Annotated in this window: 49 protein-coding genes (2 of these 49 cut by a window edge); 16 read left to right on the top strand and 33 right to left on the bottom strand. The window is 56.1% G+C overall.

All coding sequences use genetic code 11. The features are described 5' to 3' along the window. Together uraA and upp are read right to left on the bottom strand one after the other, a co-directional pair. Window positions 1–401, bottom strand: the 5' portion of a protein-coding gene (uraA, locus tag HX773_RS07670) for a uracil permease (protein ID WP_110866483.1). Its footprint begins 883 nt before the window's first position; only the first 401 of its 1,284 coding nucleotides appear in the window; the start codon lies at window positions 399–401; its stop codon lies beyond the left edge, outside the window. Between the two features lie 189 nt (window positions 402–590). After that, window positions 591–1,217 carry a uracil phosphoribosyltransferase gene (gene upp / locus HX773_RS07665; RefSeq protein WP_008108331.1) on the bottom strand — a complete coding sequence of 209 codons (627 nt, stop codon included), beginning with the start codon at window positions 1,215–1,217 and terminating at the stop codon, window positions 591–593. Window positions 1,218–1,447: 230 nt separating this feature from the next. On the opposite strand from upp, the gene purM reads away from it, so the two are divergent. Together purM and purN are read left to right on the top strand one after the other, a co-directional pair. Beyond that, window positions 1,448–2,488, top strand: coding sequence for a phosphoribosylformylglycinamidine cyclo-ligase (gene purM / locus HX773_RS07660; RefSeq protein ID WP_008108330.1), 1,041 nt, complete (start codon window positions 1,448–1,450; stop codon window positions 2,486–2,488). Next, complete coding sequence (gene purN, locus HX773_RS07655; protein ID WP_176971073.1) at window positions 2,485–3,123, top strand: phosphoribosylglycinamide formyltransferase; 639 nt, start codon at window positions 2,485–2,487, stop codon at window positions 3,121–3,123. The genes purM and purN overlap by 4 nt, the downstream gene beginning before the upstream one ends. A gap of 108 nt (window positions 3,124–3,231) precedes the next feature. On the opposite strand, the gene pstB is transcribed toward purN, so the two are convergent. Genes pstB through HX773_RS07640 form a run of 3 tightly spaced genes read right to left on the bottom strand, consistent with a single transcriptional unit; the run spans window position 3,232 to window position 7,699 of the window. Beyond that, window positions 3,232–3,999 carry a phosphate ABC transporter ATP-binding protein PstB gene (pstB, locus tag HX773_RS07650; protein WP_176971072.1) on the bottom strand — a complete coding sequence of 256 codons (768 nt, stop codon included), beginning with the start codon at window positions 3,997–3,999 and terminating at the stop codon, window positions 3,232–3,234. A gap of 11 nt (window positions 4,000–4,010) precedes the next feature. Further along, the gene (pstA, locus tag HX773_RS07645; RefSeq protein WP_176971071.1) at window positions 4,011–5,609 is read right to left on the bottom strand and encodes a phosphate ABC transporter permease PstA; all 1,599 of its coding nucleotides are present in this window, start codon (window positions 5,607–5,609) and stop codon (window positions 4,011–4,013) included. Continuing rightward, the gene (locus tag HX773_RS07640) at window positions 5,606–7,699 is read right to left on the bottom strand and encodes an ABC transporter permease subunit (RefSeq protein ID WP_176971070.1); all 2,094 of its coding nucleotides are present in this window, start codon (window positions 7,697–7,699) and stop codon (window positions 5,606–5,608) included. Before HX773_RS07640 ends, pstA begins: the two co-directional genes overlap by 4 nt. 182 nt (window positions 7,700–7,881) lie before the next feature. Here HX773_RS07640 and ppk1 point away from each other — a divergent pair, with 182 nt between their 5' ends. The 5 genes from ppk1 to mgtE all read left to right on the top strand — a co-directional run bounded on the left by ppk1 (window position 7,882) and on the right by mgtE (window position 13,996). Next, window positions 7,882–9,942: a polyphosphate kinase 1 gene (gene ppk1 / locus HX773_RS07635; RefSeq protein ID WP_176971069.1), complete on the top strand. Its 2,061-nt coding sequence runs from the start codon at window positions 7,882–7,884 to the stop codon at window positions 9,940–9,942. Between the two features lie 5 nt (window positions 9,943–9,947). Continuing rightward, window positions 9,948–11,474, top strand: a complete 1,527-nt coding sequence (gene ppx, locus HX773_RS07630; protein WP_176971068.1) for an exopolyphosphatase — start codon at window positions 9,948–9,950, stop codon at window positions 11,472–11,474. Window positions 11,475–11,495: 21 nt separating this feature from the next. Then, on the top strand, window positions 11,496–12,101 hold the full coding sequence (tehB, locus tag HX773_RS07625; RefSeq protein WP_370463590.1) for a tellurite resistance methyltransferase TehB: 606 nt from the start codon (window positions 11,496–11,498) through the stop codon (window positions 12,099–12,101). 154 nt (window positions 12,102–12,255) lie between these two features. Next, complete coding sequence (locus HX773_RS07620; RefSeq protein WP_008108322.1) at window positions 12,256–12,441, top strand: YfgG family protein; 186 nt, start codon at window positions 12,256–12,258, stop codon at window positions 12,439–12,441. A 121-nt stretch (window positions 12,442–12,562) separates the two neighbouring features. Beyond that, window positions 12,563–13,996 (top strand): magnesium transporter, encoded by a 1,434-nt coding sequence (gene mgtE, locus HX773_RS07615; RefSeq protein WP_176971066.1) that lies wholly within the window; start codon window positions 12,563–12,565, stop codon window positions 13,994–13,996. Here mgtE and HX773_RS07610 read toward each other — a convergent pair. After that, window positions 13,993–14,493 carry an AlpA family transcriptional regulator gene (locus HX773_RS07610; protein ID WP_176971065.1) on the bottom strand — a complete coding sequence of 167 codons (501 nt, stop codon included), beginning with the start codon at window positions 14,491–14,493 and terminating at the stop codon, window positions 13,993–13,995. The genes mgtE and HX773_RS07610 overlap by 4 nt on opposite strands. A 157-nt stretch (window positions 14,494–14,650) precedes the next feature. On the opposite strand from HX773_RS07610, the gene HX773_RS07605 reads away from it, so the two are divergent. After that, window positions 14,651–14,830: a hypothetical protein gene (locus HX773_RS07605; protein WP_008108319.1), complete on the top strand. Its 180-nt coding sequence runs from the start codon at window positions 14,651–14,653 to the stop codon at window positions 14,828–14,830. A gap of 117 nt (window positions 14,831–14,947) precedes the next feature. On the opposite strand, the gene HX773_RS07600 is transcribed toward HX773_RS07605, so the two are convergent. From HX773_RS07600 to guaB, 3 genes are all read right to left on the bottom strand, one after another. After that, entirely contained in the window at window positions 14,948–15,724 is a 777-nt protein-coding gene (locus HX773_RS07600; protein WP_176971064.1) for a DUF3750 domain-containing protein, read from the bottom strand. 170 nt (window positions 15,725–15,894) lie between these two features. Further along, window positions 15,895–17,475 (bottom strand): glutamine-hydrolyzing GMP synthase, encoded by a 1,581-nt coding sequence (guaA, locus tag HX773_RS07595; protein ID WP_064739543.1) that lies wholly within the window; start codon window positions 17,473–17,475, stop codon window positions 15,895–15,897. A 72-nt stretch (window positions 17,476–17,547) separates the two neighbouring features. Continuing rightward, entirely contained in the window at window positions 17,548–19,014 is a 1,467-nt protein-coding gene (guaB, locus tag HX773_RS07590; RefSeq protein ID WP_008108316.1) for an IMP dehydrogenase, read from the bottom strand. A 169-nt stretch (window positions 19,015–19,183) separates the two neighbouring features. Here guaB and xseA point away from each other — a divergent pair, with 169 nt between their 5' ends. The 4 genes from xseA (at window position 19,184) to HX773_RS07570 (ending at window position 22,231) form a co-directional block, all read left to right on the top strand. Continuing rightward, complete coding sequence (xseA, locus tag HX773_RS07585) at window positions 19,184–20,557, top strand: exodeoxyribonuclease VII large subunit (protein WP_176971063.1); 1,374 nt, start codon at window positions 19,184–19,186, stop codon at window positions 20,555–20,557. Window positions 20,558–20,608: 51 nt separating this feature from the next. Next, window positions 20,609–21,634, top strand: a complete 1,026-nt coding sequence (locus HX773_RS07580) for a M4 family metallopeptidase (RefSeq protein WP_176971062.1) — start codon at window positions 20,609–20,611, stop codon at window positions 21,632–21,634. Beyond that, on the top strand, window positions 21,619–21,945 hold the full coding sequence (locus tag HX773_RS07575) for a protealysin inhibitor emfourin (RefSeq protein ID WP_176971061.1): 327 nt from the start codon (window positions 21,619–21,621) through the stop codon (window positions 21,943–21,945). The genes HX773_RS07580 and HX773_RS07575 overlap by 16 nt, the downstream gene beginning before the upstream one ends. Before the next feature lie 103 nt (window positions 21,946–22,048). Then, window positions 22,049–22,231: a general stress protein gene (locus tag HX773_RS07570; protein ID WP_176971198.1), complete on the top strand. Its 183-nt coding sequence runs from the start codon at window positions 22,049–22,051 to the stop codon at window positions 22,229–22,231. A gap of 87 nt (window positions 22,232–22,318) precedes the next feature. Here the strand turns inward: HX773_RS07570 and HX773_RS07565 are convergent, their stop codons facing one another. From HX773_RS07565 to HX773_RS07505, 13 genes are all read right to left on the bottom strand, one after another. Then, window positions 22,319–24,757, bottom strand: coding sequence for a glucose/quinate/shikimate family membrane-bound PQQ-dependent dehydrogenase (locus tag HX773_RS07565; RefSeq protein WP_176971060.1), 2,439 nt, complete (start codon window positions 24,755–24,757; stop codon window positions 22,319–22,321). 327 nt (window positions 24,758–25,084) lie between these two features. Further along, window positions 25,085–25,312: a zinc ribbon domain-containing protein gene (locus tag HX773_RS07560; protein ID WP_176971059.1), complete on the bottom strand. Its 228-nt coding sequence runs from the start codon at window positions 25,310–25,312 to the stop codon at window positions 25,085–25,087. A 96-nt stretch (window positions 25,313–25,408) separates the two neighbouring features. Continuing rightward, the gene (der, locus tag HX773_RS07555; RefSeq protein WP_176971058.1) at window positions 25,409–26,899 is read right to left on the bottom strand and encodes a ribosome biogenesis GTPase Der; all 1,491 of its coding nucleotides are present in this window, start codon (window positions 26,897–26,899) and stop codon (window positions 25,409–25,411) included. 178 nt (window positions 26,900–27,077) lie between these two features. Next, window positions 27,078–28,259: an outer membrane protein assembly factor BamB gene (bamB, locus tag HX773_RS07550; RefSeq protein ID WP_176971057.1), complete on the bottom strand. Its 1,182-nt coding sequence runs from the start codon at window positions 28,257–28,259 to the stop codon at window positions 27,078–27,080. Between the two features lie 19 nt (window positions 28,260–28,278). Next, window positions 28,279–28,896 (bottom strand): YfgM family protein, encoded by a 618-nt coding sequence (locus HX773_RS07545; protein WP_064739550.1) that lies wholly within the window; start codon window positions 28,894–28,896, stop codon window positions 28,279–28,281. Window positions 28,897–28,935: 39 nt separating this feature from the next. Next, window positions 28,936–30,210 carry a histidine--tRNA ligase gene (gene hisS, locus HX773_RS07540; RefSeq protein ID WP_176971056.1) on the bottom strand — a complete coding sequence of 425 codons (1,275 nt, stop codon included), beginning with the start codon at window positions 30,208–30,210 and terminating at the stop codon, window positions 28,936–28,938. A 106-nt stretch (window positions 30,211–30,316) separates the two neighbouring features. Beyond that, the gene (ispG, locus tag HX773_RS07535; protein ID WP_008108306.1) at window positions 30,317–31,438 is read right to left on the bottom strand and encodes a flavodoxin-dependent (E)-4-hydroxy-3-methylbut-2-enyl-diphosphate synthase; all 1,122 of its coding nucleotides are present in this window, start codon (window positions 31,436–31,438) and stop codon (window positions 30,317–30,319) included. Between the two features lie 38 nt (window positions 31,439–31,476). Then, window positions 31,477–32,493, bottom strand: a complete 1,017-nt coding sequence (rodZ, locus tag HX773_RS07530) for a cytoskeleton protein RodZ (protein ID WP_176971055.1) — start codon at window positions 32,491–32,493, stop codon at window positions 31,477–31,479. Continuing rightward, window positions 32,483–33,217 (bottom strand): type IV pilus biogenesis/stability protein PilW, encoded by a 735-nt coding sequence (gene pilW / locus HX773_RS07525; RefSeq protein ID WP_176971054.1) that lies wholly within the window; start codon window positions 33,215–33,217, stop codon window positions 32,483–32,485. Before pilW ends, rodZ begins: the two co-directional genes overlap by 11 nt. Before the next feature lie 75 nt (window positions 33,218–33,292). After that, on the bottom strand, window positions 33,293–34,462 hold the full coding sequence (locus tag HX773_RS07520; RefSeq protein WP_176971053.1) for a bifunctional tRNA (adenosine(37)-C2)-methyltransferase TrmG/ribosomal RNA large subunit methyltransferase RlmN: 1,170 nt from the start codon (window positions 34,460–34,462) through the stop codon (window positions 33,293–33,295). A 188-nt stretch (window positions 34,463–34,650) separates the two neighbouring features. Further along, window positions 34,651–35,082, bottom strand: coding sequence for a nucleoside-diphosphate kinase (gene ndk / locus HX773_RS07515; protein WP_007884899.1), 432 nt, complete (start codon window positions 35,080–35,082; stop codon window positions 34,651–34,653). Between the two features lie 168 nt (window positions 35,083–35,250). Further along, a complete protein-coding gene (gene pbpC / locus HX773_RS07510) occupies window positions 35,251–37,575 on the bottom strand; it encodes a peptidoglycan glycosyltransferase PbpC (RefSeq protein ID WP_176971052.1) in 2,325 nt (774 codons plus the stop codon). 6 nt (window positions 37,576–37,581) lie between these two features. Further along, window positions 37,582–42,468, bottom strand: a complete 4,887-nt coding sequence (locus tag HX773_RS07505; RefSeq protein ID WP_176971051.1) for an alpha-2-macroglobulin — start codon at window positions 42,466–42,468, stop codon at window positions 37,582–37,584. Window positions 42,469–42,615: 147 nt separating this feature from the next. Here HX773_RS07505 and sseA point away from each other — a divergent pair, with 147 nt between their 5' ends. Next, entirely contained in the window at window positions 42,616–43,455 is an 840-nt protein-coding gene (sseA, locus tag HX773_RS07500; RefSeq protein WP_176971050.1) for a 3-mercaptopyruvate sulfurtransferase, read from the top strand. 78 nt (window positions 43,456–43,533) lie between these two features. On the opposite strand, the gene sseB is transcribed toward sseA, so the two are convergent. The 5 genes from sseB to trmJ all read right to left on the bottom strand — a co-directional run bounded on the left by sseB (window position 43,534) and on the right by trmJ (window position 48,338). Continuing rightward, window positions 43,534–44,301, bottom strand: a complete 768-nt coding sequence (sseB, locus tag HX773_RS07495) for an enhanced serine sensitivity protein SseB (protein WP_176971049.1) — start codon at window positions 44,299–44,301, stop codon at window positions 43,534–43,536. Window positions 44,302–44,350: 49 nt separating this feature from the next. After that, on the bottom strand, window positions 44,351–45,637 hold the full coding sequence (gene pepB, locus HX773_RS07490) for an aminopeptidase PepB (RefSeq protein ID WP_176971048.1): 1,287 nt from the start codon (window positions 45,635–45,637) through the stop codon (window positions 44,351–44,353). Between the two features lie 62 nt (window positions 45,638–45,699). Next, window positions 45,700–46,872 carry an IscS subfamily cysteine desulfurase gene (locus tag HX773_RS07485; protein ID WP_176971047.1) on the bottom strand — a complete coding sequence of 391 codons (1,173 nt, stop codon included), beginning with the start codon at window positions 46,870–46,872 and terminating at the stop codon, window positions 45,700–45,702. A gap of 89 nt (window positions 46,873–46,961) precedes the next feature. Beyond that, window positions 46,962–47,459, bottom strand: coding sequence for a Fe-S cluster assembly transcriptional regulator IscR (gene iscR, locus HX773_RS07480; protein ID WP_176971046.1), 498 nt, complete (start codon window positions 47,457–47,459; stop codon window positions 46,962–46,964). Between the two features lie 135 nt (window positions 47,460–47,594). After that, window positions 47,595–48,338 carry a tRNA (cytosine(32)/uridine(32)-2'-O)-methyltransferase TrmJ gene (trmJ, locus tag HX773_RS07475; protein WP_176971045.1) on the bottom strand — a complete coding sequence of 248 codons (744 nt, stop codon included), beginning with the start codon at window positions 48,336–48,338 and terminating at the stop codon, window positions 47,595–47,597. Window positions 48,339–48,459: 121 nt separating this feature from the next. Between trmJ and suhB the strand changes: the two genes are divergently transcribed. Then, the gene (suhB, locus tag HX773_RS07470; RefSeq protein ID WP_008108283.1) at window positions 48,460–49,263 is read left to right on the top strand and encodes an inositol-1-monophosphatase; all 804 of its coding nucleotides are present in this window, start codon (window positions 48,460–48,462) and stop codon (window positions 49,261–49,263) included. A 35-nt stretch (window positions 49,264–49,298) separates the two neighbouring features. On the opposite strand, the gene HX773_RS07465 is transcribed toward suhB, so the two are convergent. The 3 genes from HX773_RS07465 to HX773_RS07455 form a co-directional block, all read right to left on the bottom strand. Further along, window positions 49,299–50,312 (bottom strand): hypothetical protein, encoded by a 1,014-nt coding sequence (locus HX773_RS07465; protein ID WP_176971044.1) that lies wholly within the window; start codon window positions 50,310–50,312, stop codon window positions 49,299–49,301. A 194-nt stretch (window positions 50,313–50,506) separates the two neighbouring features. Further along, window positions 50,507–51,490 carry a nickel/cobalt transporter gene (locus HX773_RS07460; protein WP_176971043.1) on the bottom strand — a complete coding sequence of 328 codons (984 nt, stop codon included), beginning with the start codon at window positions 51,488–51,490 and terminating at the stop codon, window positions 50,507–50,509. Beyond that, a complete protein-coding gene (locus HX773_RS07455; protein WP_176971042.1) occupies window positions 51,481–52,107 on the bottom strand; it encodes a DUF1007 family protein in 627 nt (208 codons plus the stop codon). Before HX773_RS07455 ends, HX773_RS07460 begins: the two co-directional genes overlap by 10 nt. Window positions 52,108–52,262: 155 nt before the next feature. On the opposite strand from HX773_RS07455, the gene csiE reads away from it, so the two are divergent. After that, the gene (gene csiE, locus HX773_RS07450; RefSeq protein WP_176971041.1) at window positions 52,263–53,531 is read left to right on the top strand and encodes a stationary phase inducible protein CsiE; all 1,269 of its coding nucleotides are present in this window, start codon (window positions 52,263–52,265) and stop codon (window positions 53,529–53,531) included. On the opposite strand, the gene HX773_RS07445 is transcribed toward csiE, so the two are convergent. Beyond that, complete coding sequence (locus HX773_RS07445; protein ID WP_176971040.1) at window positions 53,528–54,667, bottom strand: 3-phenylpropionate MFS transporter; 1,140 nt, start codon at window positions 54,665–54,667, stop codon at window positions 53,528–53,530. The genes csiE and HX773_RS07445 overlap by 4 nt on opposite strands. A 129-nt stretch (window positions 54,668–54,796) precedes the next feature. Further along, complete coding sequence (gene glyA / locus HX773_RS07440; RefSeq protein WP_176971039.1) at window positions 54,797–56,050, bottom strand: serine hydroxymethyltransferase; 1,254 nt, start codon at window positions 56,048–56,050, stop codon at window positions 54,797–54,799. Window positions 56,051–56,389: 339 nt separating this feature from the next. On the opposite strand from glyA, the gene hmpA reads away from it, so the two are divergent. After that, a complete protein-coding gene (gene hmpA, locus HX773_RS07435) occupies window positions 56,390–57,574 on the top strand; it encodes an NO-inducible flavohemoprotein (protein WP_176971038.1) in 1,185 nt (394 codons plus the stop codon). A gap of 51 nt (window positions 57,575–57,625) precedes the next feature. On the opposite strand, the gene glnB is transcribed toward hmpA, so the two are convergent. Then, window positions 57,626–57,671: the final stretch of a nitrogen regulatory protein P-II gene (gene glnB, locus HX773_RS07430; RefSeq protein WP_007886217.1), read on the bottom strand. The gene runs 293 nt beyond the window's last position; the window shows 46 of its 339 coding nt (coding positions 294–339); its start codon lies beyond the right edge, outside the window — the gene reads right to left on this strand; its stop codon occupies window positions 57,626–57,628.

Below are 57,671 nucleotides of genomic sequence, written 5' to 3'. Positions count from 1 at the left end.
AGACCGATAACCGCAACAATCGCGCCCATCGCTGCCGGTGGGAACATCACGTCCAGCCAGCCGGTACCGGCTTTTTTGACGATCAGCGCCACAATGCAGAACAGCAAACCGCAGAGAATAAAACCGCCCAGTGCCACTTCGTAACCCAGCGGCAACAGCAGCAATACCGGCGAAATAAAGGCAAAGCTCGAACCGAGATAAGCCGGGATTTTGCCTTTACAGATAAACAGATAGAGCAGCGTTCCGACGCCGTTAAACAGCAACACCGTGGCCGGGTTGATGTGGAACAGAATCGGCACCAGCACGGTTGCGCCGAACATGGCGAACAGATGCTGCAAGCTGAGTGGAATGGTTTGTAACAGCGGTGGGCGTTCGCTCACACCAATCGCACGACGAGTCATTATTATCCCCTATCCTCTTCGTTCTTCGAGCCATGGCTGCGTTGGCTTCTCTCGTTCACCCGAATCACTTACTTAAGTAAGCTCATCGGGATGAACTCGTTTGCCGCCTTGCCCTGGCTCGAATAACTCGAGGATGACAATGTTGTGTTTTTGCCAAAAAAAAGCCGACTCTCTGGCCGGCTGGTTTCTTTATTTGGTTCCGAAAATCTTGTCGCCTGCATCTCCCAAGCCTGGAATGATGTAGCCCTTCTCGTTCAATCCCTGATCGATAGATGCAGTGTAAAGCTCCACATCAGGATGCGCTTTCTCCAGCGCGGCAATACCTTCAGGTGCGGCCACCAGGACCAGCACTTTAATGCTGGTACAACCGGCTTTCTTCAGCAGATCGATGGTGGCGATCATCGAACCGCCGGTTGCCAGCATTGGGTCGACCACCAGCGCCAGGCGCTCTTCAATGTTCGAAACCAGCTTCTGGAAATAAGGAACCGGCTCCAGCGTCTCTTCATCACGATACACGCCAACCACGCTGATACGCGCGCTTGGAACGTGCTCGAGCACGCCTTCCATCATGCCGAGGCCAGCACGCAGAATCGGAACCACAGTGATTTTTTTACCTTTGATCTGATCGATTTCAACCGGACCATTCCAGCCTTCGATGGTGACGCGCTCGGTTTCCAGATCGGCGGTGGCTTCATAGGTCAGCAAGCTGCCCACTTCCGAGGCCAGCTCGCGGAAACGCTTGGTGCTGATATCATGCTCACGCATCAGGCCCAGTTTATGTTTGACCAGCGGGTGTTTGACTTCCACGATCTTCATGATTGTTCTCCCGGAATTGAGTTGAGCTAAAAAAAAATCGCCGGATTATACCGCCTTTTCGCCGCTGCGCCACATGTCATCGGTCAATAGCCTGCTTACTCTAAGGATTGGCGAAAATCTGAGGCGATGCAAAGGCAGCATGAGATGGGACTCGCAAACGTTTGCCTGCGCTGTTAGAATTGCCGCGCTTAATTTTTGCCACCAACCGCAACTCGCGTGGGGATTCCGCAGTGACCGACAAAACCTCTCTCAGCTACAAAGACGCCGGTGTTGATATCGATGCTGGTAACGATCTGGTTGACCGTATTAAAGGCGTAGTGAAAAAAACCCGCCGCCCGGAAGTCATGGGTGGATTGGGCGGATTCGGCGCGCTCTGTGCGCTGCCGCAGAAGTACCGCGAGCCTGTGCTGGTCTCCGGAACCGATGGCGTCGGCACCAAGCTGCGTCTGGCGATGGATCTCAAACGCCACGACAGCATCGGCATCGATCTGGTCGCGATGTGTGTTAACGACCTGATTGTTCAGGGTGCTGAGCCACTGTTCTTCCTCGATTATTACGCGACCGGCAAGCTGGATGTGGATACCGCTTCATCGGTAATCACCGGCATCGCCGAAGGTTGCTTGCAGTCGGGTTGTGCGCTGGTCGGCGGTGAGACCGCTGAAATGCCAGGCATGTACCACGGCGAAGATTACGACGTGGCGGGTTTCTGCGTCGGCGTGGTGGAAAAATCAGAAATCATTGACGGTTCGAAAGTGCAGGACGGCGACGTGCTGATCGCGCTGGGCTCCAGCGGCCCACACTCGAACGGTTATTCACTGGTGCGCAAGATTCTTGAAGTCAGCCAGACCGATCCGGCCACCAAACAGCTGGATGGCAAATCACTGGCCGATCACCTGCTGGCGCCAACCCGCATCTATGTGAAAAACATCCTTAGCCTGATCGAACAGGTTGATGTGCATGCTATTTCGCATCTGACCGGCGGTGGCTTCTGGGAAAACATCCCGCGCGTGCTGCCAGACAACACCCAGGCGGTGCTGGAAGAGAGCAGCTGGCAGTGGCCGTCTGTGTTCAGCTGGTTGCAGCAGGCGGGCAACGTCAGCCGTCACGAAATGTACCGCACCTTTAACTGCGGCGTGGGCATGGTGATTGCGCTGAGCCCGGCAGAAGCCGATAAAGCGGTACAGCTGATGACCGACGCGGGCGAAAAAGCGTGGAAAATCGGTGTGATTAAAGCGTCTGATTCCGAAGAGCGTGTGGTTATCAATCCATGAAAAAACTGGTTGTACTGATCTCCGGCAACGGAAGCAATCTTCAGTCCATCCTCGACGCCTGCGCAAGCGGGCGTATCAACGGCAGCGTCGCTGCCGTTTTCAGTAATAAAGCCAGCGCGTATGGTTTGACGCGCGCGCGAGAAGCCAACGTCCCGCCGCATGCGTTAGCCGCCAGTGATTTTGCCGACCGGGAAGCCTTTGATCGCCAGCTAATGCAGGAGATTGATGCTTACGCGCCGGATCTGGTGGTGCTGGCCGGTTATATGCGCATCCTCAGCAGCGCTTTTGTCGCGCACTATCACGATCGTCTGGTGAATATTCATCCGTCGTTATTGCCGAAATATCCGGGCTTGCACACGCATCGTCAGGCGCTGGAAAACGGCGACGAAGAGCATGGCACTTCAGTGCACTTTGTCACTGACGAACTGGATGGCGGACCGATTATTTTGCAGGCGCGCGTGCCGGTGTTTGCTGGCGACAGCGAAGACGAAATCAGCGCGCGCGTGCAGCATCAGGAACACGCGATCTATCCGCTGGTGATCAGCTGGTTTGTTGATGGGCGTTTGCAGATGCGTGAAGGTAAAGCGTGGCTGGATGATAAACCATTGCCGCCCAAAGGCTACGCGCACGACTGAATGATATGCACATTCCGTAGCGGCGCGATTTATCGCGCATATCGATGGCACCATCTTGCCCATCCGGGCATTGCGCAATAAATTGCGCCGCTACGAATCGCAGACTTTTTAACCAAATCTTCCCGTAATGTAATCTTCGGTGCGTCGCGCTTTTGGCGACGTGAAGATGCGATCGGTTTCGTCAAACTCCACTAATTGTCCGTTATGCATAAACGCGGTGTAATCTGACACGCGTGCCGCCTGCTGCATATTGTGCGTCACCAATACCAGCGTGAAATGCTGCTTCAGCGTGGTCATCAACTCCTCGATCACCAGCGTTGAGATCGGATCAAGTGCCGAGGTGGGCTCATCCAGCAACAATACTTCCGGCTCAATGGCAATGGCACGCGCAATCACCAAACGTTGCTGCTGGCCGTTAGAGAGCGTTAAGGCGTTCTGCCCCAGCTGATCTTTCACTTCGGCCCACAAGGCCGCCGCACGCAGCGCACGCTCACAGGCTTCATTCAACACGCGACGGTCGCGCACGCCCTGCAAGCGCAGGCCGTAAACAACGTTTTCGTAAATCGATTTAGGAAACGGATTTGGCCGCTGGAATACCATGCCAATGCGGCGTCGCAGCGCGGGAAGATCCTGATTCGCCTGCATCACCGCGTAATCATCCAGCAGAATCTCGCCCTCGATGCGGCAGCGATCGATCACATCATTCATGCGATTGAAGCAGCGCAGCAGCGTCGATTTTCCGCAGCCGGAAGGACCAATCAACGCCGTGATGCGGTTTTTCGGGATAAGCAGATCAATGTTATTCAGCGCCTGGCGTTCGCCATACCACAGCGACAGCTGATTAACGCGGAGGGCAATGTCGTAATCGGGCGTCATCAGAAACCTTTTTAGTGCGTCATAATCCGGTAACGCTCACGTAGCCGATGGCGCAGCGCCATTGCCAGCAGATTGAGCGACAGGATGATCACCACCAGCAGCAAAGCGGTGGCGTAAACCAGCGGTCGATCAGCATCGATGTTGGGGCTCTGGAACGCCAAATCGTAGATCTGAAAACCGAGGTGCATGAATTTACGATCGAGGTGCAGATAGGGGAACACCGCATCAACCGGCAGCTCAGGCACCATCTTCACCACGCCCACCAGCATCAGCGGCGCGGTTTCTCCAGCCGCACGCGCCACCGCCAGAATCAAGCCGGTGAGCATGGCCGGAACCGCCAGCGGCAGCACTACGCGCCACAGCGTTTCCGCCTGAGTTGCGCCCAGCGCCAGCGATCCCTGACGCAGATTATCAGGAATGCGCGACAATCCCTCTTCGGTGGCAACGATCACCACCGGCAGCGTCAGCAGCGCCAGCGTCAGCGCGGCCCACAGCAAGCCCGGCGTACCAAAAGTAGGATTGGGCAGAGCGCTGGAGAAAAACAGCTGGTCGAGGGTGCCGCCAATCAGCCAGACAAAGAAACCGAGGCCAAACACGCCGTAGACAATCGAAGGCACGCCCGCGAGATTCACCACCGCGATGCGCACCAGCCGCGTCAGCGCATTGCGTCCGGCGTATTCGTGCAACCATATCGCCGCAATGACGCCGAGCGGCATGACGATAATCGACATCAACAGCACCATCAGCACGGTGCCAAAAATTGCCGGGAACGCCCCGCTCTCGCCGCCACCGGAAGTCGGTGAATCGCTGACGAATTGCCAAATCTGACTGAAGAAGTGCAGCGTTTTGTTGGTCAACGTCATGGCATTCGGATACCACGCATCAACCACCTGTGCCAACGGGATGGTGTGATCTACGCCGTTCACATCGCGCAGCACCAGTGTATCGCGCTGACTTTCGTGCTGCAGATGAGTTAACTGCTGCGCCAGCGCGTTAAAGCGGCGCTGTAACGCCGTGCGATTGGCATCAAACTCAGACTGCACTTCCAGGCTGAAGCGGCCATTACGCTGCTGCTCATCGGCCTGCTGCTGCAAACTTTCCAGCTGTGCATTGAGGCGCGCCATCTCAATGCGGCGGATTTTACTCGCCTGGCGCAGCTGCTCATGTACCTGCTGCAAACGCTGATGCAGCAAAGCATCGCGGCTCTGGGCGGTCATGACTTCGTTATCCTGGCGCAGCTCCACCAGCCAGCCATAAGCATTGCCGCCGTTGCGGCGCTGCAGCACCAACACATCAGCAGGACGACGGGTTTTCGCCTCGCCCTGACTGTAAAGCACGCGGAAATCCGGTGCGGCAAAGTCACGGTTGCCGGTTTTTACCACATAGCGCCACTGTTCGCCCTGCTGCTGCTTTTGCAAGGTTTCGCCCAGCACCATCACCGCGCTGCCTTCTGGCGGCTGGAATTGATATTGATCGACCGGCTGCGGCCAGAAAGCGCGCACGCCTTGCCAGCCGAGCAAACCAATCAACAAGGTAAACGCCAGCAGGCAAACCGCGACAGCTCCGGCGGTGAGCCAGCGCCAGCGATCGTTTTGTTTCATCGCCGTCATCCGTGGCCCTCGTGCTGGCTGTAGCGTTGGCGCAGGCGCTGACGAATCAACTCGGCGATGGTGTTGATCACCAATGTGAAGATCAACAGCAACAAGGCACTGAGGAACAGAATGCGGTAATGCGCGCTGCCCGCGGCGGCTTCGGGCATCTCAATGGCAATGTTGGCGGAGAGCGCACGCAGGCCAGCAAATAAGCCGCCTTCGCTAACTGGCGTGTTGCCGGTGGCCATCAGCACAATCATCGTCTCGCCGACGGCGCGGCCAAAGCCAATCATCAAGGCAGCGAAGATGCCCGCCGAGGCGCCCGGCAACACCACGCGCGTCAGGGTTTGCCACGGCGTGGCGCCCAGCGCCAGCGAGCCCTGACCCAGCGCGCCCGGCACGCTGAACAGCGCATCTTCCGATAAGGTGAAAATCAGCGGCACCAGCGCAAAACCCATCGCCAGCGCGGCCACCAGCAGGTTGCGCTGTTCGTAATGGGCTAAACGTTCGCCAATCTCCGGCCAGAACAGCGTTGGCAGCCACAGCGTCAGCAACGTCACCACTAACAATAGCGGCAGCAGCAGAATCACTTCAAAACCGGGACGTCGCCAGCTGACCGGCAAACGCGGACTCAGCACGCCGCACAGTAATAAGGTGGCGGCCAACACCGGCGGCAGCAGCAGCACGCCAACCAGCGCGGTGCTGATGTGCGGCGCCAGCCACACGCCGGCGATTAAACCAATCACCACGCTTGGCAGCGCGCCCATCATTTCGATCGCCGGTTTCACCCAGCGACGTAAACCCGGCGACATAAACCACGCGGTGTACATCGCGGCGGCCAGCGCCAGCGGCGTGGCGAACAGCAGCGCCAGACTGGCGGCTTTCAGCGTGCCCAGCACCAGCGGCATCAGGCTGAACTTGGCTTGATAGCTGTCGCCCGCTGCGGTGGATTGCCATACCCAATCGGCCTGCGGGTAGTTTTCGTACCAGATTTTCTGCCACAGGTTGCGCCAGGTGAAATCCGGCCACGGATTATCTAAAGCAAACTGTTGCCACTCCCCGGCGCGTTCGATGATCAGGGCATCACCGCGCGGCGCGAAGGCCAGCGCCTGAATGCCCGGTGCCAGCTGGCGCGTTAAAATCGCGCCCTGCTGCTTGCTGGCAAACAGCTGAACCTTGCCCTGCGCATCGTAAGTGGCAAACACACGACGCTGCGGCTCCGGCGTAATGCCGCGCGCCTGCTGGCTGCCGTTGAAGGTGTGAATCTGTTGTAAGCGCGGCCCTTGATCACTGGCGATTGCGAACCATTGCTGTAGGCCCTGCGCATCCTGAATCAGCAAGGTGCGTCCACCGGCCAGCATATGCAGGCTTTGCGGCGGCAGATTGAGGGTTTGCGTTTCGCGTAACTGCGCGCCATCCGGCGTGATTTGCCACACGCGCAGTAATCGCCCGCTGCTGGCGTAGAGTAAGGTGCCATCCGGCGACAGCAGCAGATGATCGGCCTGCTGCTGCGGCAACAGGATCTGATTCACTTTTTGCTGATTTTCCAGCGTCAGCAGGCTGATGCCCGCTGCGGTTTGCGCCGCGATCAACCATTGATGGTCGTTGAGAGCGGTCAGCGCCATGTTACTGACCGGGCCTTGCGGTAAGCGCAGCGGACGATCGCCGAGCGGGAAGCCCCATTCGCCGCTGCCGTTGCGGATAACCGGTTGCATTAACAGCAGTTCGCCCTGCATATTGAGCAGCACGCTGCGGTTATCAAAGCTTGCGATTGCCGCATCGGGTTTGCCATTCAGCGCCAGAGCGGGTGCCGCGGGTTGACCATCAAGCGGAATAAAGCGCGCTTCGTTGCGGCTGATGCGCCAGCCCAAATGGCCGTCGCTGCCCATCGCCAGCATCGGGGCTTTATCCCACAGCTGAATATTGGTGGTGGCATGCATCCCCGGCGCGCTAAACAGCGGCAGCACCACCCAGATCAACCAGAAGAACAGCAGTAACATCAGCAGCAAAATTCCCACGCCGCAAGCTGTGACGACGCGGCGCACTAAATTATCAGTGGCGCGTCGACGACGGTCGCTAAAGTGGACGGGAATACGATTTATGCTCATGCAGGCCAGGTTACCGGTGGAAACAAGTCGCTATGTTGCCCGTAGCTGATTGATAAGACAACCTTTGACGTTGGACAAGCCTGCCATACTCTCGCCATAATGGTGACGGACACTGAGCGGTAACGCATTTTTGTGCATTTTCCGCCGGACATTCCGTCCAGCATCAGCATCTCGGAGTCAGAATGGGTCAGGATAAGCTGTATATAGAAAAAGAATTAAGCTGGTTAAGCTTCAATGAACGTGTGTTACAGGAAGCCTCGGATAAAAGTAATCCGCTGATTGAGCGCATGCGCTTCCTCGGGATTTACTCCAATAACCTCGAAGAGTTCTATAAAGTGCGCTTTGCCGATCTCAAGCGGCGGATTCTGATCAGCGAAGAGCAAGGCAAACCGACCTCTTTGCGGCATCTTTTAAAGAAAATTCAGCTGCGGGTGCAGAAGTCGGATCAGGAGTTTGATGCGCTCTACAACGATCTGCTGCTGGAAATGGCGCGTAATCAGATCTTCCTGATTAACGAACGCCAGCTGTCACCGAATCAGCAAGAGTGGCTGCGCTACTACTTCAAACATCAATTACGCCAGCACGTCACGCCGATTCTGATTAACCATGACACCGATCTGATCGAATTCCTGAAAGACGATTACACCTATCTGGCGGTGGAGATCATTCGCGGCGACGATATTCGTTATGCGCTACTGGAGATCCCGTCGGATAAAGTGCCGCGCTTTATTAACTTGCCGGCTGAGTCGCCACGTCGCCGCAAGCCAATGATTCTGCTGGATAACATCCTGCGCTATTGCCTTGATGAAATTTTCAAAGGCTTCTTCGATTACGATACGCTGAATGCCTATTCGATGAAGATGACGCGCGACGCCGAATACGATCTGGTCACCGAGATGGAATCGAGCCTGCTGGAGTTGATGTCATCGAGCCTGAAGCAGCGTCTCAATGCCGAGCCGGTCCGTTTCGTTTATCAGCGTGATATGCCGGATGCGATGGTGGAAATGTTGCGCCATAAGCTGTCGATTTCGAACTACGATTCGATTGTGCCCGGCGGCCGCTATCATAACTTCAAAGATTTTATCGGCTTCCCGAACGTTGGCAAAAGCAATCTGGAAAACCGTCCGCTGCCGCAGATTCGCCACATTGGCTTTGACGGCTTCCGCAACGGTTTCGACGCCATTCGTAATCGCGATGTGCTGCTCTACTATCCGTACCACACTTTTGAGCATGTGCTGGAGCTGCTGCGTCAGGCCTCGTTCGACCCGAACGTGCTGGCGATTAAGATCAACATTTATCGCGTAGCGAAAAACTCGCGCATCATGGATGCGATGATTCACGCTGCCTATAACGGCAAGAAAGTCACGGTGGTAGTGGAACTGCAGGCGCGCTTCGATGAAGAGGCCAACATCCGCTGGGCGAAACGCCTGACCGAAGCGGGCGTGCATGTGATCTTCTCCGCGCCGGGTCTGAAAATTCACGCCAAGCTGTTCCTGATTTCGCGCCGTGAAGGCGAAGAAATTGTGCGTTATGCGCATATCGGTACCGGGAACTTCAACGAAAAAACCGCGCGCATTTATACTGACTATTCATTGCTGACCGCCGATGCGCGCATCACCAATGAAGTGCGTCGCGTGTTCAACTTCATTGAGAATCCGTATCGCCCGGTCACTTTCGAGCATTTGCTGGTGTCACCGCAGAACTCGCGCGACGTGCTGTATAAGTTCATTGATGCCGAGATCGCCAACGCGCAGCAAGGCAATCCTGCTGGCATTACTTTGAAGATCAACAACCTGGTGGATAATGGTTTAGTTGATCGACTTTACGCTGCTTCGTCGGCAGGCGTGAAAGTGAATCTGCTGGTGCGCGGCATGTGTTCGCTGATCCCCGATTTACCGGGCATCAGTGAAAATATTCGCATTACCAGCATCGTTGACCGCTATCTCGAGCACGACCGCGTCTATATTTTTGAGAACGGCGGCGAGAAAAAGGTGTTTCTCTCTTCCGCGGACTGGATGACGCGTAACATTGATCACCGCATTGAAGTTGCCGTGGCGATTCTTGATCCCCGCGTGAAGCAGCGCATATTGGACATTATCGCCATTCTGTTTAGTGATACGGTGAAAGCCCGCATCGTCGATAAAGAGCTGAGTAATCGTTATGTGCCGCGCGGCAACCGTAAAAAGGTGCGTTCGCAGCTGGCCATTTATGACTACATCAAGAAACTGGAACAACCCGAATAACGCCTATGCCAATCTCACATAAAAGTACGCCGAAACCTCAAGAATTCGCGGCAATCGACCTCGGCTCGAACAGCTTCCATATGGTCATTGCCCGCGTGGTGGATGGCGCTTTGCAAGTGCTGGGACGCCTGAAACAGCGCGTGCATCTGGCCGATGGGCTGGATGCGCACAATCGCCTGAGCGAAGAAGCGATTGAGCGCGGGCTGAGCTGTCTGGCGTTGTTCGCCGAACGTTTGCAGGGCTTCAGTCCCGCCAACGTGACGATCGTCGGCACGCACACGCTGCGTATCGCCAGCAACGCGGAAGAGTTTCTGCAGCGCGCGGCCGAGGTGATTCCCTATCCGATCGAAGTGATTTCCGGCAACGAAGAAGCGCGTCTGATCTTCATGGGCGTGGAGCATACGCAGCCGGAAAAAGGTCGCAAGCTGGTGATCGATATCGGCGGCGGCTCCACCGAACTGGTGATTGGTGAAGACTTTGAGCCGCAGCTGGTAGAGAGCCGCCGCATGGGCTGCGTCAGCTTCGCCAATCTCTTCTTCCCGAAAGGCGAAATCACGTCAGAAAACTTCCGCCGTGCGCGCCTCTCCGCTGCGCAAAAGCTGGAAACCATGGCGTGGCAATATCGTCTGCACGGCTGGCAATATGCGCTGGGCGCTTCGGGTTCCATCAAAGCGGCCTGCGAAGTGCTGCTGGCGATGGGCGAAAAAGAGAAGCTGATTACGCCAGAGACGCTGGAGTTGCTGACCAGCGAAGTGCTGAAGCATAAGTCGTTCAACGCGCTGAGCCTGCCGGGCTTGTCGGAAGAGCGTAAAGCGGTGTTTGTGCCAGGCTTAGCGATTTTGTGTGGCGTGTTTGATGCGTTAGCGATTCGCGAGCTGCGTCTCTCTGACGGCGCACTGCGTGAAGGCGTGCTCTATGAGATGGAAGGCCGTTTCCGCCATCAGGACATTCGCAGCCGCACCGCGCAAAGTCTGGCAAATCACTACGCGATTGATAGCGATCAGGCGCGTCGCGTGCTGGAAACCACCGAGCAGCTCTATTTACAGTGGCAGGAGCAGAATCCGAAGCAAGCCAATCCGCAACTGTCGGCGCTGCTGAAATGGGCCGCGCTGCTGCATGAAGTGGGATTGACCATCAATCACAGCGGTATGCAGCGCCATTCGGCCTACATCCTGCAGAACTCCAACATGCCGGGCTTTAATCAGGATCAACAGATGCTGTTGGCCACGCTGGTACGTTATCACCGCAAAGCGGTGAAGCAGGATGAGATGCCGCGTTTCACCTTGTTTAAAAAGAAACAGTTTCTGCCGATGGTATTCCTGCTGCGTCTCGGCACGCTGCTGAATAATCAGCGCCAGGCGACCACCAAACCGGATTCGCTCAAACTCAGCACCGACGACGGCCACTGGACGCTGACCTTCCCTGCCGGCTTCCTGAGCCAGAATACGCTGGTGCAGCTGGATCTGGAGCGCGAGCAAGCTTATTGGAATGATGTCACCGGCTGGAAACTGATGTTGGAAGAAGAGGAGTAAAGCGGGCTGCTGGCCCGCAATCTGGTTATGACTACACGCCCCGATAACTATTACGCTGAAAAATACGGTCTCACGCCGACCCATTCTGAAGTGCTGGCGGCCCTGCCTCATCTTGAGGTGGGGAAAGCGCTGGATTTGGGCTGCGGCCAGGGCCGCAATAGCCTGTTTCTCAATCAGCATGGCTTTGAGGTGACGGCCTGGGACAGCAATCCCGTCAGTCTGGAGCGCCTGAACAGCATCATCGCGGAAGAGGATCTGCAGAACATTCACACCGAGCTGTGCGATCTGAATAGCGTGCGGTTTAACGGCGGCTATCAGTTTGTGCTGTCGACCGTGGTGATGATGTTCCTGCAGCCGGCAACCATTCCGCAGCTGATTGCCGATATGCAGGCCAGCACGCGTAAATATGGCTACAACCTGATTGTGGCGGCGATGGATACCGATGATTATCCCAATACGCAAAACTTCCCGTTTGCGTTTAAATCCGGTGAGCTCAGCCACTTTTACCGCAACTGGCACATTGTGAAGTACAACGAAGATGTCGGTGAACTGCATCGTCGTGATGAAAACGGTAACCGCATCAAATACCGCTTCGCCACGCTGCTGGCGCAGAAAGCCAGCTACTGAGTTAACGGCCGCCTTGTGCGGCCGTTACATTGTCTGATGTCGATCAATGCGCTGAACCTTTTTTGCTCATTTTTCACACAGCGATTGCTTTAGCGATCCAAGTGTGACTAAATATTGCCTCCGCCCAACCGGGCAATTACAGGAACCACCCCGCGTGAACAGCGCTATATCTGCACGAAGACGTCCCAAAACTGGCACCATGACCCGCGTTGTTTTACTGGTCAGCTTCTTAATTTTGTTTGGCCGCCTGCTTTTCATCATTCCCGGTGCCATCGAGCATCATCAGCAAAAGAAAGCCATCCCTGAACCGGTCACGCTGAGCACCAGTGATTCGCGCTAAATAATTTGCGGGTCGCCTGTCGCTGCTAAACTTTGTCCTTTGAGACAATGCTGCTTTTTACGTGCTGTTACCCGCAACGCGCTACACTGTGAGCTGACTTTACAGACACAAGGAACGCGTTATGTCTGCTTCGCATTCACAAAAATTAGCTGAAACCCGCCATCACATCCTTAACCTGCTGCTCAACGAGCACGATCTGGTTGATGTTCTGCTGGATAAATCCGTCGATCTGAATGCCGCCGAACTGCGTGATATCACCGACTGGCGTCATGAATTAGAGCGTGAGCTGCAGCAATTACACGCCGCGGATTTGGCCGACATCCTCGAAGCCTTGCCGGAAGAAGAGCGTCAGGCGCTGTGGCGTTTGGTGCCGACTGCACAGCGCGGTCACGTACTGGTTGAGGCTTCAGAAACCGTTTGGGCCAGCCTGACGGAAGAAATGTCTGATCGCGATATTCTGCACGCCATTGAGCCGCTGGATATCGACGATCAGGTATATCTGGCGCGCTATCTGCCGCGCGATTTAACCGGACGTCTGCTCACCACCCTCGAACCTAGCCTGCGCGCGCGGCTGATGAGCGTGATCGAGCTGGACCGCGATCGCGTCGGCCAGATCATGGATTTCAACATCCTGACGGTGCGCTCTGACGTGACCTTAGCCACGGTGCAGCGCTATTTGCGTAAAGGCAAAAAAATGCCTGACGGCACCGATAAGATCTTTATCACCGATGAACAGAACCAACTGGTGGGTGAGTTAACGCTCACTGATATTCTGCTCAATAAGCCGAAGATGCTGGTCGCAGAAGTGATGAATTCACATCCCACTACGTTTCAGCTCAACGATAAAGCGGAAGACGCTGCCAGCGCGTTCGAACGTTATAACCTGATCTCCGCCGCGGTCACCGATGCTCAAGGCAAACTGATTGGCCGCATCACCATTGAAGACGTGGTCGATTTGGTGAACGAAGAGAACGAAAGCAACATCCGTAAAATGGGTGGTATCAGCCAGGGCGAAGACGTGTTTGCGCCGGTGCGCAAAGCGGTGGGCAAACGCTGGGCCTGGCTGGCGGTTAACCTGTGTACCGCATTTGTCGCTTCGCGCGTGATTGGCCTATTCGAAGCCACCATATCGCAGCTGGTTGCGCTGGCGGCACTAATGCCAATCGTCGCCGGCATCGGCGGTAACACCGGCAATCAAACCATTACCATGATTGTGCGTGCGCTGGCGCTGCATCAGGTTGAACCGGGTAACTTCTCGTTTCTGATCATGCGTGAACTCGGCGTGGCATTGATTAACGGCCTGTTCTGGGGCGGCATTATGGGCGGCGTCACCTGGCTGATGTACGACAACCTGCAGCTCGGCGGCGTGATGATGCTGGCGATGGTGCTGAACCTGCTGCTGGCCGCGCTGATGGGCGTGCTGATTCCGTTAATCATGACCAGGATGAAACGCGACCCCGCCGTTGGCTCCAGCGTGCTGATCACCGCGATCACCGATACCGGCGGATTCTTTATCTTCCTTGGTCTGGCGACGATATTTTTGCTGCATCATTAAGGCTTTAAACAGTGTGCGTAACGTTGCAGCATCTGCTGTAAATTGAGTTGCAACGTTGCGCGCGCCAGTTCACTCAATGCTGGATTGACCCGCGTTGAACCACGCTGATTTAACCACTCCAGTACATCGACCAAATGCCATATGGCTGTTTTTCCATCATGAATCGGACGCGGAAACTGCGGGCTGTGGCTGAGCATCAGCTTGCGCATGTTCTGCCGCGAAACACCAATCAACTCTGCGATATCCGTCAGCCCGACTAAATCTGGCGCGGCTTCAATCATTTCAGCATCTGGCAATGCCTGAAAAACATCCGCTAACGCGCTGCGCACCGCGTCCTGTGCAGTGCTGGCTTCGCGGCAGAACGTCATGCTTAATTTTCCCGCTACACCCGCACCAATTAACGCATCAGTGCAGCCTTGCGAGCCGAGCCGCTCAAGCACTTCATCGATGGCGATCTCATCACTGAGCTGAAAACGCAGCGTAAACTCAAATTCCATGTTTTCCTCATATACCAATCAAAAGCCAGGCAAAATTATGCTCAAAACGCCAGGTTGTCAACTGACAACCATAAAAGATCTGAGCACAAAATCAACCGCACAGCACCTGAAGTGCATATAGACTCTGTTGTTATCACTGACCTGACGGAGAAGAAGCATGTTTAACGTGGATGATTTTGTGCAGTCTAAAACCGGTGGCCCAAAGATGCAGGTGCTGCGCGTGGAAGGCGATATGCTGTGGTGCGCTCGTGTTGACGATCACATCAAGCGAGAAATTGAGGTCAGAGCCGATACCGTGAATCTGTATCACGAAGACGGCGATTTCGGCGTCTGTTAAAAAACGTAATGCTGGTTAGTTAAGCGTGAATTGGTCGCCATGAATGGCGACCCTACGTTTAATTGGCAGGATTTTGTAGGGTGCGCATTTATGCGCACCTGCATATATAGACATTTTTTATGGATTGTCTCGCTGCACATTATTCTGCCCGATGCCGCCAATAAACGGCAGACGCAGCCGGAAAGGTGTGAAATCCAGCCCCATGTTTAAACCCAGCAGATTCACTTCCAGCCCCTCTTCCGCTCCAACCGTCACGCCCAACACACCCAGCAGGGAAAGCTGCACGCCGCGACCTGACGGCGGTAAACCCACCGGATTAAGTAGCGAGCGATAATCTTTGCCAAGCGCGTTAGCCGGCAGGTCCAGCTTCAATGCCGGAACCTCGCGGCCGATATGCGCCATGAAAGTATTGCTGTTGGGTCCCGGCCAGGCGTGATACGTGGTCGGCCACGGATAGGATTTAATTGCCGCTTCGATCTGCGGAATCATCGCTTCTGCGCTAGTGCCGCGATGATCAACCAGCAGACGTGGCTTCGCGCCGTACCAGTAACCATCCGGAAGATTGCTGTTACGACGCACTTTATCGCCGCTGCCCCAGCTAATCACTTCGTAACGGTTATAGCGGGTTTCACCGGCGCGTTTGAAGATAATCCACGGATGCACCGCCACTGCGCCCTTCCAGCCATAGGTTGGGGCAGCATAAATCTGCACGATAGCTTCTGCCGCATAACGCTGTGGATCCGGTGCGATACCGGCCGAATCGCGCCTTGCGGATGCCCATCCACCGCGTTCAGAGGTGAGCTCACCGCCACGCGTTGCCTGCGCCAGACTCGCGCCTAATGAAAGCAAGATGATGCAAAGAAATGAGATCAGTACGGCTTTGAAAGGCAACATCGACGGCATCCTGATGAGTAAAAAATCACTCGCTATCTTGCATCGAAATGGGGGGCTTGTATTCACGAACTATGCGATTCATTTAGCCGCTTAATCTGCCATCAGAACGTTTGAAAGAAAAAGCCCGCAGTTAAGCGGGCTTCGTTTTCACGCAGTAATCAAAGCAGGATTTATTCCCACTCGATCGTCGCAGGTGGTTTACCTGAAATATCATAAACCACGCGGGAAATGCCGTTGACTTCGTTGATGATGCGGTTAGAGACGCGGCCGAGGAAATCGTACGGCAGGTGCGCCCAGTGCGCGGTCATGAAGTCGATAGTTTCAACTGCACGCAGTGAAACCACCCAATCATATTTACGACCGTCGCCCATCACGCCAACAGAACGTACTGGCAAGAACACGGTGAACGCCTGGCTGACTTTGTTGTACAGGTCAGCTTTATGCAGCTCTTCAATGAAGATAGCGTCTGCGCGGCGCAGCAGGTCGCAGTACTCTTTCTTCACTTCGCCCAGCACGCGCACGCCCAGACCTGGACCTGGGAACGGGTGACGATACAGCATGTCGTATGGCAAGCCGAGTTCCAGACCGATTTTACGCACTTCGTCTTTGAACAGCTCTTTCAGCGGCTCAACCAAGCCCATCTTCATCTCTTTTGGCAAACCGCCCACGTTGTGGTGCGATTTGATCACGTGCGCTTTACCGGTGGCAGAAGCAGCTGATTCGATCACGTCAGGATAGATGGTGCCCTGTGCCAGCCACTTCACGTCTTCCAGACGCAGCGCCTGCTCGTCGAACACTTCAACGAATACGCGGCCAATGATTTTACGCTTAGCTTCAGGATCGTTTTCGCCCGCCAGCGCATCAAGGAAACGCGCTTCAGCCGCAACGTGCACGATGTTCAGACCGAAGTGGTCGCCGAACATGTCGAGCACCTGCTCAGCTTCATTCAGACGCAGCAAACCGTTGTCGACGAACACGCAGGTCAAACGCTCGCCGATGGCGCGGTGCAGCAGCATCGCGGTCACAGAAGAGTCCACGCCGCCAGACAGGCCGAGGATCACTTTGTCATCGCCAACCTGCTGACGAATACGCTCAACCGCATCTTCGATGATTTTGGCTGGCGTCCACAGCGCTTCACAGCCACAGATGTCACGAATGAAACGCTCGAGCATGCGCAGGCCCTGACGCGTGTGCGTCACTTCCGGGTGGAACTGCACGCCGTAGAATTTCTTCTCTTCGTTAGCCATGATGGCGAACGGACAGGTTTCGGTGCTGGCAACGGTTTCGAAACCGGCTGGGATGGCGGTGACTTTGTCGCCGTGGCTCATCCAAACGTCCAGCAGCGGTTTACCTGCTGCACTAATCGCATCTTCGATGTCACGCACCAGCGCGCTCTGGGTCAGCACTTCAACCTGTGCATAACCAAATTCACGCTCGTTCGAGCCTTCAACCTTACCGCCCAGCTGCATCGCCATGGTCTGCATGCCGTAGCAGACACCCAGCACTGGCACACCGGCGTTAAACACGTATTCCGGCGCACGCGGGCTGTTCAGCTCGGTGGTACTTTCCGGACCGCCAGAGAGAATGATGCCGTTCGGGTTGAACTGGCGAATTTGCTCTTCGGTGACATCCCACGCCCAGAGTTCGCAGTAGACACCCAGCTCGCGCACGCGGCGCGCCACCAGCTGCGTATACTGAGAACCAAAATCGAGGATCAAAATACGATGTTTATGAATATTTTCAGTCGTCATTGAGGCGTTTCCATTGGGATGGACTTAATAATAAAAGCGCCCGGCGGGTGCCGGGCGCTTAATTTTACGGGATTATGAACCCATGCGGTAGTTTGGTGACTCTTTTGTGATGGTCACATCATGCACGTGGCTCTCGTTAATACCCGCGCCGCTGATACGCACGAACTCTGCTTTAGTACGCAGATCGTCGATGGTCGGGCAACCGGTCAGGCCCATGCAAGAGCGCAAGCCGCCCATCTGCTGGTGCACGATCTCTTTCAGGCGGCCTTTGTAGGCAACGCGGCCTTCGATACCTTCCGGTACCAGTTTGTCAGCGGCGTTATCGCTCTGGAAGTAACGATCTGAAGAGCCTTTAGACATCGCGCCCAGTGAACCCATACCGCGATAAGACTTGAACGAACGGCCTTGATACAGCTCGATTTCGCCCGGAGACTCTTCGGTACCAGCCAGCATAGAACCGACCATGACGGCCGCTGCGCCTGCTGCAATCGCTTTAGCGATGTCGCCAGAGAAGCGGATACCGCCATCCGCGATAACCGGAATGCCGGTGCCTTCCAGCGCGGCAACCGCATCTGAAACCGCGGTGATTTGTGGAACACCAACGCCGGTCACGATACGCGTGGTACAGATTGAGCCAGGACCGATCCCCACTTTCACCGCGCTCACGCCGGCCTGCGCCAGCGCCAATGCGCCTGCGCCGGTGGCAACGTTGCCGCCGATGATTTCCAGGTTCGGATATTTAGCACGGGTTTCACGAATACGCTGCAGCACGCCTTCAGAGTGACCGTGTGATGAGTCAATCAGCAGCACGTCAACCCCGGCAGCAACCAGCGCATCTACGCGCTCTTCGTTGCCCGCACCGGCGCCTACCGCCGCGCCTACGCGCAGACGGCCTTCCGCATCTTTACACGCGTTAGGTTTACGTTCGGCTTTCTGGAAGTCTTTAACGGTGATCATGCCCAGCAGGTGGAAGCTGTCATCAACAACCAGCGCTTTCTCAACACGTTTTTCATGCATTTTGTGCAGCACAACTTCACGTGCTTCACCCTCTTTCACCGTTACCAGGCGCTCTTTCGGGGTCATCACCGCAGAAACCGGCAAGGTCAGATCGGTTACAAAACGCACGTCACGACCAGTGATGATGCCCACCAGCTCGTTCTCGGTGTTCACGACCGGGTAACCGGCGAAGCCGTTACGTTCGGTCAGCTCTTTCACCGCCGCCAGCGCGGTGGTTGGCAGCACGGTTTGCGGATCGGTAACTACGCCACTTTCGTGTTTTTTCACCTTACGAACTTCATCCGCCTGGCGCTCAATTGACATGTTTTTGTGAATAAAGCCCAAACCACCTTCCTGCGCCAGCGCAATGGCCAGACCGGCTTCGGTCACGGTGTCCATTGCAGCGGAGAGCATTGGGATGTTCAGACGGATGTTTTTCGTCAGTTGAGTGCTGAGATCAGCGGTGTTCGGTAAGACAGTGGAGTGAGCGGGAACGAGCAGAACGTCGTCAAATGTGAGGGCTTCTTTAGCGATTCTTAACATTGCAATATCTCCACCTGGGGGCGATTAAAACAGATAAAATATTGCCGCGGCATTATACAGGCCGAAACCGATTGCCTCCAGTGTTTTTTCAGAAAATGTCTTGATCCTCAGGGCAAGCAATGTAGTATCAGTTGATTAACCCTCTGATTTAAAATTTGATCTACATCACATGTCGCTACCGCCAACCGCCAATATTTTTACTGTCAGCCGCCTGAACACCACGGTGCGCCAACTGCTGGAAAATGAGATGGGCCTGGTGTGGCTCAGCGCTGAAATATCAAATTTCACTCAGCCCTCTTCCGGTCATTGGTACTTCACGTTGAAGGATGATGGCGCACAAGTGCGCTGCGCAATGTTCCGCAACAGCAATCGTCGCGTCACCTTCCGTCCGCAACATGGCCAGCAAGTGTTAGTGCGGGCCAGCATCACGCTGTATGAGCCGCGCGGCGATTATCAGCTGATTATCGAAAGCATGCATCCGGCCGGTGAAGGTTTGCTGCAGCAGCAATTCGAGCAGCTGAAAGCGCGTTTAGCCGCGGAAGGCTTATTCGATCAACAGTTCAAACAGCCGCTGCCGGATCCGGCGCGTCAGGTGGGCGTGATTACCTCCGCCACAGGCGCGGCGCTGCACGACGTGCTGCGCGTGCTGCATCGACGCGATCCTTCACTGCCGGTGATTATCTATCCCACCGCGGTGCAAGGCGTGGATGCGCCGGCTGGCATTGTGCGTGCCATTGAACTGGCTAACCAGCGTGATGAGTGTGACGTGCTGATTGTCGGTCGTGGTGGCGGTTCGCTGGAAGATTTGTGGAGTTTCAATGACGAACGCGTGGCGCGGGCGATTTTTGCCAGCCGCCTGCCGATTGTCAGCGCCGTTGGGCATGAAACCGATGTCACCATCGCTGACTTCGTAGCGGATTTACGCGCGCCAACGCCGTCTGCTGCGGCTGAACTGGTGAGCCGTAATCAGTTGGAGCTGTTGCGCCGTTTGCAGTCGCAGCAGCAGCGCATGGAGATGGCGATGGATTTCTATCTGGCACAGCAGCAGCGTCGCTTCACGCGTCTTCAGCACCGTTTACAGCAGCAGCATCCGCAGCTGCGTCTGGCACGCCAGCAAACGGCGCTCTTCCAGCTGCAGCGCCGTCTCGGTGAAGCGATGGACCAGCGCATGCGTGTGGCCAATCGTCAGCAGGATCGCCTGCTGCAACGCCTTAACGCCCAGCAGCCGCAGGGACGTATTCTGCGCGCTCAGCAGCAGCTCCAGCAATGGCACTATCGCTTACAGCAGGGCATGGAAAAGCAGCTCAATCACAATCGTCAGCGCTTTGGCACGCTGGCGGCGCAGCTGGAAGGCGTGAGCCCGCTGGCGACGCTGGCGCGTGGCTTTAGCGTAACCACCGACACCCAAGGTCAGGTGGTGAAGAAAACTCAGCAGCTGAGCAAAGGCGACTTGCTACGCACCCGGCTGGACGATGGCTGGGTGGAAAGCCAGGTTACCGCACTCGAACCGCAGAAATCCCGGAGCCGCAAAGCACGTTCATAGTATGAAAACTATACTTTCTGGCACATTCATCATGTAGCCAGGGAGATTGGTATGTCTTACAGCGTGATTCCTCCATACATTCTGCGCAATATCATTGCCAACTGCTCCGGCGCGCAGCAAGACTACGCGCGCCGCACCCTCACCCACGTCCAACACTTGATGGGCGAACATAACGCTAAACCGGCAGGTACCGCCACAGCGCAGCCAGGCACGGTGCTGCGTGCTATCTACGACGCCGAAGGGACGCAAAATCTGCCCGGCACTTTGGTGCGCGAAGAAGGCCAGGCGGGAAATGGCGATGTTGCAGCCGAAGAGGCCTGGAAATATCTCGGCATTACCTACGCTTTCTTTTGGCAAACCTACCAACGCAACTCGCTGGACAACAAAGGCCTCAAGCTCGATGGCACCGTGCATTACGGCAAGGAGTATCAAAACGCCTTCTGGAACGGTCAGCAGATGGTGTTTGGTGACGGCGACGGCGAGATTTTCAATCGCTTCACCATCGCGCTGGATGTAGTGGCGCACGAGCTGACGCACGGCGTGACGGAAACCGAAGCGGGATTGATCTACTTCCAGCAGGCAGGTGCGCTGAACGAATCGATGTCTGACGTGTTTGGCTCGCTGGTGAAACAATTCCACCTCAAGCAGCGCGCCGATCAAGCCGACTGGATCATCGGCGAAGGTTTACTGGCGCAGGGCATCAACGGGCGCGGATTGCGATCGATGTCGTCACCGGGAACGGCCTACGACGATCCGGTGCTGGGCAAAGATCCGCAACCGGCCGATATGGCGCATTACATCGAAACGCGTGACGACAACGGCGGCGTGCACCTCAATTCTGGTATTCCCAATCGCGCCTTCTATCTCGCCGCCAAAGCGCTGGGCGGCTTCGCGTGGGAACAGGCTGGCCAAGCCTGGTACGACACGCTGTGCGACAAAACGCTGCCGCAGGATGCCGATTTCAGCACCTTTGCGCGCTTTACCGTGCAGCACGCCAATCAACGGTTCAACAACTCAGTGGCGGAGAAGATCCAATCCGCCTGGCAGCAGGTGGGCGTAACGTGGACATCCAACTGACCGATGACGCAATAATCGAGCTGGCGCGTGAAGGCGGAATCGCTTTTATCCCCAAACTGCGCGGCGAGCGGCGTTTTGCGCTGGCGGAACTGCCGGAACCGCAAAAGCAGCGCGTCTGCGAAGTGCTTGAACAGGCAATGCCGCTGGGGGAAACGGAAGATCAGGCGGCGAATGTCGGTCGTGGCGATCAGCGCTACTACCGCATTCAAATCTCCTACGCCACCCACCGCGAGGCGGGAAGTTTAGTGATTTTAATTCCCGAACAACTGGCGCCACCCGAGCTGCAATCGCTGTGGCGAGACGGCGAATAGGTTATCAGAGATCTCTCAAGGCAGACCGTAACTGACTGACTATACTCATTATGTGGCTAGCTAGTCCATGTCGAAGAAAACACCCTTAGATGAGGTCTCTGCTATGACACAAAAAAAGCAACGAGGTGGTGCCGGGAACTTTGCAGAGGATCCGGAGCGCGCCAGGGAAGCCGGTAGCGTTGGCGGCAAAGTCAGTGGGGGTAATTTCAGAAACGATCCTGAAAGAGCCAGGGAAGCTGGAAGAAAAGGAGGTCAAAAAAGCCGTCGCCCTTCCAAGCAGCAGTAATTAAGGTGCCTTAAAGGAAGAGATGTGCCACGGAAGGTTATAAAAAAAAGGCCGACATCATGATGTCGGCCTTTCTCATTTTTTAACTTACTTGCTGTCTGGCAGCGCGTAAGCAATCACGTAATCACCACGGTCTGGCGACTGACGTGCGCCGCCTGCGGAGATCAGGATGTACTGTTTGCCGGTTTTCGGCGAAACGTAGCTAATTGGACCGCCCTGGCTGCCGACTGGCAGACGTGCTTTCCATACTTCTTTACCGGTTGAGCTATCGAAAGCGCGCAGATAGTAATCCTGCGTACCCGCGATGAACACCAGGCCGCCCTGCGTTGCCAGCGTGCCGCCTAAGGTCGGCATACCAATTGGCATTTTCGCGCGCATTTTGATACCAAACGGACCGGTATCTTCTACGGTACCCACCGGTACCTGCCACACGATCTGACGGGTTTTCATGTCAATCGCCGACAGCGTACCGAACGGCGGAGCCTGGCACGGAATGCCCAGCGGCGACATGAAGCGGTTCTTGTTAACCGCGTACGGTGTGCCTTTCAGCGGAACCGCACCCATACCGGTGTTGATAGCTTCACCACCGTTGCTGGCCGCCGTTTTGCTGGTGTCTTGTGGGATCATCTGTACCCACAGGCCCAGACGCATGTCGTTAACGAACATGTACTGGTTGTTCGGGTCAAACGAGATACCGCCCCAGTTCATACCGCCCAGTGAACCTGGGAAGCTGAGGGATTTATCGGTATCCGGCACGGTGAACAGACCATCGTAACGCATGCCTTTAAAGGCAATACGGCACGCCAGCTGATCAAATGGTGTTGCACCCCACATATCCGACTCAGTCATTTTCTGGTTGCCGATATTTGGCATTTCCACAGAGTGCGGCTGAGTTTTGGTGTACTGCTCGTTCGGGATGTGACCCTGCGGCATCGGCAGCTCTTCAACTTTGGTCAAAGGCTTGCCGGTCAGGCGATCCAGCACCCAGATCATGCCGGTTTTTGCTCCGATAACCACGGCTGGCTTGTTGGTGCCATCCTTCATCGGGAAGTCGACCAGGCTCGGCTGCATTGGCAGGTCGAAGTCCCACAGATCGTTATGCACGGTCTGATAAACCCACTTCTGCTTACCGGTGGTTGCATCCAGCGCCAGGATTGATGCACCGTAAGTGTGATCCAGTTTGGTACGGTTCGCACCCCACAGATCCACTGACGAGCTACCCATCGGCAGGAACACGGTGTTCATTGCCGGATCGTAAGACATTGGCGCCCACGAGTTCGGCGTACTGCGGGTGTAATCTTTACCCGGCATCAGTACTGCATTTGGATCATCGTTGCCTGGGTCAAACGCCCAACGCATCTGACCGGTGATAACGTCAAAACCACGCAGCACGCCGCCAGGCATGTCGGTCTGTACGTTATCGGCGACACGACCACCCACAACAACGGTGGTACCGGCCATCGCTGGCGGTGACGTTAGCTGATATTGAGGATCTGGCGCACTGCCCAGACCGGTTTTCAGGTCAACCACACCGTGCGTACCGAAGGTGTCGCACAGCTCACCGTTGTCGGCGTTGATAGCAATCAGACGCGCATCAATGGTGTTCATCAGAATACGACGCTGACAGGTATCGCCCGCAGGCAGCACAGCGGCAGTGACCGGCGTTGAACCCGGCTCTGTTGGCTGCTGCAGCGGTTTAGTTGCATCGAAATAGGCTAAGCCACGGCAGCGGTTCCACACTTCTGCCTGCGCGTTGATTTCGCGTTTCCAGATTTCCTTACCGCTGTCTGCTGCAACCGCAATCACATTGTTATGCGGGGTGCACAGGAACAGCGTGTTGCCCACTTGCAGCGGGGTTTGCTGATCTTCCGCACCGTTACCGGTTGGGCTGATCGGCGTATCGCCAGTATGGAAAGTCCAGGCGACCTGCAGGTCTTTCACGTTGTCGCGGGTAATCTGATCGATGGCAGCGAAGCGGTCGCCACCCGGCGTACGGCCGTAGCTGCTCCAGTCTTGCTGAGGTTTTGATTTATCGACCGGGATCAGCGGCAGCTGTTTACCGTCAAACGCCACACTAGGATGCGGCTGGAACATCTGCACGAAGGTCGCCACCATGCCAACTACGATGACCGCAGACAGCACATAAGAGACTTTCGCCAGAGAGCTTTTGCCTTCGCTTTTACGCAGGGCTGGCCAGGTGAGGAATGCAAACAGCATCAAGCCGGCCGGCACCATCAAGCGTGATACCAGCGGCCAGAAATGCAGGCCTGCATCAAACAGTGACCAAATCAACGTGCCAGCAAACACCAGAATAAACAGGGTGACGGCGGATGATTTGCGACGGAAGAACTGAATGGCCGACAGCAGCATGACGATACCGGCGATGAGGAAGTACCAGCTGCCGCCCAGCGCGACCAGCTTGCCGCCGCCGATTGCGAAGAACAAGCCGATTGCCAGCAAGACCAGGCCAAACAGTACGGACCAGATGCTCAGCCCTTTGCCGGGACGAGCGGAATTTTCTGCCATAACAAAAACTCTCCTGAAAAAATAAAGCGCTGGCGCCGATAAATCTGTGGCAGCCGATGACAAGGCCCCAGCCGAAGCGGGAGACAGGAACTATTCCGTTACGCTTTATTTTATATCTATTGGTACGGGTGCAATGCCCGTGATTCGGCGCTTGTGAGCGAGGACACAACGCAGGTGAGAGTGATTCTCGCTACAAGGCGGCAGGATTGTACCACCTGGTACAATAAAAAGTGAATATCCATAACGCGGCAGTCACTGGTTAATAGCATTTTTGCTACAAATCCAGCCGTAACTTGTTAATAAATATAGGCGTGAGAGCCGGATTTTTTAATCTGCGGTGAAGGCAGGCGTAAATTCGACGCGCTTTTTCGAGATGAGACCGTCGCCGTGCTGACAAAAGTAATCGACAGCGCCGCAGGCTTTCAGCACTTGTAACGGTTGGTGGCAATCCGGGCACAAAGCGATGTGTGCGAAATGACGTTCACAGTTGGGGCAGTCAAAACCGGTTTCACTGAGAGTGAGTAATTGCTGACAGGCTGGGCAGGAAAAATTCATCAATTGTCCTCTGCGCTTTGGATGGCGGTCGCCATGAATGGCGACCCTACGAGTTACAGGTGCATAAAAAAAGGGCCCTATTGGGCCCTTCTCATTTTAACGCTTGTTCTTCTTCAGATGCGACATCAGACGCTGACGTTTACGCTGCTGCGTCGGCGTCAACAGGTTGCGTTTGCCCGCGAACGGGTTATCGCCCTCTTTGAACTGAATGCGAATCGGCGTACCCATCACGTTGAGTGAACGACGGAAGTAGTTCATCAGGTAACGCTTATAGGAATCGGCCAGATCTTTCACCTGGTTGCCGTGAATCACCACGATTGGCGGGTTATAACCACCGGCGTGCGCATATTTCAGCTTCACGCGGCGACCACGCACCAACGGCGGCTGGTGATCGTCGGCGGCCATGGTCATGATGCGCGTCAGCATTGCGGTGCCCACACGCTTGGTGGAGCAGTCGTACGCTTCGGTCACCGATTCGAACAGGTTGCCGACGCCGCTGCCGTGCAGGGCGGAAATAAAGTGGATGCGCGCAAAATCGATAAAGCCCAGGCGGAAGTCCAACATCTCTTTGACTTCATCTCTGGCTTCCTGCGTCATGCCATCCCACTTGTTGACCACGATCACCAGTGAACGCCCACTGTTCAGGATAAAGCCGAGCAGCGAGAGATCCTGATCGGAAATTCCGGCACGTGCATCAATCACCAGCATCACCACGTTAGCGTCTTCGATCGCTTGCAACGTTTTGATCACCGAGAACTTCTCAACGGTTTCGGTGATTTTACCGCGCTTACGAACGCCAGCGGTATCAATCAGGACATACTCACGATCGTCGCGTTCCATCGGAATATAGATGCTGTCGCGCGTGGTGCCCGGCATGTCGAAGACCACTACACGATCTTCGCCAAGAATACGGTTAGTTAGCGTTGACTTACCCACGTTCGGGCGGCCAACGATAGCGAGTTTGATTGGCAAAGTGGTTGGGTCGAAATCTTCTTCTTCCTCTTCCTCCAGCGCCTTCTCATTCTCTTCTTCTAAATCGGCCCAATAGGCGGCGTTCTCTTCTTCTTCAGTGAGCTCGACTTCTGGAACGATTTCTTCCATCCACGGCAACAGTGCGGTTTCCAGCAGGCTGTTAACGCCACGGCCATGCGAAGCCGCAATGGCGTGAATCTCGCCTAAGCCCAGCGCATAGAAATCCAGCACCGCCGCTTCCGGGTCGATACCGTCAGTTTTGTTGGCGACAACAAAGGTGGCTTTCTCACGCGCACGCAGATGATTGGCGATTTGCTGATCCGCCGGCATCACGCCCGCGCGCGCATCCACCATAAACAGCACCACATCGGCTTCTTCAATCGCCAGCAGCGACTGCTCCGCCATGCGGTTTTCTACGCCCTCTTCGGTGCCATCAATACCGCCGGTATCAATAACAATGAATCCGCGCCCTTCCACTTCGGCGCGACCATATTTGCGATCGCGAGTCAGTCCAGGAAAATCCGCCACCAGCGCATCACGAGTGCGTGTTAAACGGTTAAATAGCGTAGATTTTCCCACATTGGGACGCCCAACCAGCGCGACCACAGGTACCATAACACTTGCCTCAGTTTTTAAAATAATTCGCCCGAATGGCGTGATTATAACGACATTTGACGCCAGGCGTCAGGCTGAAGGCGCAAAGAATACCATGCCTGACTAAAAACGAAACGGCCCCTGACGAATCAGGAGCCGTGTAAGCGAGCGGGAAACGGGTTCCCGCAGAGCCAATTCCTTAACGGGTGATGGCGTAAACTTCTCCGCCTTTCGCCTGGATCAGCAGCTTGTCACCGGCAACAACCGGTTCAGTCTGGAAGCCATCGCTGTCCAGTTTCTGCTGCGCCACGAAGCGGCCGTCAAGGGTGTTGATCCAGTGCAGATAACCTTCGCTATCGCCCACCACCAGATAACCGTTGAACAGCACCGGCGAGGTCAGATTACGATGCAGCAGATCACTTTGACGCCAGATGGCTACGCCACCGTCGACATTCAGGGCAATCACGCGGTCATCCTGATCGACCAGATAGATACGACCCGCATCCACCACCATGTCTTTCACGCCGCCAATCTCACGCTTCCACAGCACCTGACCAGAACGCAGTTCCAGCGCGGTGAGGTTACCGTTATACGCCAGCGCATAAACCACACCGTTTACCACGACTGGCGTGGTATCGACGTCGCTCAGGCGATCGATTTCCGTGGCGCCGCTTGGCTGCGAAATACGCTGCTGCCAAATCAGCTGACCTTGGTTGACGATGACGGCGCTCACGCGGCCATTATCGCCACCCACAATTGCGCCACCAAAGGCCACGGTTGGTGCTGATTCACCGCGCAGTGACAGCGCAGGCATATCAAGGTTAACGGTCCATTTGATCACGCCAGTGCTCTGATCAAGACCTTGCAACATACCGTTGCTGGTGTGAACCAGAACTAAACCGTCGCTCACCACCGGACGCGACAGCGCTTCACCGGCGACCTTGGTCTGCCAGGCAATGCCACCATCGCTGGTATTTAACGCAAATACCTGACCACGTTCGCTACCGATGTAGATACGATCGCCGCTGGCCGTTACACCGCCAGAAAGCAGTGCCGAGATGTTTTTCGAGAAGAAGCCGGTTTTCTCAGAGAGATCGACTTTCCATTTCTCTTTACCATTGCTGGCATCAAGCGCTTTAACCACACCAAAACGATCCGCAGCATACACGGTACCGTCCAGCCAGGCTGGATGCAGATTGGAATAGAAATCACCAACGCCGTCGCCAACCGACGTGCTCCACGCGGTCTGCGGCGTAAACTGGTTTTCCACTTTAGGCAGCGGGGCCATTTTCACTACATCTTCTTCGCCGCTGAACAGCGAGCAACCGCTGAGCAGAGTGACTGAAATCAGCCCTGGCAGCAGGTATTTACGTAATTCCATGTGCGCTCTCTTGACTGGCTTAACTTAAGTTATTCATCTTCATCTGCAGCATTTGCTTCAGCGCAGGAGAGGCCTGCGATTCAGCACCTTTGCTCCAGGCATCACGCGCGCCCTGCTTATCGCCTTTGCTCAGCAGTGCTTCACCACGAATGTCCGCCACAATGGCTGTCCAGCCATCACCTTTAACATTGTTAAGGGTAGAAAGTGCGGCATCGGCCTGACTTTGCTGCAACTGAATGCGTGCCAGACGTAGGTTAATCACCGCCTGCAGGTTGGCATCTTTGGTATCTTTCAGCCCACTCTGTAACAGAGCGATAGCTTTATCGAGCTGATTGGTTTCAACATACTGCTTAGCCAGATCCAACGAAGCCAACGCACCATAGGTGTTGTTGTTTTCGCTCGCGAAAGTGGCGACCGCTTCCAGCGAATCAGGCTTGTCCGCCTGCATCGCGCTGGTCAGCTGTTGATATTCTGCTGATGCCGCTTTATCGGTGCCTTCCTGATGGCTGGACCAGAAGCGCCAGCCACCCAGCGCAGCGATACCGATGATTACGCCAACGGCCAGGAATTTGCCATTGTTGGCAAAGAACTGACGCAGTGCGTCAACTTGTTCGTTTTCGTTGCTGTAAACTTCCACGCAATCCCTCTCTTTAAAATGGCTGTTGCAGTGCTGCGCTTACTGCAGCAGCGTGCGCAACGTTGCAGCGGCGTCGCTCTGAGCCAGCGTCTGTTGATCGCCGGTACGCAAGTCTTTAACCACAACCTGGCCCGCTTTCACTTCATCTTCGCCCAGCACCAGCGCAATGCGTGCGCCCCACTTGTCTGCACGGGCAAACTGCTTCTTGAAGTTACCGCCACCAAAGTTGGTCATCATCTTCAGTGCCGGATCAGCATCACGCAGTTTTTCCGCCAGTTGCATCGCAGCGGACTGAACGCCCTGCCCCGAAGCGATAACATAGACATCAACAATGCGCGTCGGTTCAAATTCTGGATTAACCGCTTGCACCAGCAACACCAGACGCTCCATTCCCATGGCAAAACCGACCGCTGGCGTGGCACGTCCGCCCAGCTGTTCAACTAAACCATCGTAACGTCCGCCGCCGCACACGGTGCCCTGCGAGCCGAGGCTGCTGGTCACCCATTCAAATACGGTACGGTTGTAGTAATCGAGGCCGCGCACCAGGCGCTGGTTAATGCGATATTTAATGCCCGCTTCGTCCAGCAAGGCGCATAGGCCGCTGAAGTGCTCGCGTGACTCCTCATCGAGGAATTCGCCCAGCGTTGGCGCATCATTTAACAGTTTCTGGATGTCAGGATTTTTGCTGTCGAGCACGCGCAGTGGATTGGTGTACATGCGGCGTTTGCAATCTTCGTCGAGTACGTCCTGATGTTGCTCAAGGAACGCCACCAGCGCGCTGCGATAGTTGGCGCGCGCGTCCAGCGAACCGATTGAGTTCAGCTCCAGCTCAACGTGCTCGGCGATACCTAAGGCTTTCCACCAGCGCGCGGTCATCATGATCAGCTCAGCATCCACGTCCGGGCCTTGCAGGCCGAAGACTTCCACACCCATCTGGTGGAACTGGCGATAACGACCTTTCTGTGGGCGCTCGTAGCGGAACATCGGGCCGGTGTACCACAGACGCTGTTCTTGGTTGTACAGCAGACCGTGCTCGATACCGGCGCGTACGCAACCTGCGGTGCCTTCCGGACGCAGCGTCAGGCTTTCGCCGTTGCGGTCTTCAAAGGTGTACATCTCTTTCTCAACCACGTCGGTGACTTCACCGATCGCGCGGCTGAACAACGGGGTGTGCTCAACGATTGGCAGACGGATTTCACTGTAACCATAGCTGGCCAGCACCTGCTTAAGGGTGCCTTCAATACGCTGCCAAATCGCGGTATCCGCCGGCAGGTAATCGTTCATCCCGCGAATCGCTTGAATATTCTTCGCCACGTTAGAATCTCTTTAAGACAAAAAAACCTGAGCGGCATCATACCTTATGAGGATGAAACCGCACAGGTTCAATCACAAACTGGCACGCGACAGGCGCGCACCACGATTATTTTTCCAGCTGCTGCACGTTGATGCGGCGGCTTTCATCCAGCATGCTGGCTTTGGCGCGAATACGTGCTTCCAGCTGGTCGATCATGTCGTTGTTATCAAGACGATCGCGCTGACGCACACCATCTTCGTAGAAGCCGCTTTTCTTGGCGCCGCCGGTCACGCCGAGGGTAGAAACTGTCGCTTCACCCGGACCGTTCACCACGCAACCGATAATGGAAATATCCATCGGCGTGATGATGTCTTCCAGACGCTCTTCCAGTGCATTGACCGTGCCGATGACATCAAACTCCTGACGCGAACAGGTCGGGCAGGCAATAAAGTTGATGCCACGCGCGCGGATGCGCAGAGATTTGAGGATGTCGTAGCCGACTTTCACTTCTTCAACCGGATCGGCCGCCAGCGAAATACGCAGCGTATCGCCGATGCCTTCGGCCAGCAGCAGACCTAAACCGATCGCCGATTTCACGGAACCCGCACGCGCGCCGCCCGCTTCGGTGATACCGAGGTGCAGCGGCTGATCGATGGCTTTCGCCAGCAAACGATAAGATTCAACGGCAAGGAAGACGTCAGAGGCTTTGACGCTCACTTTGAACTGATCAAAGTTGAGACGATCGAGGTGATCCACATGGCGCATCGCGGATTCGAGCAGCGCCTGCGGCGTTGGCTCGCCGTATTTTTCCTGCAGATCTTTTTCCAGCGAACCGGCATTCACGCCGATACGGATCGGAATATTGTAATGACGCGCACAATCCACCACCTGGCGGATACGCTCATTGTTGCCGATGTTGCCTGGATTGATACGCAGACAATCCACGCCATATTCAGCGACTTTCAGTGCAATGCGATAGTCAAAGTGAATGTCCGCTACCAGCGGCACGTTGACCTGTTGCTTAATCAGTTTGAAGGCTTCAGCCGCATCCATAGTGGGAACGGAGACGCGCACGATATCAACCCCGACGCGCTCAAGCTGGCGAATCTGGTTAACGGTGGCGTCCACGTCAGTGGTGCGGGTGTTGGTCATTGACTGAACGGCGATGGGCGCACCATCGCCAACTGGCACCTTGCCGACGTAAATCCGTGTTGATTTGCGACGGATAATGGGTGCTTCGTTATGCATATTCTCTCTCCACAATTACCCGGAAAGCGCGCTGCGCGTTATTGCGCACCCAGCGTCAGACGGGCAACCTGGTTATTACGGATAAAACGACTTAAATCAACGGGCTGATTCTGATATTGCACGTCAACCGCACCTGGTGCGCCAATTTTCAGACGATACGGAGCCGTTCCGGACAAACTCAGCTTACCGCCGCTACGTTGCAGACCGCTGAACAGCTTCTTGCCGGTCGCATCGCTGACTTCCAGCCAGCAGTCGGCTTTGAAGTTCATCACGATGGCATTTGGATCGCCTGCCGGTTGGCTGACTGCCGCATTCGCGGTAGGCATTTGGCCAGCAGGAACGCTGTTGGCTGGCGCCGGAGACGTCGCCGCTGGCGGCGCCGTATCAATCGGAGCCTGGCTTGGCGAAACCACGGCGTTGTCGCTGCCGGTGGTTTGCGCTGTAGTGCTATTGCTCGCCGCAGGTGCGGCGGCGTTGCTTTCAGGCGTGGCTACTGCGCCAGCACCGTTATCGACTGGCGTACCGGCAGCGTTAGTATCCGCATCGGTATTGCTGTCGGTGCTGTTGTCGCCCAACGGAATGGACTGGCTATTGTCGCCGCTGCCGTTTTGATCGGCCATCGACACCAAATCAGCCTGTGACGCTTTATGGTTCTGCCACCACCACGCACCGGTCAAACCGACTACGACGAAAATCACCAACCAAGTGAAGATCATCAGCCAGCCATCGCGCTTTTTACGACGCTTACCCAATGAGAAGCTCTGCATCGGCTCGATCTTGGCGGCGCGCACCGGAGCCTGTTTTGCCATCATCGGCAACAGGTCATCTTCCGGCACATGCACCAGACGGGCATAGGAGCGAATGTAACCGCGCAGGAATGTCGACGCTAAATCAGCAGGTGACTTATCCTCTTCAATATCACGCACGGTAGTAAGTTTCAGGCACAGGCGTTCAGCGACATTTTGCTGAGTCAGCCCCATCTGCTCACGGGCCAGACGCAGGCGTTCACCTGTGGAATGTACTGCAGAATTCTCTTGAGTGGCTTCAGTATTCATTAGCTAAATAACGCTGGTACTGTATCGATTGTGGAAAACTTCGCGCCAACCGGTCGCCATAACGTGTAACGTCAGCAGCGTTTCCCTGTTGCGCGGCGAAACGTATCTGTAACCACAGGCTCTCTGCCGTTGCGGGCAAACGCTGATGGTACACTTCTAAAAGCAGCGGAACCGACTGCTGTTCCTGCTGTTCAAGCCGCCTTTCCACTTCCCTTAGCAGTTGACTGCCCTGCTCCGGTGCGGCATCCAGCGCGTAACCTAACTGCTCGCGCGCTGCGGCACTCTCATCAGCCTGCAGGTAACAATAGCCCGAAAACAGGAATGCATCCTGACGAGCATCGATTTCCTGCGCCTCAATTGCCAGCTTAAACTGTTGATGCGCTTCGTCATACTGCCTTAAACCGCAGAGAAACGCACCGTAATTGTTAGCCACATAACCATTCAGCGGTGCTAACTGCTGCGCCCGCTGATAGTGCCAGCGGGTTTGTACGCTGTTCTGCTGCGCCTGCGCCACCCGAGCAAGGGCCAACGGGACGCGATAATCTTTCGGCGCTGCCTGCTCAGCACGCAATAAATTGCGCTGTGCAGCGGCATAATCCTTCACCGCCAGATAGTGCAATCCGAGCTGCAAACGAATATCCGCTGCACTCTGCCTTGCGGGATGATTGACACAACCGGTTACAACAAAGCCAGCCAGAATCGCTGCGGGTAATCCTTTACGCATTTCAGTCTCTCCATGAAAAATATGCGGAGAGACTGACATGAGTTACGCCCGCTGAATATCAGCAGGCGCTGGCTTTCAGAGCGCCTTCACAGAGATGGCTTCGCCCGCCATTTTCTTACGCAGCGTACGCTTGGTACGGTCGATCACATCGCCCGCCAGCTGACCACACGCGGCGTCGATATCATCACCACGGGTTTTACGCACGATGGTGGTGAAACCGTAATCCATCAGTACTTTGGAGAAGCGATCGATACGGCTATTGGAGCTGCGGCCATACGGCGCGCCGGGGAACGGGTTCCACGGAATCAGGTTGATTTTGCACGGCGTCTCTTTCAGCAGTGCCGCCAGCTCATGCGCGTTGTCGGTGCTGTCATTGACGTGATCCAACATCACATACTCAATGGTCACACGGCCCTGATTGGCGTTGGACTTGCCGATGTAGCGCTTTACCGCCGCAAGGAAAGTCTCAATGTTGTACTTTTTGTTGATCGGCACGATCTCATCACGAATCGCATCGTTAGGCGCGTGCAGCGAAATCGCCAGCGCTACGTCGATCATGTCGCCCAGCTTATCCAGCGCCGGCACCACGCCTGAGGTAGACAGCGTAACGCGACGTTTTGACAGGCCGAAACCGAAGTCGTCCAGCATGATATCCATCGCCGGCACTACGTTGTTCAGGTTGAGCAGCGGCTCACCCATGCCCATCATCACCACGTTGGTGATTGGACGCTGACCGGTAATTTTCGCGGCACCGATGATTTTCGCGGCGCGCCATACCTGGCCGATAATTTCTGATACGCGCAGGTTGCGGTTAAAGCCCTGCTGCGCCGTCGAACAGAATTTGCACTCCAGCGCACAGCCTACCTGCGAAGAGACGCACAGGGTTGCGCGATCCGCTTCCGGGATGTAGACGGTCTCAACCAACTGGTCGCCCACGCGAATCGCCCATTTAATGGTGCCATCGGTGGAACGCATCTCTTCCGCCACTTCCGGCGCACGGATTTCAGCGCGCTGCATCAGCTTACCGCGCAGCACTTTGTTGATGTCGGTCATCTGCTCGAAATCATCGCAGCAGTAGTGATACATCCACTTCATGACCTGATCGGCACGGAACGGCTTTTCGCCCATCTCAAGAAAGAATTCGCGCATCTGCTGACGGTTAAGATCCAGCAGGTTAATTTTTTCGTTTTTTGGGGAAACAACCACGGGGGAAGCGGACGACGGCATCACAATCTGTTCGGACATAATGTTCTCTGGCCTCGTTGTTACACGTTACGGCTCTGGTTAATAGTAGGAAAAAAACAGCGCCCTCGCTGAGGCTGGCTCAACAAGGGCGCATAATTGTACTACATCTGCTGCATGATGCCAGGGTAACCGTTTCACAGATGTTGAACAGCTGTAAAGACGGGTGTCCGCTCAGGCCATTAACGCACTTAGCGAGTGCGTGGGCAGACTTCGTTTTCTGCGAAGAAGTACGCGATTTCGCGTGCTGCAGATTCAGCAGAGTCAGAACCGTGGGTCGCGTTCTCGGTGAAGCTGTCCGCGTAATCCGCACGCAGAGTACCTGCCAGCGCGTTGTCTGGGTTAGTTGCACCCATCAGATCGCGGTGACGCTGAACGGCGTTTTCGCCTTCCAGTACAGAAACCACAACTGGACCAGAAGTCATGAATTCAACCAGACCATCAAAGAATGGACGGCCTTTGTGCTCAGCGTAGAAGCCTTCAGCCTGCTCTTTGGTCAGGTGCAGCATTTTTGCGCCAACGATTTTGAAGCCCGCGCTTTCAAAACGGTTATAAATTGCACCAATCACGTTCTTAGCGACGGCGTTTGGTTTCACGATTGAGAAAGTACGTTCGATTGCCATGTTGACCTCTAGTTAGCATCCTGAAGAATCCGGGAGCTCCTCCCGGTAAGAAAACGCGCCGATTATAGGGACATCATGGCGCGTTGCCTATTAGCGATTTGCGGAATTATTGAAAATAATTGATTTTTGTCGGGGCGCGCAGGCAAAAAGTATGCCATATCCATGCACTCAACCGCGGATAAATGACACCGATGAGAGCTGCCCCGCTTCATCCATCACCACCAATTGATAACTGCCCGGCTCATCCAGCACCAGCGCCGCACTCTTGTTGCTCACGTCACGCTCCAGCGGCTGCCCGTTTAAAAACCACCAGCGCTGCTCACCTTGCCCGCCCTGCACCGCAACCGGCATCACCAGCACCACTTTACCCGGCAGCGGCTGTACGCGCTGGCCGTTGATCACACCAGTAATCACCATCGGGGGCGCATTGCCCTGATTGAGCGGCGGACAAGCAGGATCGATCGGCGGCAAGCGCTGCGCCCGGCGTTCAGCAACCGGCAGCCAGGGTTCAAGCGGCAGCGGCCACATCAGGCGCTCGTGACTTTGTGCATCCGGGCAATCGGCCGCCACCCGCAATCCCCGACTGTTCTGCCAGTAGCGCTGGCGCAGGCCATTGACGCCTTCCTGCCCCGGCGCCAGCAGCGTCGGGGGTACAGTTTGATTCAACACCCAACTCTGACGACGCTGGCGACAGTTCTCATCGCCGAGAGGCAACGGCTGGCCGCCAGGCCAGCAAATGCTTATGGCGCTGACCGAAAGCGGACGCGGGTCGCGCGGTGCACCGTTCACCGGCATATGTCCCGCCAGCAAATTATTGACCTGATTCATCACCGGCACCGCCGAGGCAAAACCGAACTGCCCGGCGACCGGCGTGGCATCCGGCCGCCCAACCCACACGCCAATCAGATAGCGCGGCGTGATGCCAATCGTCCATGCATCGCGATAGCCGTAGCTGGTACCGGTTTTCCACGCCAAAGGCGCAATCTCCGGCACCGTGCCGCTGGCCGGGGGTTGCGCCGCGCCAGCCAGAATGCGCCGCACAATCCATGCCGCGCCCGGCGACAACAGCGGCCTCTCCTGCAGCGGCTGTGTCGTCAGCCAGCGCAACTGCGCCGCGTTGCCGTGACGGGCAAAGGCGCTGTAGGCCGCCACAATCTCATCCATGCGTGCGCCGGTGCCGCCCAGCACCAGCGACAGATTGGGTTCTGCGCCAGCGGGAAAGCGCAGATTCAATCCCACGTTACGCAAACGCGCAGCGACGGTTTTTGGTCCCAGCGCATCCAGCAGCTGCACCGCAGGAAGATTGAGCGATCGCTCCAGCGCAGCGCTGGCGCTCACCGGCCCGTGAAAGCCCGAGTCAAAGTTGCCGGGACGATAGTCGCCGAAGCGGCGCGGTACATCCTGTAGCAGCGATTCGCCATGAATCAGCCCATCATCCAGCGCCATGCCATAGACAAAGGGCTTCAGCACCGATCCCGGCGATCGCACGCTGGCGATCATATCGACGTGACCAAAACGGCTGTCGTCATTGAAATCCACCGAGCCGACATAGCCGCGCACCTTCATGTTTTGGTGATCCACCACCAGCAGCGCCAGCGAGGTGCGCGGCGGCAAGTTGCTTTTCAGCGACGTCGCCAGATTCTCCAGTTCGCGCTGCAGCGACACATCAATGGTTGAGGTGATTTTGTTGTCGGGTGACAGCGACAATAGGCGGCGGGCCAGCAGTGGCGCACGTTGCGGCATCTGGCGCGGCGGCAGCCACACTGCTTCTTGTTTGATATCGGCGACATCCTGCGCTGACCAGACGTGATATTCCGCGAGGCGATCCAGCACTTTATTGCGTGCTGCTTCGGCGCGCTGTGGCCAGCGATCCGGACGCAGACGGCTCGGCGCCTGTGGCAGCACCGCCAGCAGCGCCGCTTCACCTTGGGTGAGCTGGGACGGCGGTTTCCCCAGCCACATCCAGCTCGCCGCGCCAACGCCCTCCACCGTGCCGCCAAAAGGGGCGCGATTGAGATACAGCGTGAGGATGTCGCGTTTAGAGAGATGATATTCGAGCTGTAGCGCGCGCCACGCCTGCACCACTTTGCCGCGCAGGGTGCGCGGTTGCGGATCGATTAGTCGTGCCACCTGCATGGTGAGCGTGCTACCGCCGGAAACTACACCGTGATGCAGCACGTTTTGCCCGACGGCACGCACAATCGCCATCGGATTGATGCCGGGATGATGCCAGAACCAGCGATCTTCGTAGGTCAGCAGCGCCTCGATATAGGCTGGCGACACATCCTCCAGCGTCACCGGATAGCGCCATATGCCTTGCTGGTCAGCAAAACGCCACAGCGGCGTACCGTCCTCAGCCACCACCACGCGCGCCGGCTGCAACTCACGCAGCGGCAGCGGTGTCAGTCGATCCAGCAGCCACAGCGCGGCCAGCAGCAGCAGTAAAAAAAGCGGCAGCCAGCGCCACCGCTTGAGTCGCTTACTTCCAGACATTAATGGTTAACGCACATTGAGTTTTTCCGGCGTGCTGCCAATCGCGCGCCATTCCGGCACATACATCGATTCCACCTGCGGCGGCGGCAGGCGATAGCTGCCCGGCGTCACCGCACGCGCCAGATACAGCAGCGTGCCCGGCGTGTAGCCATCGAGCGCCAGCGCGGCGACAAAGCGGTCGTCACGGAATTCGATGTGCTTGATGTTGGCTTGCTGCATATCCATCATGCTCTCTTTCAGCGCATCGGCACTGTCGCCTAAACTGGCGCTGCTGTCGCTCAGGTTCTGGTTTTCCAGCACCAGTCCGGCAGGCAGCAGATCCACCACCAGCGCATCACTGACGCGCTCGCTGGCCGCGACTTTAAGCCGCACCACCAGCAGCTCGCCACTTTTCAGGTTGGTGAGATCCGCCGGCTTACCATCCAGCGTGAAGTACTCACGACTGATCTGCAGCACGTTGCTCATCGGCGACGGTGCGGTGCGCGGATAACCCACCACATTCAGCGTGCCGTAAAGCGGCGACGCGTTGTCGCTTTTCACCGACACGCCCTGACGCAGCTGATCTTCCGTCATGCCAATATTGAGCGGCTGATTACTGCTGAGCGGTTCCGCTTTGCCCTGCAGTGTCGCCTGCCAGCTTTCGCCTTTGTGCTGCTGCAAGGTGCGGGCGGCGAGGAACAACGCGTTGTTTTCCTGAGTCGAGAACCAGCGCTGTCCGTGCACGGTTTTCGCCAGATCGATCAGCAACGGACCTTGCATCTCCGGCAGCAGCTGGTTTTCCGTCAGCAGCGACAGAATCAGCGCGCGATCGCGCACCGGGCTGCCGTAATCGCCGAGCCAGCTGTTGGGTTTACGTTCCAGGCCAATACCCTGCGCCAGCGCCAGTTGCGCGCGCTGTTGATCGCCCATCAGCTTCAACGCCACGCCAAGCTGCACCATCGCCAGGCCCGATTTAGCCTGATCGCGCTTTTCATACAGCGCACGCAACGCACCGAGCGGAGCCTGCTGCTGACGTGCCAGCACCAATCCGGCATAAGCCTGCACGCTGAAACGCAAGCCATCGGCATCGCTGCTCCAGCTGGTTTCGATCTGCGCGGGATCCTGCAGATAGCGCAGCAGACGTTCGTCGGCGCGGATAATCACGCCATCCGGCACGCCGTAACCGGCTTCGCTGGCGCGCAGCAGGAAATCGGTAACGTAAGCCGTCAGCCAGAACTCTTCCTGACTCTCTTTGCTCCACAAACCAAAGCTGCCGTTACCGCGCTGCATGCCGGCAAGACGCGCAATGCCGGTATCAATCGAGGCGCGACGCGCTTCATCGTTGCTGGTTTTGATGCCCATCGCCGTCAGCTGCGCATAGTTGGTGAACACCGACGGCCAAATGCCGCTGGCGGTCTGTTCAAGGCAGCCATAAGGATAGGCGTACAGCGAACTGATATAGCTGGCGATATTCAGCGGCGGACGGTTGCTGAGCGACAGCTGTCCGCTCAAGGTATCCTGCTGCAAGCCATTGAAGGCGCTGGCCATCACCTGCCAGTTCTGGCCGGTTTTCATCACGTTATCGAAACTCAGCGTTTGTGCCGGATAGGCCGGACGCACGCCAATTTTCCATTTACGCTCGCTCGCTGCCAGCGTTTCGCCCGGCAAACTCATGCCGGAAACCTTGACCTGCACATCGCCTGCACCAAAGCCGCCCTGCGCTTTGACCGGAATTTGCAAGGTGGTGCGCGCGCCTTTCGCCAGCTGCACGCTGGCGGGGATTTGGCCGTTCAGGGCGATCTGGCCGCTGGCGCTGACGTTGATTTTCAGCGTTTGCGGTTGATCGGTGAGGTTAGTGAGATCCAGCGCCAGCGTGGAATGATCGCCGCTGGACAGGAAGCGCGGCGTCGCCAGTTCGCTGATCAACGGTGCGGCAACCACCAGCTTACGATCGGCCGAGCCGAAGCTGTCGTCGCTCCATACCTGCGCCATCAAACGCAGTTCGCCATTAAACGCCGGAATCGGCAGTTCCAGCGTGCCTTCGCCATTGGCATCCAGCGTTAAGGGCTGCAACTGCTGCGCCACGATCTGTACCTCGGTGACCGGCTTTTTACCGCCGCGCGACAGCGCATCCGCATCGTCGCCGTCACCACCAAAGCGCAGCGCGGCCAGCTTGCCACCGCCTTCAATCAGTTGACCAAACACATCGTATTGATCGGCGTTATAGCGCTTGCGGCCAAAGAACGCTTCCCACGGATTCGGGGTTTTGTAGTCAGTGATGTTGAGCACGCCGCTATCCACCGCCGAGAGCAATACCTGAACCTGCTTCGGCAATGCGCCACCTTCACGGCTGGCTTTAACTTTCACTTTTAGCGTCTGCTCAGGACGGATTTTATCCGGCGCGTCGAGCGCTAAGCTAAGGCGGCGCGCTTCGGTCGCCATCGGCAGATGCAGCAAGCCCACCGCGCGTTTCGGCGTGACGCCGCTGGCTTTGTCGCCGTCGCGCACCACGATGGCGCTGAGATAGAGATCGTGTCGCTTCCAGCTGTCGCTAATCGGTACATCAATGGTTGCGCCGCCCGCCGGAACCTCAAGCGGTTGCCACCACAGCGTGCCGCTGCTGGATTCCACCATCAAATAGCCTTTGCCAGCAGCAGGCGATTCCACCTGCACATGTGCGGTGTCGCCCGCCTGATAGGCGGTTTTATCTATTTTCAGTTTGACCTGATCCGGACGCAGCGCGCCGGTGCCGTTGGTGTTGTCCTGCCACCAATATCCGGCCTGGAAGCGAACGCTGCTAAGGATGTTGTCGCCGGCATGCACTTCCAGGCGATAGGTGCCCCACTCCACCGGGAAACTCACTTTCTGGCTGCCGCCCGCCGCAATAGAGATGCGCTGCTGCTCTTCCTGCAGATCCTTTTGATCGAAGCGCGATTGCCAGCCTTCGCTATCCGAGAAGCTCCAGTAATAGTCGCGGCGTTCGTGGATCAGGCGCACATCGAGATCCTGCGCCGCCAGTTTTTCGCCCTGCGGATTGGCGTAGACCACGTCGAACTCCGCGAGGCTGTTTTCCGCTACGGTCGGCTCATCGTGATAACGATCGCTGCGATAGTCATATACCGATTCACTGTTAAACAGCGGGCGAATGCCAGGCAGCGCCGGAGCCGGCCAAATCGCCTGAGTCGCACGGCGCGTCACCGGACGACCGCCGGTTTCGAGCAGGCTGGCTTGCAGAATCAGATTGAGCGGTGAATGGCTCTCTTTCCAGCTGCTCTCAACGTTAAGTTGCAGCTTGCCGCTCTCATCCAGCTTCTCATCCACATCATCGAGCGAACGTTTCAGCTCTTCAGTGATGTCACCAAATTGATAGCCAGGCAGCGCGGCAACCGCATCACGCGCGGGACGCAGGAACAGCTGCCCTTGCAGCTCGTTACCCGCAGCCGGCGCGCCATACAAATAGCGGCCTTCAACAGCAAAGGTGATGTCGTCATCCGGCGCCACCGGCTGCGCGCTGTTGGTCAGATCCAGCGCCATGCGCTCCGGCAGGAAGTCTTCGACGTGGAACGGCCAGCTGCGCGGCTGGTTGTCGCCACTGTTAATGCGCAGCGTCCAATCACCGGTCATCGCCGCAGCCGGTATCGCGAAGCGATGTTGATAGACGCCATTTTCCGGCTGCCAGACGAAGGTCTGCGACACTTCGCCATTCGGCTGCACCACTTCGGCTTTCACCGGCTGCGGCGGCAACGGTTTGCCGTCAGCATCACGCAGCAGCGCGTTGACGATCACCGTTTCACCCGGACGATAGAGATCGCGCGGACCAAATACGAACAACTGTTTGTCGTAGCCTTGCGGACCATCAATGGGAAACTCCGCCAGATCCAGCGCCGGACGATTGAGATCGATCAGCGAGGTTTGGCCCTTTTGGGTCGCCAGCAGCAGCTTGCCTTTGGCATTCGCCGGTAAGCGCAAATGACCGTTGCTGTCGCTGGTGCCGCTGGCGAGTTGTTTTCCTTTTTCATCCAGCAACTGCACGCTAACGTCATCAAGCGGCGCGCCGCTGGCCAGGCTTTGGGCAAACAGTTCCAGCTGTTCGGGGAATTGGTGCAGCGACAAACCGATGTCGCTCAATGTAAACAGTGTCGCCGGTTGCGTGTAGTTGTAGGTTCCGGCCTGTTTCATCACCGCCAGATAGACGCCCGGCTGTTTCAGCGCATCGACATCGCCCAACGGCAGCTGCATTTTCTCGCGCGTGTTGCGCGCCGGATTAAGATCGAAGCGTGCGCCGTAAACCAGATCGGCATTTTTCAGCAGCTCGCGTGATTCCCAGTACGACATATTGTTGCCGTAATTCCACTGGGCGAGAAAATCGGCCAGCGAGGCGCTTTTCACACGGAAGAAATCGACGTCGACGTTATTCACATTCAGCGCCAGCACCGGCAATCCCTGCGTCAGACGCAGCGGCAGCAGCGATCCGCGACTGGCAAAACCCACCATCGGCTGGATATCGCGCGTGGTGAGCGATTGGCTAAAAGCCGTGGATAAGGTGCTTCCATCGGCCGCTTTGAGACCGGCATCGACGTTAACCGTCAACTTGCGCGACGGTTCAGGATGACGAAAACGCAGCGCTTTACCGTTTTGCGCCAGCTCCCAGCCGCCATCAACCTTGCCGCTTTTCTCATCGATAATGTGCACGCGCGCAGCGAAATCCTGCTTAGCCTCAAGCGGCGTGTTGAAGGTCAACACCAGCGCGGCGGCGCCGTCGAGTTGCAGTTCGGAGAGATCGATAACCGACAGCGATTTCTGCGTTGCTGTTGCGGCTGCCGTTTCCTCCGCGTAAATCGCCGAGGTTCCGCCGCCCAGTAATCCACCACCGATCAGCGCGCTGAGCAGTAGCCGGTTAAAACGTTTTGCCATGGTAATTCCCTCACCAGTCCCAGAAGTTAAGAAAACGTAATTTCGCGCAATTTCACATCAACCCGCCAACTTTAGCAATCATACCCTTGAGATAGCGCTCACATTCCCGGAGACTGGTTGTTTCCCGTTTGCTGAGAAGAGGTTGCTATGACAGCCATTTTTGTGTCCGCTGATTGGTTGAAAGAACATTACACCGAGGAAACGTTGCAGGTGCTTGATGCCCGCATGTTACCGCCTGGCCAGGAAGCCGTACGCGATCTGCAGGCTGAATATCTGGCTGGTCATCTGCCGAATGCCCCGTTCTTCGATATTGAAGCCTTGTCCGATCACACCAGTGCTTATCCGCACATGATGCCGCGTCCCGAATCTTTCGCGGTAGCGATGCGTGAGTTGGGCATCAGCCAGGATAAACATCTGGTGGTGTACGACGAAGGCAACCTGTTCTCGGCTCCGCGTGCGTGGTGGATGCTGCGCGCCTTTGGCTGCGAAAATGTGTCGATTCTCGCCGGAGGATTACAAGGCTGGAAGGCGGCCGGTTTCGATGTCGCGACCGGACCGGTTAGTTTGCCGGAAGGTGAGTTCGAAGCGACTTATAATGGCGCACAGGTGAAACGTCTCACCGACGTGCTGCTGATCAGCCACGAAGGCGGCGCGCAGATTGTCGATGCCCGCGCGGCAAACCGTTTTAACGCCGAAGTGGATGAACCGCGTCCGGGCCTGCTGCGCGGGCATATTCCCAACAGCCTGAACCTGCCGTGGAACAGTTTGGTGGTGAATGGTGAATTGAAACCGGCAGCGGAACTGCGCGATCTGTTTGCTCAGGCGGGCGTGAAACTGGATCAGCCTGTGATTGCCAGCTGCGGTTCGGGTGTTACGGCGGTGGTGTTGATTCTGGCGCTGACTTCGTTAGGTGTGCGAGATGTGACGCTGTACGACGGTTCGTGGGGCGAATGGGGCAGCCGCGACGATTTACCGATCGAGAAGTGATAGCAGGTGCGCATGAATGCGCACCCTACGAAAAACCAGCGAAATCACCGTAGGGTCGCCATTCATGGCGACCGCGCATTATATAATCCGCTGACTGCCCTTAAAATCGCGCAGGAAACTGCCCCAGCGACGTTCATAGAACGGCGTGATGTGGGCAGTAAAGAAGTGGCTCACGCCGCGATCTTCATTAACCACTTCACAGATATCAATGGGCGCATCATCGGCAAGCGTATCCGTTGCTACGCCGCCCGCTGCCTGAATAATCTCATCGATATCGCTATCAGCTTCGATACCAATCAGCAGGTTCGGTTCTTCGCTGGCGCTTTCACGAATGCTGGCGATGTAAGCACGGCGCACCTGCTTGTACTTGGCAAAAAGCTGCGTCAGCGAATCAATCATCTGCGCTGGCGGCTCGGCCACTTCGGACAACAGCAACGCCTGACCGCCTTCCAGCACGGTTTGTTGGCTCAGCGCACTGCCCTCTTCGCCAATCAAGTGCGCGATTTCACCCGGCGAAAACTCTTTGCCCGCAGGCAACTTCGGATTGAGGAACAGCGTTTCGCCTTGCGTGATCTCAAACAGCGTGCGCACCGGCATGCGCAGATAAGGCTGTTCATCTTTGATTGCCTCGCCCATCGCCTCTTCCGAGGTGAAGAACGGGATCACGCTGCCGCCACCCTCTTTTTCCCAATGCTGTAATTCGACCGGCGAAGTCGCATCAAACTGTTCAGCGGGACTTTCGCCTGGCACCCACACATCGGCTTCCAGCAGCAGTTGGAAAAACTCCGGACGGTGCGCAGGCTCAGTGGCCGCCAGCTTCAGCACCTCTTCAAGACGGTTACTCATTTATCGTATTCCAAAAAAGACGGCAAGCTTGCGCCTGCCGTGATGAGGATTATTTCAGTAACAGATTGGCGACGGTGCGCACGCCCAAACCGGTCGCACCAGCGGACCACTGATCCACCGCGCCTTTGCGGTACGTCGCGGAGCAGTCAATGTGCAGCCAGCCTTGCTGATATTTGCTGACGAAATGCGACAGGAACGCCGCCGCGCTACTCGCACCCGCCGCATGTGACGGGCTGGCGATGTTATTGAGATCGGCAAAGTTCGAAGGCAGATGGCTGCGATGGAACTCGGCCAGCGGCAGACGCCAGAAGGCTTCGTTTTCGCCGGTCGCGCTGCCAAGCAGCGATTCCGCCAGCACATCGTCAAAGGTAAAGAGCGCGTGATAATCGTTACCCAGCGCGGTTTTCGCCGCGCCGGTCAGCGTTGCCGCATCGATCAGCAGTTCAGGATTTTGCTCGCTGGCATCGATCAGGCCATCGGCCAATACCAGACGACCTTCCGCATCGGTGTTCATCACTTCCACGGTTTTGCCGTTGCGATAGCGAATGATGTCGCCCAGACGGAACGCGTTGCCGCTGACCATGTTGTCTGCGCAGCACAGGAACAGTTTCACACGCTTATTCAGACCGCGTGAAATCGCCAGCGCCAGTGCGCCAGTCAGCGTTGCCGCGCCGCCCATATCGGACTTCATTGAGTCCATAAAGGCGCTCTGCTTCAGGCTGTAACCGCCGGTATCAAAGGTGATGCCTTTACCGACCAGACAGGCATAAACCGGCGCATCTTCATCGCCAGTTGGATTGAAATCCAGCGCCAATAACACCGGTGCGCGCGTAGAGCCACGGCCCACGGTGTGGATGCCGGCGTAACCCTGAACACGCAGATCTTCGCCTTTGGTGATGCGATAGCTGACCGCTTTGCCGCCCACTTCGTTGATCAGATCAACCGCGTTGTGCGCCAGCTGTTCCGGACTGAGATCTTCCGCCGGCAGGTTGATGGTGTCGCGCACCCAGTCAACGATCTTCAGGCGACGCGCAAATTCAGCCTGATCGGCCTCATTAAATTCCGGCCACTCGACCTGACGTTTGCCTTTCGGGCTGCGGTAACCTTGCCAGAATGCCCAGCACTTTTCTAAATCCCAGCCTTCGCCCTGCAGTGAGACGTGACGGATGCCCTGGCCGTCCAGCTTGCGACCCGCGCGCTGGATGCTCATCAGCGCATCTGCGCCAGTCAGGTGAACGGTCATGCCACTTTCGTTGCTGCTCAGCAGCGCTTTGTCACCCCAGCGCGCGTCGGCGGCCTGGGAGCTGAGCGTAATTATCATCGGTTGTGTTGTCATCGCGTGGCTCCGTTTGCGTTAGGTGTCACCTTGCGCCAGAACCGGTGCAAGGGGTGCATGAATTAGCGGGAGTTTGCCGCAGGCGAAAGTGCCCGCAGACGTGTTACCGCTTTGTTGACCAGCTCGATAGCGTACTCAATTTCCTCTGCGCTGGTGAAGCGTCCGAGCGAAAAACGCAGCGAGCTGTGTGCCAGCTCCTGCTCAACGCCCATCGCGCGCAGCACATAGGAAGGTTCGAGACTGGCCGAGGTACAGGCGGAACCGGATGACAGCGCCAAATCTTTCAGCGCCATAATCAGCGATTCGCCATCGACGTGGGCAAAACTGATATTGAGGATGTTCGGAGCGCCCTGCTCCAGCGAACCGTTGAGGTTCACGTTACCCAATTGACTAATACCGCGCCACAGACGCTGGCGCAGCTCGGCCAGACGCGCCATTTCGCTGCTCATCTCTTCACGCGCAATGCGGTAGGCTTCGCCCATGCCGACAATCTGATGCACCGGCAACGTGCCTGAACGCATGCCGCGCTCGTGACCGCCACCGTGCATCTGCGCATCAATTTGCAGACGCGGTTTACGACGCACCCACAGCGCGCCGATGCCTTTCGGTCCATACAGCTTGTGCGCTGAGAACGACATCAAATCCACCGGCAGTTCAGTGACGTCGATCGGCAATTTGCCGACGCTTTGCGTGGCGTCAACGTGGAACAGGATGTCACGCGCACGGCATAGCGCGCCGAGTGCGGCAATGTCCTGAATCACACCGGTTTCATTATTGACGTGCATCAGCGACACCAGCACCGTGTCGTCGCGCAGTGCAGATTCGAGCAGCTGCGGCGTAACGATACCGTCGCTGCCCGGCTGTAAGAAGGTGACATCAAAGCCTTCGTGCGCCAGTTGCTGGCAACTGTCGAGCACCGCTTTGTGTTCGGTTTGGCTGGTAATAATGTGCTTGCCGCGCGCCTGATGGAATTGCGCGGCACCTTTAATCGCAAGGTTGTCCGCTTCGGTCGCGCCGGAGGTAAAAACGATTTCACGGGGATCGGCATTGACCAGCTCAGCAATTTGATTGCGAGCCACATCAACGGCTTCTTCAGCCTGCCAGCCAAAACGGTGGGAACGGGACGCGGGGTTACCGAAAGTGCCATCCATCGTGAGGAACTGCATCATTTTGGTGGCGACACGCGGATCCGCAGGCGTAGTGGCTGCGTAATCCAGGTAAATCGGTAATTTCATTGCGCTAAAACTCCGTATAAAAAATCATACGTCTTTATAGCATGCTTCAGCCTCGCCTACCTTAGCAGGAAAGGCCGAAGTGAGATCGATTACGCGCGCAGATTAACGTTGATGGTTTCTTGCACACGATGCTGCTGGAAGCGACGATTGTCGACGGTGTTCTGACGATCGGCGACATCAAGGATTTCCTGGTTGTTCACCAGTTCCGCCAGCGTGATGTTGTTGAGGAAGTCGCTGATGCGCTCACTCAGGTCACGCCACAGCACGTGAGTCAGGCAACGTTCGCCGCCCTGGCAGCCTTCTTTGCCTTGGCACTTGGTGGCATCGACTGATTCGTCAACGGCGGTGATTACCGCGCCAACAGCAATCGCGCTTGAATCTTTGCCTAACAGATAACCGCCGCCTGGACCACGTACGCTGGCCACTAAGCCGTGCTTACGCAGACGCGAGAATAACTGCTCCAGATAGGACAGAGAGATGCCCTGACGCTCAGAAATGTCAGCTAGCGGCACCGGGCCCTCGTGTGAGTGCAGTGCAACGTCCAGCATAGCGGTTACGGCATAACGTCCTTTGGATGTCAGTCTCATAGCATACAACCTCGTAAGCGTCCGTCCGGTTATCGGCGGGTTATCTGAAGAATTGACGCCAGTCTGACATTCCTGAGTAAAACGGTCAACTATTTAACCGAGTAAAATGCTCAACTATTTAACCAACTGTTTTACTCAACTATTATCCACATTACCTTTGCGCTTTTCGAACGATGCCATCATGCCACGCAGGATGTTCAGTTCGTCGCGTTCAGGACGCGCACGCGTATATAAACGACGCAGCTTGCTCATCACCTGGCTTGGCGTACCTTCGCGGATAAAGCCGCTGTTCAGCATCATCTGTTCGATGTGCTGATAAAAGCGCTCCAGATCGTCGACCAGTGGATACGGCGACTCTTCAACTTCTGCTGTCGGCGCGGCTTTCTCCTGCGCGTCCAGCCATGCCATGCGCACTTCGTAAGCGATGATCTGCACCGCCATCGCCAGATTCAGTGAGCTGTATTCCGGGTTCGCCTGAATCGCGACGTGATAGTGACACTTCTGCAACTCTTCATTGGTCAGGCCGACGCGCTCGCGGCCAAACACCAACGCCACCGGTGCCTGCTGGCCCTCTTCCACGCTTTTAATGCCGCACTCACGTGAATCCAACATGGGCCACGGCAGTGAACGTGAACGTGCGCTGGTGCCCACCACCAGACTACAACCGGCAATGGCTTCATCCATGGTATCGACAATGCGCGCATTACCAATGACATCGCTGGCACCGGCGGCGAGGGAAATGGCCTGTGAATCCGGTTTCACCAGCGGATTGACCAGATAAAGGTTGGTTAAGCCCATGGTTTTCATCGCGCGTGCGACGGAGCCCATGTTGCCAGTGTGCGACGTTTCTACCAGTACGATTCGGATATTCTGCAGCATAATTAGAGGCGGTCAGGGAAATGATGGCGCGCATCCTAACATAAAAAGAGGACATTTGCTGAACACGCTGATATACTCCGCGCCGTTTTCCCCGTTCTTTAACATCCAGCGAGAGATACCGATGCATCCGATGCTCAACATAGCCGTGCGCGCCGCGCGCAAGGCCGGAAATTTAATTGCCAAGAATTATGAAACCCCGGACGCTGTCGAAGCCAGCCAGAAAGGCAGCAACGACTTCGTTACCAATGTTGACCGTGACGCAGAACGTCTGATTATCGAAGTAATTCGTAAATCGTACCCGAAACACACCATCATCACCGAAGAAAGCGGTGAGCTGGCGGGCGAAGATCAAGACATTCAATGGGTAATCGATCCGCTGGATGGCACCACCAACTTCATCAAACGTTTACCACACTTCTCAGTTTCAATCGCTGTGCGCATCAAAGGCCGCACCGAAGTTGCTGTGGTTTACGATCCAATGCGCAACGAACTCTTCACCGCAGTACGCGGTCAGGGCGCCCAGCTGAACGGCTATCGCCTGCGCGGCAGCACCGCGCGCGATCTGGATGGCACCATCCTGGCGACCGGCTTCCCGTTCAAGTTGAAGCAGCACGCCACGCCTTACATCAACATCGTTGGCAAACTGTTCACCCAGTGCGCTGATTTCCGTCGCACCGGTTCGGCTGCGCTGGATCTGGCTTACACCGCTGCGGGACGCGTTGATGGTTTCTTTGAGATTGGCCTGAAGCCGTGGGATTTTGCGGCGGGCGAACTGCTGGTTCGTGAAGCGGGCGGCCTGGTGACTGACTTTACCGGCAACCACGGTTACGTGATGTCAGGTAACATCGTTGCGGGTAACCCACGCGTAGTGAAAGCAATGCTGGCATCGATGCGTGAAGAATTGAGTGAAGCGCTGAAGCGCTAAATAAGAGAAGGCGGCTGAATCAGCCGCCTTTTTTGTTATCGACGTTCGTGACTTAATACCTGACGCGGTTGCGTCTTGCGACCTACGCGTCCCAGCAATGCTGCCAGAACCGCTTCAATCACCAGCATAAAGAAGGTGAACCAGCTCGCTTTCGCCGTTGCGGCGGCCGCTTGCTCAGCGACTTCACGGGCTTTCTGCTCCGCCTGCTGTTTCAACTCCTGATACTGTTGCACGGCTTTTTTATAGCTCTCCTCGGTCTGAGTCACAATCTGCTCAACCTCCTGATCGCTTTTACCGGTACGCGCTTTAATGATATTTTTCAGCGCATCACGATCGGCAGCCTGCAAGGTATCTGAATGACGATTCATAACGCCTTTCAACCAATTAGCCAGATCATTATCAGCATTTTGTGGATTTTGCGCGGTTTGTTCCGCTTGATTTTGCGCGTTATTGGATTCGTTATTTACATCCTTTTGCAGATTCTCAGGTTGTAATTCTGACTTACCAGTTTGACGCAGCGTGGTTTGTAATTCATTTTTTAAATCATCTAAATTGATATTACTTTCCTGCAGCTTTTCTTTTGCCATATTGGTGAGCGAAGGCGCCGCAGCAGAAATTCCACTTCCTACGGCATTCACTCCCGCGCCTAAAATATTAAAGGCACCACCAATTATTCCAGTGGCTAAGGTAATCGCCAGCCACAGCGTGAGAATGGTGCTGACGCCAAACATCAGTAATCCGTGCATCGCCCCTTCGCGCTGCGCCAGGCGCCCTGCAACGTAGCTACCCACCGCCATGGCGATTAACATACTCACGCCAGTCCAGATTAACGCGCCAGTTCCCAGATGCTGCAGTGGGTTTTGTTCCTGCTGCGGATCGATGGTGGTCGCACCAATTGCCGTGCCTAATATACCTAATAAAATATGAATGATTAGCGCAGCGATAACGCCGGCAAATACTGCGCTCCAGGAAATACGTTTTAACGGTAAACCGACATGATTTTCATGAACAGTTTCTACACCGCCATTATTAATCCGGGTTTCAGGCATCGTTTTTTCCTCGCAAAATATTACGATAAATAATTATTGTTACTGAATGGACCAGAAGCCTGACTGGTAAGAAATAGCTTAGTCGGTGAAAGCTATTTCCACCAGATTAGTACAGAGAAGAGATTTAATTATATGAGGTGGATAACGATTTAAACGCAGCCGATAATATTACCGCTGCGTTTATTATTTTTAGACTACATGAAAGGACGAATTCCGCCGCCGATGCCCGGCGAGGCACTTTGCCATAATGCAAAGCCCGCAACGATTAACACCACGCTTCCCAACAAGGCGAGCAGCGGCACCAGCAGCTTAGCCGCAGGATGAGTGCCGCCGGCCTGTCCTAAGCGCTGGGCCAGCACTCGGGAACGTTGCACTAGCAAGCCGAGCGCCGAAACCGTCAGTGCGGTGCCCACCGCCATCGCGACGGCAGAGGCGACACCCCACGCATACACACCGATCACTTTGGCAAACAGCAGCATCATGATGGCGCCGGAACAGGGCCGCAGCCCCATGGAAAACACCACCAGCGCCTGCGTTTTAGCGCTAACCGCCTGATCCATCTGCGCGGCGCTTGGCAGATGTGCATGTCCGCAGCCGCAGTGTTCATCATGCTGATGCCTTGGACGAATAGCGTGGATATGCAATTTAGCCTGAGGACGCAATTGCTGACGCAGCGATCGCAGTGCACGCCAACCGACCCAAACACCCAGCGCGACGACTAACAGATAACTGCCCTTCTCCAGCCAGTAACTGCCGAGATGCATCTGGCGCGACGAGGTTTGCAACACCACCAGCATTAGCGTCACCAAACCAATCGCCACGCCGCCTTGCAGCAAAGCCGCCAGCAACGTCAGCTTCATGCTGGTTTTCAACTTTGCCGGATGAGTGGCAAGAAAGGTCGTGATCACCACTTTGCCGTGTCCCGGCCCCAGCGCATGCAGCACGCCGTAAGCGAGGCTGAACAGCATCAGCGTCACGCCCGCCTGCTGCGGTTGTTCAGCAACCTGCTGCAACAGCTGCGTCATCTCGCGATTCAGGACTTTTTGCCACAGCACGCTTTGCAGCAAAATCTGCGACCAGTGCTGCCACAGCAACACGCCCGCCAGCAGCAATAACGTCGCCATCAGCCACAGCGGCCATAAACGTCGTGAACGGGAAGACAGCGAAATCAGTGACATGTCAGCGTCACCGTTTGGGCGAATTGCTGGCCAAGATCCATATCCTCCGGCGGCGCATCGGCTTTATCCAGCGACAGCGCATATTGTTTCAGCGAGTCATCCGGTTTCGGCGTGTGCAGATCGATTTGGCAATGGGATTTAACGGTGTCGTCCATGGTTAATGCCTGCGGATTATCGTAATACATATCAACAAAGTAGCTGGGATCAAAAGTCTGAATACGATACTGCTTCGCGCTCAATAACTGCGGCTCGCCAAACGGCACGATAAACTCCAGCACCGCTTTGTTGCCGTTGCGCGACAGGTGATACTCTTTCGGCAAGTTCAGGAACTTGACCCGATTTTTGTCCTGCCACACTTCGGTGAAATAGTGCTGACCGAGCACATTCGCCATCACCTGCGCCGCCAGCTTTTTCCACACCACATCGCCGGGCTTGGCTTTACCTGCGTCGTACAAAAGATCGGCGGAGGTTATCTCATCCATGGTCCACATCATTTTCATACCGCTGAGATGTTGGTTGTCACTGATGAATTCGGTTTTCATGTCAATAAAGCTGTGCGGATGTGACCAGGCTGCGGCGCTGAACAACAGCGTAAACGTAATGAGTGCAATTTTCATGTGTTATAAAGTAACAATTTTAAAGTGAAGTGTAGAGTGGTCCAGAAAAATTGTGACCCGCCCGAAAGCTCTGAACAAAAGTCACGACAAAGTGCAAGGTTACCGCGCGGAGTTAGCTATTCTTAGCTCAAAAGTGACCTGCGGATAAACCATTGATGAGTTCTGCACCTTCCTCTGCACCACTCTTCAGCCGCTCCCAGCGTCGTTGTCATCTGTTACTGCTGCTATTTCTGCCCGCTCCCGCGTTGACGCTTGAAAAGCTCTGCCAGTTAAATGGCGTGGCGCCTGTTGTCGCCCGACAGGATATCGCGGATGTGGGAGAGGAGATACAGCGTTACCATCAACTGGAGCTACACCAGATGGTCGATGGCAGTTTTCGCATTCATGGGACGGAACTGGACAGGCGGCTGTGCCTGATCCATTGGCTGCGACGCGCGCTGCGTTTGTCGCAGGATTTTGTCTGCGAGCATTTTGCCCCGGTGCTGCGTCAGCGCCTGAAAGTACTGAAAATCGAGAAAGCGTTGTGGGATGAAACCAACCTGCAGGCGCTGATTCAGCACTGCAGTCTGCGTCTGGCGCGCGACTTCAGCCCGCGCGACCGCCTGTTTCTGCAAATCTTCATGAAGTATTCGCTGTGCCAGCGCCAAAATGCTCTGTTCAATGACGGGCAACGCGCATGGCTGGCGGAAAAAGCCGAACGCGCTGCCGCCGACGACGTCATCCATCACTGGCAGAAACGCTGCCACCTAGCGCCGGATGTTAGTGAAACCGACTTCTGGACGCTGCTGTTCAGTCTGATTCACGCGCCAACCGCCACGCAGCTGGAGCATCCGCAGGCGGTAAAGCTGATGCAGTCAGTGGAAGCGCTGATTGCGCGCTTTGAGCAGCTGGCACAAACCACCTTTAAGAATCGCGCCGAACTCACTCAGCAACTCTTTACGCATCTGGCGCAGGCGCTGGATCGCAGTCATTTTGCCATCGGCATCGATAACAGTGTGGCGTTGGATGTCGCACGACTTTATCCGCGCCTGCTGCGCACCACGGAACGCGCACTTGAGCATTTCAGCCGTAATTTTGCCACGCGCTTTAGTGCTGAAGAGGTAAGCCTGGTGGCGGTGCTATTTGGTGCCTGGCTGATGCAGGAGAGCGCATTGCAGGAAAAGCAGGTGCTGCTGCTGACGGGCGCGGATGCGGCGCTGGAGCAGTTGCTGGAGCAGCAGCTGCGGGAAATGACGCTGCTACCGATTAACATCAGCTATCAGGACGTCGTGCATTTTCAGCGTGAAGGCGCGCCGCGCGATATCGCGCTGGTGATTACGCCGTACGCCATTTCATTGCCGCTGTTTTCACCGCCGCTGATCCAGGCGGAGCTGCCGCTGAGTAGTCATCAGCAGCAGCGCATTCGCCAGTTACTGGAGAGCTAAGCGGCGCGCGGACGCAGAAACAGCGCCGGCAGCGCCACTAGCGCCATTACCCAGAACAGATGTCCTTGCAGATGCGTAAACAGCACGCCGCAAATCATGGTCATCACCGCAATACCGCCGCCCATGGCCAGCGCCGAATAGAGCGATTGCAGACGAATCACTTCCGCGCCTTGGCGCGCGGCAATAAACCGCATCGCCGCTAAATGGCAGACGGTAAAGCTGCCGCAGTGCAGAATCTGCGCCACGATCAGCAACGGCAAGGCGGTGCTGGAGCCCAGCATCGTCCAGCGGATAATGGCACACACGCCTGATAACAGCAGCAGATCGCGCGCACTCCAGCGGCGGAACAGTCGGCTGCTGAGGGCAAAAATGATGATTTCAGCCACCACGCCCAGCGACCACAAGTAGCCAATAATCGACGCGGAATAACCGCTCTCCTGCCACCAGATCGCGCTAAAGCTGTAGTAAGCCGCGTGCGCGCCCTGCAACAAGGTCACGCATAACATAAAGCGCCACACCGCATTTTCGCGCAGCAAATCACGCCATGCCTGCCAGCCACCGTCGGTTGACGTCTGACGTTCACTGCCCTGCGGCTTAGTCGCTGGCGTTAACATCATTCCACCTAACATGCCGATCGCGCCTAACGAAAGCAGCACCAGAATCGCCTGAGACGAGAACGCCGTGACAAGCATGCCGGTTAAGGCGGAGCTGATGACAAACGCCAGCGAACCCCAGAGACGAACCGGACCATAAGTCAGACCGATTTGCTGCGTCCAGGTGGCGGCCAGCGCATCGCTCAGCGGCACCAACGGTGAGAAAAACAGGTTGAAGCCGATCATCACGAACAGCAGCCACATCCACTGTTGTCCCAGCCAATAACCGATGGCGAACAGGCATGTCATCAGCGCCAGCAGGCGCAGCGCGGTGATCAGCTGGGAGGGATTTTTTACCTGCGAAGCAATCAGCAAACTGCCGACAAAACGCGCCACCATGCCGCAACCCAGCAGCAGACCGATTTTTTCCGCATCGAGTCCGGTGCCTTTGAGCCACACACTCCAGAAGGGAAGGTAAATGCCGTAACAGAAGAAGTAAGTGAAGTAGCCCAAACCGAGCCATTTAGCGGAGCCGATTGCCATATTCCCTCCAGCAAAAATGCTGCTGAGCAGCACGAGTGGGCGCTACTTTGTCAGAGCGCTGCCGCGACGGCAATAAAAAAAGGATGGCTTGCGCCATCCTTTTTTGCACTGCATCGAGAAGCGTAAAGCTTACGCGTACACCGGCAGACGGCTGCAGATTTCCAGCACTTTCTGTTTGGTACGTTCGATGGTCGCTTCGTCGTTGATGTTGTCCAGCACGTCAGCGATCCAGCCAGCCAGCTCGCGAACGTCAGCTTCTTTGAAGCCACGGCGCGTCACCGCTGGAGTACCGATACGCACGCCAGAAGTCACGAACGGACTCTTCGGATCGTTAGGTACGCTGTTTTTGTTCACGGTAATGTTGGCACGACCCAGAGCGGCATCGGCTTCTTTACCAGTCAGGTTTTTGCTGACCAGATCGATCAGGAACAAGTGGTTGTGTGTGCCACCGGAAACGATGTTGTAACCGCGCTCCAGCAGAACTTCCACCATCGCTTTCGCGTTCTTAGCCACCTGCTGCTGATAAGTCTTGAACTCTGGCTCCATCGCTTCTTTGAACGCCACCGCTTTACCGGCGATCACGTGCATCAGAGGACCGCCCTGACCACCCGGGAACACCGCGGAGTTCAGTTTTTTATACAGGTCTTCGTCACCGTTTTTCGCCAGGATCAGGCCGCCGCGCGGACCCGCCAGGGTTTTATGGGTAGTTGAAGTCACGATGTGCGCATGAGGAACCGGGTTCGGATAGACGTCTGCTGCGATCAGGCCCGCAACGTGTGCCATATCGACGAACAGGTATGCGCCAACGCTGTCTGCGATTTCACGCATTTTGGCCCAGTCGCACACGCCAGAGTATGCAGAGAAGCCGCCGACGATCATTTTCGGCTTGTGGGTTTGCGCCAGTTCAGCCAGCTCTTCGTAGTTGATTTTGCCGGTTTCATCGATGCCGTAAGGAATAACGTTGTACAGCTTACCCGACAGGTTCACTGGAGAACCGTGCGTCAGGTGACCACCGTGCGCCAGGTTCATACCCAGAATGGTGTCGCCCGGCTGCAGCAGCGCGGTGTAGACCGCGAAGTTAGCCTGAGAACCGGAGTGCGGCTGCACGTTAGCGAAATCTGCACCGAACAGCTCTTTAGCGCGATCGATCGCCAGCTGCTCAACGATATCGACGTATTCACATCCGCCGTAATAACGTTTGCCCGGATAGCCTTCGGCATATTTGTTGGTGAGCTGTGAACCTTGGGCCTGCATTACGCGTGGGCTGGTGTAGTTTTCAGAAGCAATCAGTTCAATGTGCTCTTCCTGACGCACTTTCTCTTGCTCCATAGCCTGCCACAACGCGGCATCATAATCGGCAATGTTCATATCACGCTTTAACATCCGGACTCTCCTGACTCAGCTAACTTTTTAACGGCAGTTTAGGCCCCGGCTAGGGGGCGAAGGCGAACAGTGTAAACGGTTTTGACAGGTGACGGTAGCGTCAATCCCCTCTTTTTGCGCAAACGATTGGCAAGGCGCTGGAACGGGTTTTTTACGCTTTTTTGCAAGCCGGAAAATCACGAAATTTGCTCACTTTCATCGCGAAAGAATTTCAGCTTTGCGGGCCAGCCCGCACCTTTTTTGCTTAATCCTTAATCACAAAAGGGGATTTACAGGCGCTTCGATTACCCATAAGATGCATTTAAAATACATGTTTAAATTCACTCTGAGGATTTCACCATGCTCGACGCGCAAACCATCGCTACCATCAAATCTACCTTGCCCGCCATTGCCCAGATCGGTCCGCAGCTGACCGGCCATTTCTACCAGCGTTTACTGACGCAGCATCCTGAACTGAAAAACGTGTTCAACATGAACAATCAGCGCAGCGGCAATCAGCGGGAAGCGTTGTTCAACGCCATTGTGGCTTATGGCAGCAACCTGGAAAATTTGGCCGTGCTGTTGCCGGCGGTGGAGAAAATTGCGCAGAAGCATGCCAGCCTGAATATCCAGCCCGAGCAGTACGCGATTGTGGGTGAAAACCTGCTGGCGACGATTGATGAGCTACTGCATCCGGGGGAAGAAGTGCTGACCGCGTGGGGCAAAGCGTATGGCGTGCTGGCCGATGTGTTTATCCAGCGTGAAGAAGCTATTTATTCGGCCTCCGAAGAGAAAACCGGCGGCTGGCGCGGTGCGCGTGATTTCCGTATTCGCGCCATCAATCAGGAAAGTTCGGTGATCAAGAGTTTTGAATTGGTGCCAAACGACGGTCAGCCGGTGGCAACCTTCCTGCCAGGTCAATATCTGGCCATCAGCTTACAACCAGCAGGCTGTGAAAATATTCAGCATCGCCAGTATTCGCTGACGCACCAGCCAAATGGGCAGTTTTATCGCATCGCAGTTAAACGCGAAGCGCTGGGCAGCGTGTCGGGCTGGCTGCATGATCGTGCGCAGGTGGGCGATATTGTGCATTGCGCGGCACCAGCCGGTGATTTCTTCCTGCAGGCTGAAGCCGCTACGCCGATTACGCTGATCTCTGCTGGCGTCGGCCAAACCCCAATGCTGGCGATGCTGGCTAATCTGGCGCAGCAGCAACATCCGGCTGCGGTTAACTGGCTACACGCAGCAGAAGCCGGTTCACAGCATGCGTTTGCTGAAGAGGTGAAATCCCTCGGCGCACGCCTGCCAAACTTCACCAGCCACGTTTGGTATCATCAGCCGGAAAGCGCGGATGCCGGACGTTACGACGCGCAGGGCTTGATGGATTTGGCGAGCGTATCCTCGGCGCAGAACCAGGCCGAACGTCAGTTCTGGATCTGTGGTCCGCTGCCGTTTATGCAGTTTGTCGCACGTCAACTGGTTGATGCCGGCGTGAATGCCGATCGCATCCACTACGAAGTGTTTGGCCCGCACAAGGTGCTGTAAAACAAAAAAGCCTGCGCAAGGCAGGCTTTTACAGGCAATGCGCGAAGGGGCTTAAATCGCCTCTTCGTCCTCTTCACCGGTACGGATACGCACCACG

Origin of the sequence: Pantoea sp. B9002 (genome assembly GCF_013385945.1) — a bacterium.
GTDB lineage: Bacteria > Pseudomonadota > Gammaproteobacteria > Enterobacterales > Enterobacteriaceae > Pantoea.
This window is presented reverse-complemented; position numbering and strand designations above follow the sequence as displayed.

Coding starts and splice junctions, on each gene's coding strand:
- purN (WP_176971073.1), top strand. CDS start 2,485: ATGAAAAAACTGGTTGTACTGATCTCCGGCAACGGAAGCAATCTTCAG.
- HX773_RS07580 (WP_176971062.1), top strand. CDS start 20,609: ATGTCTTACAGCGTGATTCCTCCATACATTCTGCGCAATATCATTGCC.
- der (WP_176971058.1), bottom strand. CDS start 26,899: ATGGTACCTGTGGTCGCGCTGGTTGGGCGTCCCAATGTGGGAAAATCT.
- rodZ (WP_176971055.1), bottom strand. CDS start 32,493: ATGAATACTGAAGCCACTCAAGAGAATTCTGCAGTACATTCCACAGGT.
- HX773_RS07455 (WP_176971042.1), bottom strand. CDS start 52,107: ATGAAAATTGCACTCATTACGTTTACGCTGTTGTTCAGCGCCGCAGCC.
- csiE (WP_176971041.1), top strand. CDS start 52,263: ATGAGTTCTGCACCTTCCTCTGCACCACTCTTCAGCCGCTCCCAGCGT.
- ispG (WP_008108306.1), bottom strand. CDS start 31,438: ATGCATAACGAAGCACCCATTATCCGTCGCAAATCAACACGGATTTAC.
- xseA (WP_176971063.1), top strand. CDS start 19,184: ATGTCGCTACCGCCAACCGCCAATATTTTTACTGTCAGCCGCCTGAAC.
- HX773_RS07560 (WP_176971059.1), bottom strand. CDS start 25,312: ATGAATTTTTCCTGCCCAGCCTGTCAGCAATTACTCACTCTCAGTGAA.
- HX773_RS07505 (WP_176971051.1), bottom strand. CDS start 42,468: ATGGCAAAACGTTTTAACCGGCTACTGCTCAGCGCGCTGATCGGTGGT.
- HX773_RS07565 (WP_176971060.1), bottom strand. CDS start 24,757: ATGGCAGAAAATTCCGCTCGTCCCGGCAAAGGGCTGAGCATCTGGTCC.
- ppk1 (WP_176971069.1), top strand. CDS start 7,882: ATGGGTCAGGATAAGCTGTATATAGAAAAAGAATTAAGCTGGTTAAGC.
- ndk (WP_007884899.1), bottom strand. CDS start 35,082: ATGGCAATCGAACGTACTTTCTCAATCGTGAAACCAAACGCCGTCGCT.
- sseA (WP_176971050.1), top strand. CDS start 42,616: ATGACAGCCATTTTTGTGTCCGCTGATTGGTTGAAAGAACATTACACC.
- mgtE (WP_176971066.1), top strand. CDS start 12,563: ATGTCTGCTTCGCATTCACAAAAATTAGCTGAAACCCGCCATCACATC.
- HX773_RS07520 (WP_176971053.1), bottom strand. CDS start 34,462: ATGTCCGAACAGATTGTGATGCCGTCGTCCGCTTCCCCCGTGGTTGTT.
- trmJ (WP_176971045.1), bottom strand. CDS start 48,338: ATGCTGCAGAATATCCGAATCGTACTGGTAGAAACGTCGCACACTGGC.
- pepB (WP_176971048.1), bottom strand. CDS start 45,637: ATGACAACACAACCGATGATAATTACGCTCAGCTCCCAGGCCGCCGAC.
- suhB (WP_008108283.1), top strand. CDS start 48,460: ATGCATCCGATGCTCAACATAGCCGTGCGCGCCGCGCGCAAGGCCGGA.
- ppx (WP_176971068.1), top strand. CDS start 9,948: ATGCCAATCTCACATAAAAGTACGCCGAAACCTCAAGAATTCGCGGCA.
- HX773_RS07605 (WP_008108319.1), top strand. CDS start 14,651: ATGTTTAACGTGGATGATTTTGTGCAGTCTAAAACCGGTGGCCCAAAG.
- pstA (WP_176971071.1), bottom strand. CDS start 5,609: ATGACGGCGATGAAACAAAACGATCGCTGGCGCTGGCTCACCGCCGGA.
- sseB (WP_176971049.1), bottom strand. CDS start 44,301: ATGAGTAACCGTCTTGAAGAGGTGCTGAAGCTGGCGGCCACTGAGCCT.
- pilW (WP_176971054.1), bottom strand. CDS start 33,217: ATGCGTAAAGGATTACCCGCAGCGATTCTGGCTGGCTTTGTTGTAACC.
- bamB (WP_176971057.1), bottom strand. CDS start 28,259: ATGGAATTACGTAAATACCTGCTGCCAGGGCTGATTTCAGTCACTCTG.
- HX773_RS07570 (WP_176971198.1), top strand. CDS start 22,049: ATGACACAAAAAAAGCAACGAGGTGGTGCCGGGAACTTTGCAGAGGAT.
- iscR (WP_176971046.1), bottom strand. CDS start 47,459: ATGAGACTGACATCCAAAGGACGTTATGCCGTAACCGCTATGCTGGAC.
- hmpA (WP_176971038.1), top strand. CDS start 56,390: ATGCTCGACGCGCAAACCATCGCTACCATCAAATCTACCTTGCCCGCC.
- HX773_RS07610 (WP_176971065.1), bottom strand. CDS start 14,493: ATGGAATTTGAGTTTACGCTGCGTTTTCAGCTCAGTGATGAGATCGCC.
- HX773_RS07460 (WP_176971043.1), bottom strand. CDS start 51,490: ATGTCACTGATTTCGCTGTCTTCCCGTTCACGACGTTTATGGCCGCTG.
- HX773_RS07600 (WP_176971064.1), bottom strand. CDS start 15,724: ATGTTGCCTTTCAAAGCCGTACTGATCTCATTTCTTTGCATCATCTTG.
- HX773_RS07465 (WP_176971044.1), bottom strand. CDS start 50,312: ATGCCTGAAACCCGGATTAATAATGGCGGTGTAGAAACTGTTCATGAA.
- HX773_RS07445 (WP_176971040.1), bottom strand. CDS start 54,667: ATGGCAATCGGCTCCGCTAAATGGCTCGGTTTGGGCTACTTCACTTAC.
- upp (WP_008108331.1), bottom strand. CDS start 1,217: ATGAAGATCGTGGAAGTCAAACACCCGCTGGTCAAACATAAACTGGGC.
- HX773_RS07485 (WP_176971047.1), bottom strand. CDS start 46,872: ATGAAATTACCGATTTACCTGGATTACGCAGCCACTACGCCTGCGGAT.
- guaB (WP_008108316.1), bottom strand. CDS start 19,014: ATGTTAAGAATCGCTAAAGAAGCCCTCACATTTGACGACGTTCTGCTC.
- pbpC (WP_176971052.1), bottom strand. CDS start 37,575: ATGTCTGGAAGTAAGCGACTCAAGCGGTGGCGCTGGCTGCCGCTTTTT.
- guaA (WP_064739543.1), bottom strand. CDS start 17,475: ATGACGACTGAAAATATTCATAAACATCGTATTTTGATCCTCGATTTT.
- HX773_RS07640 (WP_176971070.1), bottom strand. CDS start 7,699: ATGAGCATAAATCGTATTCCCGTCCACTTTAGCGACCGTCGTCGACGC.
- pstB (WP_176971072.1), bottom strand. CDS start 3,999: ATGACGCCCGATTACGACATTGCCCTCCGCGTTAATCAGCTGTCGCTG.
- glyA (WP_176971039.1), bottom strand. CDS start 56,050: ATGTTAAAGCGTGATATGAACATTGCCGATTATGATGCCGCGTTGTGG.